The organism is Actinocatenispora comari, from assembly GCF_017312725.1.
Taxonomy (GTDB): Bacteria; Actinomycetota; Actinomycetes; order Mycobacteriales; family Micromonosporaceae; genus Actinocatenispora; species Actinocatenispora comari.
Genome location: NZ_BOPO01000088.1, coordinates 1 through 57,671, shown reverse-complemented (window position 1 = coordinate 57,671; position 57,671 = coordinate 1). Strand labels below are relative to the sequence as shown.

The 57,671-nt window shown below is 72.5% G+C and carries 51 protein-coding genes, 1 tRNA gene and 1 pseudogene (1 of these 53 running past the window's edge); 26 read left to right on the top strand and 27 right to left on the bottom strand.

From position 1 onward, the window contains the following. The 6 genes from NUM_RS22845 to NUM_RS22820 form a co-directional block, all read left to right on the top strand. Positions 1-1,343: the 3' portion of a right-handed parallel beta-helix repeat-containing protein gene (locus NUM_RS22845; protein ID WP_207126959.1), read on the top strand. The gene continues 535 nt to the left of window position 1, outside the view; the window shows 1,343 of its 1,878 coding nt (coding positions 536-1,878); its start codon lies beyond the left edge, outside the window; it ends in the stop codon at positions 1,341-1,343. A gap of 142 nt (positions 1,344-1,485) precedes the next feature. Next, positions 1,486-3,888 carry a polysaccharide lyase 8 family protein gene (locus NUM_RS22840; RefSeq protein WP_207126958.1) on the top strand — a complete coding sequence of 801 codons (2,403 nt, stop codon included), beginning with the start codon at positions 1,486-1,488 and terminating at the stop codon, positions 3,886-3,888. A gap of 111 nt (positions 3,889-3,999) precedes the next feature. Next, on the top strand, positions 4,000-5,325 hold the full coding sequence (locus tag NUM_RS22835) for a M60 family metallopeptidase (protein ID WP_207126957.1): 1,326 nt from the start codon (positions 4,000-4,002) through the stop codon (positions 5,323-5,325). A 217-nt stretch (positions 5,326-5,542) separates the two neighbouring features. Next, positions 5,543-7,546 carry a trypsin-like peptidase domain-containing protein gene (locus NUM_RS22830; protein WP_207126956.1) on the top strand — a complete coding sequence of 668 codons (2,004 nt, stop codon included), beginning with the start codon at positions 5,543-5,545 and terminating at the stop codon, positions 7,544-7,546. A 114-nt stretch (positions 7,547-7,660) separates the two neighbouring features. Then, entirely contained in the window at positions 7,661-9,328 is a 1,668-nt protein-coding gene (locus tag NUM_RS22825; RefSeq protein WP_225918780.1) for a bifunctional 3'-5' exonuclease/DNA polymerase, read from the top strand. Positions 9,329-9,436: 108 nt separating this feature from the next. Beyond that, entirely contained in the window at positions 9,437-10,159 is a 723-nt protein-coding gene (locus tag NUM_RS22820; protein WP_207126954.1) for an MgtC/SapB family protein, read from the top strand. A gap of 171 nt (positions 10,160-10,330) precedes the next feature. Here NUM_RS22820 and NUM_RS22815 read toward each other — a convergent pair whose 3' ends face one another. Further along, positions 10,331-10,831, bottom strand: coding sequence for an Lrp/AsnC family transcriptional regulator (locus NUM_RS22815; protein ID WP_207126953.1), 501 nt, complete (start codon positions 10,829-10,831; stop codon positions 10,331-10,333). A 94-nt stretch (positions 10,832-10,925) separates the two neighbouring features. On the opposite strand from NUM_RS22815, the gene NUM_RS22810 reads away from it, so the two are divergent. Then, on the top strand, positions 10,926-12,176 hold the full coding sequence (locus tag NUM_RS22810) for an MFS transporter (protein ID WP_207126952.1): 1,251 nt from the start codon (positions 10,926-10,928) through the stop codon (positions 12,174-12,176). Between the two features lie 88 nt (positions 12,177-12,264). Here the strand turns inward: NUM_RS22810 and glyA are convergent, their stop codons facing one another. Continuing rightward, positions 12,265-13,539 (bottom strand): serine hydroxymethyltransferase, encoded by a 1,275-nt coding sequence (gene glyA / locus NUM_RS22805; RefSeq protein WP_207126951.1) that lies wholly within the window; start codon positions 13,537-13,539, stop codon positions 12,265-12,267. A gap of 57 nt (positions 13,540-13,596) precedes the next feature. Further along, on the bottom strand, positions 13,597-13,890 hold the full coding sequence (locus NUM_RS22800; RefSeq protein ID WP_207126950.1) for a DUF4235 domain-containing protein: 294 nt from the start codon (positions 13,888-13,890) through the stop codon (positions 13,597-13,599). 307 nt (positions 13,891-14,197) lie between these two features. Between NUM_RS22800 and NUM_RS22795 the strand changes: the two genes are divergently transcribed. From NUM_RS22795 to NUM_RS22760, 8 genes are all read left to right on the top strand, one after another. Beyond that, positions 14,198-14,899: a Crp/Fnr family transcriptional regulator gene (locus NUM_RS22795; protein WP_225918779.1), complete on the top strand. Its 702-nt coding sequence runs from the start codon at positions 14,198-14,200 to the stop codon at positions 14,897-14,899. A 182-nt stretch (positions 14,900-15,081) separates the two neighbouring features. Continuing rightward, a complete protein-coding gene (locus NUM_RS22790; RefSeq protein WP_207126948.1) occupies positions 15,082-15,447 on the top strand; it encodes a group I truncated hemoglobin in 366 nt (121 codons plus the stop codon). 5 nt (positions 15,448-15,452) lie between these two features. Next, entirely contained in the window at positions 15,453-16,640 is a 1,188-nt protein-coding gene (locus NUM_RS22785; protein WP_207126947.1) for a globin domain-containing protein, read from the top strand. Continuing rightward, the gene (locus tag NUM_RS22780) at positions 16,637-17,236 is read left to right on the top strand and encodes a DivIVA domain-containing protein (protein ID WP_207126946.1); all 600 of its coding nucleotides are present in this window, start codon (positions 16,637-16,639) and stop codon (positions 17,234-17,236) included. The genes NUM_RS22785 and NUM_RS22780 overlap by 4 nt, the downstream gene beginning before the upstream one ends. A 145-nt stretch (positions 17,237-17,381) precedes the next feature. Then, on the top strand, positions 17,382-18,293 hold the full coding sequence (locus tag NUM_RS22775) for an ABC transporter ATP-binding protein (protein ID WP_207126945.1): 912 nt from the start codon (positions 17,382-17,384) through the stop codon (positions 18,291-18,293). Beyond that, entirely contained in the window at positions 18,293-19,036 is a 744-nt protein-coding gene (locus tag NUM_RS22770; protein WP_207126944.1) for an ABC transporter permease, read from the top strand. Before NUM_RS22775 ends, NUM_RS22770 begins: the two co-directional genes overlap by 1 nt. Then, positions 19,024-20,472 carry a sensor histidine kinase gene (locus NUM_RS22765; protein ID WP_207126943.1) on the top strand — a complete coding sequence of 483 codons (1,449 nt, stop codon included), beginning with the start codon at positions 19,024-19,026 and terminating at the stop codon, positions 20,470-20,472. The genes NUM_RS22770 and NUM_RS22765 overlap by 13 nt, the downstream gene beginning before the upstream one ends. Then, positions 20,469-21,092, top strand: a complete 624-nt coding sequence (locus NUM_RS22760; RefSeq protein ID WP_207126942.1) for a response regulator — start codon at positions 20,469-20,471, stop codon at positions 21,090-21,092. The genes NUM_RS22765 and NUM_RS22760 overlap by 4 nt, the downstream gene beginning before the upstream one ends. 30 nt (positions 21,093-21,122) lie before the next feature. Here the strand turns inward: NUM_RS22760 and NUM_RS22755 are convergent, their stop codons facing one another. From NUM_RS22755 to NUM_RS22720, 8 genes are all read right to left on the bottom strand, one after another. After that, complete coding sequence (locus tag NUM_RS22755) at positions 21,123-21,629, bottom strand: DinB family protein (RefSeq protein ID WP_207126941.1); 507 nt, start codon at positions 21,627-21,629, stop codon at positions 21,123-21,125. Positions 21,630-21,777: 148 nt separating this feature from the next. After that, positions 21,778-23,316 carry a histidine ammonia-lyase gene (hutH, locus tag NUM_RS22750; RefSeq protein WP_207126940.1) on the bottom strand — a complete coding sequence of 513 codons (1,539 nt, stop codon included), beginning with the start codon at positions 23,314-23,316 and terminating at the stop codon, positions 21,778-21,780. Beyond that, positions 23,316-24,497 (bottom strand): imidazolonepropionase, encoded by a 1,182-nt coding sequence (gene hutI / locus NUM_RS22745; RefSeq protein WP_207126939.1) that lies wholly within the window; start codon positions 24,495-24,497, stop codon positions 23,316-23,318. Before hutI ends, hutH begins: the two co-directional genes overlap by 1 nt. A gap of 111 nt (positions 24,498-24,608) precedes the next feature. Continuing rightward, entirely contained in the window at positions 24,609-25,949 is a 1,341-nt protein-coding gene (locus NUM_RS22740; RefSeq protein WP_207126938.1) for a formimidoylglutamate deiminase, read from the bottom strand. Beyond that, complete coding sequence (locus NUM_RS22735; RefSeq protein ID WP_225918778.1) at positions 25,946-27,193, bottom strand: allantoate amidohydrolase; 1,248 nt, start codon at positions 27,191-27,193, stop codon at positions 25,946-25,948. Before NUM_RS22735 ends, NUM_RS22740 begins: the two co-directional genes overlap by 4 nt. After that, positions 27,190-28,857, bottom strand: coding sequence for a urocanate hydratase (gene hutU / locus NUM_RS22730; RefSeq protein ID WP_207126937.1), 1,668 nt, complete (start codon positions 28,855-28,857; stop codon positions 27,190-27,192). Before hutU ends, NUM_RS22735 begins: the two co-directional genes overlap by 4 nt. After that, complete coding sequence (locus NUM_RS22725) at positions 28,854-30,257, bottom strand: purine-cytosine permease family protein (RefSeq protein WP_225918777.1); 1,404 nt, start codon at positions 30,255-30,257, stop codon at positions 28,854-28,856. Before NUM_RS22725 ends, hutU begins: the two co-directional genes overlap by 4 nt. Before the next feature lie 24 nt (positions 30,258-30,281). Continuing rightward, a complete protein-coding gene (locus NUM_RS22720; protein WP_225918776.1) occupies positions 30,282-31,148 on the bottom strand; it encodes a MurR/RpiR family transcriptional regulator in 867 nt (288 codons plus the stop codon). 178 nt (positions 31,149-31,326) lie between these two features. On the opposite strand from NUM_RS22720, the gene NUM_RS22715 reads away from it, so the two are divergent. Beyond that, complete coding sequence (locus tag NUM_RS22715) at positions 31,327-31,755, top strand: ATP-binding protein (protein WP_207126936.1); 429 nt, start codon at positions 31,327-31,329, stop codon at positions 31,753-31,755. 114 nt (positions 31,756-31,869) lie between these two features. Here NUM_RS22715 and NUM_RS22710 read toward each other — a convergent pair whose 3' ends face one another. The 3 genes from NUM_RS22710 to NUM_RS22700 form a co-directional block, all read right to left on the bottom strand. Beyond that, on the bottom strand, positions 31,870-32,487 hold the full coding sequence (locus NUM_RS22710; RefSeq protein WP_207126935.1) for a GNAT family N-acetyltransferase: 618 nt from the start codon (positions 32,485-32,487) through the stop codon (positions 31,870-31,872). Between the two features lie 99 nt (positions 32,488-32,586). Beyond that, positions 32,587-33,252, bottom strand: coding sequence for a response regulator (locus NUM_RS22705; RefSeq protein ID WP_207126934.1), 666 nt, complete (start codon positions 33,250-33,252; stop codon positions 32,587-32,589). 241 nt (positions 33,253-33,493) lie between these two features. Next, positions 33,494-34,780 (bottom strand): sensor histidine kinase, encoded by a 1,287-nt coding sequence (locus NUM_RS22700; protein WP_225918775.1) that lies wholly within the window; start codon positions 34,778-34,780, stop codon positions 33,494-33,496. Between the two features lie 131 nt (positions 34,781-34,911). Here NUM_RS22700 and NUM_RS22695 point away from each other — a divergent pair. Beyond that, positions 34,912-34,983: transfer RNA gene (locus NUM_RS22695), tRNA-Arg, on the top strand. Positions 34,984-35,126: 143 nt separating this feature from the next. Here the strand turns inward: NUM_RS22695 and NUM_RS37710 are convergent. The 5 genes from NUM_RS37710 to NUM_RS22675 all read right to left on the bottom strand — a co-directional run bounded on the left by NUM_RS37710 (position 35,127) and on the right by NUM_RS22675 (position 38,120). Further along, entirely contained in the window at positions 35,127-35,258 is a 132-nt protein-coding gene (locus tag NUM_RS37710; RefSeq protein WP_263975137.1) for a hypothetical protein, read from the bottom strand. Between the two features lie 119 nt (positions 35,259-35,377). Next, positions 35,378-35,851, bottom strand: coding sequence for a hypothetical protein (locus NUM_RS22690; protein WP_207126933.1), 474 nt, complete (start codon positions 35,849-35,851; stop codon positions 35,378-35,380). A gap of 229 nt (positions 35,852-36,080) precedes the next feature. Next, entirely contained in the window at positions 36,081-36,491 is a 411-nt protein-coding gene (locus tag NUM_RS22685) for a DUF2809 domain-containing protein (protein ID WP_207126932.1), read from the bottom strand. A gap of 232 nt (positions 36,492-36,723) precedes the next feature. Continuing rightward, positions 36,724-37,164 carry a hypothetical protein gene (locus NUM_RS22680; RefSeq protein ID WP_207126931.1) on the bottom strand — a complete coding sequence of 147 codons (441 nt, stop codon included), beginning with the start codon at positions 37,162-37,164 and terminating at the stop codon, positions 36,724-36,726. Positions 37,165-37,184: 20 nt separating this feature from the next. Further along, positions 37,185-38,120: an MBL fold metallo-hydrolase gene (locus NUM_RS22675; RefSeq protein WP_207126930.1), complete on the bottom strand. Its 936-nt coding sequence runs from the start codon at positions 38,118-38,120 to the stop codon at positions 37,185-37,187. Between the two features lie 188 nt (positions 38,121-38,308). Between NUM_RS22675 and NUM_RS22670 the strand changes: the two genes are divergently transcribed. Next, positions 38,309-38,743, top strand: a complete 435-nt coding sequence (locus tag NUM_RS22670; protein WP_207126929.1) for a MerR family transcriptional regulator — start codon at positions 38,309-38,311, stop codon at positions 38,741-38,743. A 15-nt stretch (positions 38,744-38,758) separates the two neighbouring features. Here NUM_RS22670 and NUM_RS22665 read toward each other — a convergent pair whose 3' ends face one another. The 4 genes from NUM_RS22665 to NUM_RS22650 all read right to left on the bottom strand — a co-directional run bounded on the left by NUM_RS22665 (position 38,759) and on the right by NUM_RS22650 (position 40,716). Beyond that, a complete protein-coding gene (locus NUM_RS22665) occupies positions 38,759-39,193 on the bottom strand; it encodes a VOC family protein (protein ID WP_207126928.1) in 435 nt (144 codons plus the stop codon). Positions 39,194-39,389: 196 nt separating this feature from the next. Further along, a complete protein-coding gene (locus NUM_RS22660) occupies positions 39,390-39,575 on the bottom strand; it encodes a DUF397 domain-containing protein (protein ID WP_207126927.1) in 186 nt (61 codons plus the stop codon). Positions 39,576-39,670: 95 nt separating this feature from the next. Next, positions 39,671-39,859 carry a DUF397 domain-containing protein gene (locus tag NUM_RS22655; protein ID WP_370467039.1) on the bottom strand — a complete coding sequence of 63 codons (189 nt, stop codon included), beginning with the start codon at positions 39,857-39,859 and terminating at the stop codon, positions 39,671-39,673. Between the two features lie 11 nt (positions 39,860-39,870). Continuing rightward, positions 39,871-40,716, bottom strand: a complete 846-nt coding sequence (locus NUM_RS22650; RefSeq protein WP_207126925.1) for a helix-turn-helix domain-containing protein — start codon at positions 40,714-40,716, stop codon at positions 39,871-39,873. A 186-nt stretch (positions 40,717-40,902) separates the two neighbouring features. On the opposite strand from NUM_RS22650, the gene NUM_RS22645 reads away from it, so the two are divergent. The 5 genes from NUM_RS22645 to mycP all read left to right on the top strand — a co-directional run bounded on the left by NUM_RS22645 (position 40,903) and on the right by mycP (position 47,413). Then, positions 40,903-41,280, top strand: a complete 378-nt coding sequence (locus tag NUM_RS22645; protein WP_207126924.1) for a hypothetical protein — start codon at positions 40,903-40,905, stop codon at positions 41,278-41,280. Positions 41,281-41,413: 133 nt separating this feature from the next. After that, positions 41,414-43,276, top strand: coding sequence for a SulP family inorganic anion transporter (locus NUM_RS22640; protein WP_225918774.1), 1,863 nt, complete (start codon positions 41,414-41,416; stop codon positions 43,274-43,276). A 369-nt stretch (positions 43,277-43,645) separates the two neighbouring features. After that, a complete protein-coding gene (locus tag NUM_RS22635; protein WP_207126923.1) occupies positions 43,646-44,884 on the top strand; it encodes a type VII secretion protein EccE in 1,239 nt (412 codons plus the stop codon). Between the two features lie 31 nt (positions 44,885-44,915). After that, complete coding sequence (locus NUM_RS22630; RefSeq protein ID WP_207126922.1) at positions 44,916-46,064, top strand: hypothetical protein; 1,149 nt, start codon at positions 44,916-44,918, stop codon at positions 46,062-46,064. A 53-nt stretch (positions 46,065-46,117) separates the two neighbouring features. After that, complete coding sequence (gene mycP, locus NUM_RS22625; protein ID WP_207126921.1) at positions 46,118-47,413, top strand: type VII secretion-associated serine protease mycosin; 1,296 nt, start codon at positions 46,118-46,120, stop codon at positions 47,411-47,413. Positions 47,414-47,471: 58 nt separating this feature from the next. On the opposite strand, the gene NUM_RS22620 is transcribed toward mycP, so the two are convergent. From NUM_RS22620 to eccD, 4 genes are all read right to left on the bottom strand, one after another. Further along, entirely contained in the window at positions 47,472-47,780 is a 309-nt protein-coding gene (locus NUM_RS22620) for a WXG100 family type VII secretion target (RefSeq protein ID WP_207126920.1), read from the bottom strand. A 23-nt stretch (positions 47,781-47,803) separates the two neighbouring features. Continuing rightward, positions 47,804-48,127, bottom strand: a complete 324-nt coding sequence (locus NUM_RS22615) for a WXG100 family type VII secretion target (protein ID WP_207126919.1) — start codon at positions 48,125-48,127, stop codon at positions 47,804-47,806. 174 nt (positions 48,128-48,301) lie between these two features. Next, a complete protein-coding gene (gene eccB / locus NUM_RS22610; RefSeq protein WP_207126918.1) occupies positions 48,302-49,711 on the bottom strand; it encodes a type VII secretion protein EccB in 1,410 nt (469 codons plus the stop codon). A gap of 26 nt (positions 49,712-49,737) precedes the next feature. After that, a complete protein-coding gene (gene eccD / locus NUM_RS22605) occupies positions 49,738-51,150 on the bottom strand; it encodes a type VII secretion integral membrane protein EccD (protein WP_207126917.1) in 1,413 nt (470 codons plus the stop codon). A gap of 242 nt (positions 51,151-51,392) precedes the next feature. On the opposite strand from eccD, the gene eccCa reads away from it, so the two are divergent. The 3 genes and pseudogenes from eccCa to NUM_RS22590 all read left to right on the top strand — a co-directional run. Then, positions 51,393-55,355 (top strand): type VII secretion protein EccCa, encoded by a 3,963-nt coding sequence (gene eccCa, locus NUM_RS22600; protein WP_207126916.1) that lies wholly within the window; start codon positions 51,393-51,395, stop codon positions 55,353-55,355. A gap of 165 nt (positions 55,356-55,520) precedes the next feature. After that, complete coding sequence (locus NUM_RS22595) at positions 55,521-56,480, top strand: hypothetical protein (protein WP_207126915.1); 960 nt, start codon at positions 55,521-55,523, stop codon at positions 56,478-56,480. Positions 56,481-56,523: 43 nt separating this feature from the next. After that, positions 56,524-57,671 (top strand): annotated as a pseudogene (locus tag NUM_RS22590) (hypothetical protein); the annotation flags it as partial.

Genomic DNA, 57,671 nt, shown 5'->3' with positions numbered 1-57,671 from the left:
TCACCGGTTGGAGCGACCCCGCCGACGTCACGATGGTCGCGCAGTCGCGGTGGCGCTCGTTCCACTGCGACGTGGCCGGGGTGGCCGGCGGCGACCTGGTGATGGCGCAACCCTGCTGGCGCAACGGGCGGCCGGGCACCGGGCGGATCGGCCCCGGCTGGGACGCCTCCGCGCTCGGCGGCAGCTCGTACCACGGGGTGCAGTACTTCGAGAACGCGCCCGAGCTGCTGGACCGGCCCGGTGAGTTCGTGTCCTCGTCGAACGGCACGCTCACCTACCTGGCCCGGCCGGGCGAGGATCCGCGCACCGCCGACATCGAGGTACCGGTGACCGAGCAGCTGCTGCTCGTCGACGGCACCCCGGCGGCGCCGGTGCACGACGTCACGGTGCGGGGGATCTCGTTCGCCTACGCCGCCTGGGATCAGCCGGGCACCGGCACCGGGTACGACGGGATGCAGGCCGGCCTGTCGCTGACCGGCACCGGCCCCACCGACCACTCCGGCCGCTACTACACCAAGCCGCAGGCCGCCGTGACGGTACGGGCCGGGCACCGCGTCACGCTGGCCGGCGACACGTTCACCCACCTGGCCGGCGCGGGCGTGGTCCTGGAACACGGTTGCCAGTACTGCACGGTGACTCGCGGCGTGTTCGACGACCTGTCCAGCGGCGGGGTGTACGTCGGGGACACCGACCCGCATCCGAGCGCGGCGGCGACCTCGGCGCACAACACCGTGTCCGGCAGTACCTTCCACGGCATCGGCACCGAGTTCACCGACGCGGTGGGCATCTGGTCGCCGTACGACGCCTACCTCACCATCGACCACAACACGCTGGAACACCTGCCGTACAGCGCGATCAGCGTCGGCTGGGGCTGGAACCAGCCGCAGGCGCAGGACACTCCGTTGCGGGGCAACAGGATCACGAACAACCGGCTGATCGACGTGATGCGACCGGAGGACGGTCAGCACGACGGCGGCGCCATCTACACCCAGGGCGCCCAACCCGGCACCGTGATCAGCGGCAACTACGTCGACCGGTCCGACTATCCGAAGACCGACGGCGAGGGTGCGAACGGAATCTACCTGGACGAGCAGAGCTCGTACATCCTGGTGGAACGCAACGTGCTGACCCGGATCAGCTACAAGTGGGTGTCGAACTGGGCCGGTTACGGCATCGAGAACACCGTCACCCACAACTGGTCCTCGACCACCGCGCCACCGCTGTCCGGCACCGGCAGCACGCTGGTCGACAACCAGGAGGGCCTGACCGCCCTGCCGCCCGAGGCGGTCGCGGTCGCCCGTGCCGCCGGCGCGAACCCGCCCGGCCAGGTCGAACCGCTCTAGGGCCTGTCTCGAAGCCCGCGCTGCGGCGGTTCGGTTTCGGGGGTCGCGAGGGCCACCGTCCGGCTAGCCGCGGGCCGGCCTCGCGGCAGGCACGGGCAGCTCGGACACCACAGCCGTCCTACGACCAGTGAAGGAGACCGGTATGGAGCTCAGCCGGAGACGGGCGTTGGCCCTCGGTGCCGCGGCCGTCGGTGCGGTCGGCGGTGCGTCGCTCCTCGTGCCCCGCCCGGCCAGCGCCGGGGACGCCGACGAGTTCGAGACGCTGCGGGCCCGGTGGGCCGCGCTGCTCACCGGCGGTACCGTCGATCCGAGCGACCCGGACGTGGCCCGCGCACTGTCCGCTGTGGACGACGCTGCCGACCAGGTCTGGCAGACCATGGACACCGCGGCTGGCGCGGCGACGCCGTGGCCCGACCTGCCGCTGACCGCCACCGACGGTGTCAACGCGAACGCCTGCCTCAACCGGCTGCTGACGCTCGCCGTCGCGTGGGCGACCGAGGGCGCCGCCCGGTACGGCGACGACGACGTGCTCGCCGCGGTGGTCGGTGCGCTGGATCTGGTGTATCGCAAGCGGTTCAACGAGAACGCGCGCGAGGTCGGCAACTGGTGGAACTGGGAGATCGGCTGCCCGAAGACGCTGGTGCAGATCCTGGTGCTGCTGTCGGGGCAGGTGCCCGCCGACCAGCTCGCCGGCCACCTGCGGGTCATCGGCCACTTCGTGCCGAACGCTTACCGGCGGACCAACTATCCGAGCCTCGCCGAGACCGGTGCGAACCGGATGGACAAGGCGGTGATCGTCGCGCTGTCCGGGATCGTCGCCCGGGACGGCGACCGGATCGCGCTCGCCCGCGACGGCGTGTCGGACGTCCGCGACGACGGCCGGTACAGCATCTTCCAGTACGTCACCAGCGGCGACGGGTTCTACCGGGACGGGTCGTTCATCCAGCACGACGCCATCCCGTACGTCGGCTCGTACGGTGCGGTGCTGCTCGACGACATCTCCCGGCTGCTGTTGCTGCTGGCGGGATCGAGCTGGGCGATCACCGACCCGAACCAGAACGTGGTGCTGGACGCGGTGTCCGCGAGCTACGCGCCGTTCGTGACCAACGGCGCGATGATGGACTGCGTGCGCGGCCGGGCGGTGTCCCGGCAGGCATCCTCCGACCACGACGCGGGGCACGGCATCGTCAACAGCGTGCTGCTGCTCGCCCAGGGCGCACCGGCGTCCTACCCGGCCCGCTTCCGCGCGCTGGCGAAGGGCTGGCTGCGCCGCGACACCGCCCGCCCGTTCCTCGCCACCGCCACACTGCCGGAACTGGCGGCGGCCAAGGCGGTGCTCGCCGACCGCGGCGTCACGCCGGCGCCGGAACCGGAGTACCACCGGCAGTTCCCGCACCAGGACCGGATCGTGCACCGGCGCCGGGACTGGTCGTTCACGCTCGGGCTCAGCTCCGACCGGATCTTCCGGTACGAGTGCGGCAACGGTGAGAACCTGCACGGCTGGTACACCGGCGACGGGATGAGCTACCTCTACCTCGCCGACGACCTGGCGCAGTTCTCCGACGGGTTCTGGCCGACCGTCGACCCGTACCGGCTGCCCGGCGTCACGGTCGGCACCGAGCCGCGGTCCGACGCGGTCAGCAACGGTACGTCCGGCCCGCTGGCCTTCGATGCCTGGGTCGGCGGTACCAGCCTGGACCGGTACGGCGTCGTCGGGATGGCGTTCACGTCCTACGACAGGACCATCACCGCGCGCAAGTCGTGGTTCCTGCTCGACGACGCGGTGGTCGCGCTCGGCGCCGGGATCGGCCGCGCCGGCGACGATCATCCGGTGCTGTCCATCGTGGAGAACCGGAACCTGCATGCCGCCGGTACCAACCGGTTGCTGGTCGACGGGCACCGGCAGCCCGGCGATCTCGGCTGGCAGTCACGGTTCGCCCGCGCCCGGTGGGCACACCTGGATGGCGTCGGCGGGTACGTGTTCGGCGGCGACGCGGTGCTGCACGCCGAGCGGGCCGAACGCACCGGCGCCTGGCACGACGTCAACACCGGCTCGGACACCGCGGGCGATGGCGACGAACTGACCCGCCGGTACCTGAGCCTGTGGTTCGACCACGGCACGACGCCGACGGATGCGAGCTACCGCTACGTACTGCTGCCCACCGCCTCGGCCGCGGCCACCGCGCGCTGGGCGGCCGACCCGCCGGTCCGGGTGCTCGCCAACACCGCCGCGGTGCAGGCGATCCAGGTGGCCCGGCCGCAGCTGACCATGGCCGCGTTCCAGGCCGCCGGCCGGGCCGGACGGCTGGCCACCGACGGACCCGCCGCCGTCCTGGTCGCCGTGGCGGGCGACCGGATCACCGTCGCGGTCAGCGATCCGAGCCGCACCGCCGACACGGTCCGGGTGACGCTGCCGTTCCCGGCGCGCCGGCTGGTCGACGCGGGCCCCACGGTACGGCTGGAGTCGTCCCGGCCGCAGGCGGTGCTGGCCGTCACGGTCGGCGGCTCCGGCGGCGCCACCCACACCGCGACGCTCGAACGCTGACCCGACCCGGCCGTCGGCCGACGCTTCGCCGTCCATCACCCGCGCGTCGCGACGCGCGACAGTCCCGTGCGCCGTCGTCGCGGCGCGCTGTTGTCCACTGTGGAGGTTCCCATGTCTCTGTCCAGACGGGCACTGCTCGGTTCGGTCGCGGCGGTCGCCGCCGTCGCGGCGACCGGCATCCGGTCCGGTACGGCCGCCTCTGCACCCGGCCCGACCGCTGACCGCACCGTCACGTTCACCGCCAAGCCGTCCGCCGAGGCGGAACGGCTGCGGCTGGCGCAGGCGTTGCGCGCCACCGATTTCGAGTCCACCGGCTACTACCTGCCACCGAACACGCCGTTGGCGGTGACCGTCCACCGTGGACCGGTGGTACCGGCGCTGCACATCGGCGCGCCGGACGCGGACGACGCCGCGAAGGCGCCCCGCAGCTACCCCCTGGCCGTCGGTGCGAACACCGTGTCCGACCCGCACGGCGGCATGGTGTACCTGTCCGCGGTCGGGCACGGTGAGCCGGTGGCGGTGACGCTGGGCGGCGCGGCGCAGCCGGTGCCGTACTTCCGGCTCGGGCACACCAGCAACGCGGAGTTCCGCCGGCAGCTCGACCAGCGGATCACGCCGTGGGCCGAGCTGACCGCCGACCACGTGATCCTCACCGTGCAACTCGACTCGGCCCGGCAGTACGCCGACCAGGACCAGTCGGGGTTGCTGGCGCTGTTCGCGCGCATCGTGGCGGTCGAGGACGCCACCAGCGGGCTCGACGGCCGGCACCCGATCGACCGGCGCAACGCCCACCCGTACCACTTCGTCAACATCACCGCGACCGGGCCGGGCGTGGCCGCCTACACCTCGCACGGCTACATGGCCTTCCCGAACTCGTACCTGGACCGGCTGTTGGTGCTGGATGCGTTGCGTACCAACGGGTGGGGCATGTGGCACGAGCTCGGTCACGAGCACCAGCAGTTCGCCTACAAGCCGGCGGTGCTCACCGAGGTCAGCGTCAACCTGTACGCGCTCGCGGTCGGCAGGGCACTGGGCGACCAGCCGCGGTTGACGGTGCCGGACAGCAAGACCGGGCTCACCCCGTACCAGAGTGCGCTGCCGAAGCTCGGCACCGCCGGGGTGGACTACGCGAGCACGTTCGGCGCGTACGAGAAGCTGGTGATGCTCAACCAGCTGACGCTCGGCTTCGGTGCCGACTTCTGGCCGCGGCTGCACCGGTTGATCCGGCGGGAGAACCCGCCGACGGAGTGGGACGCGCCGGACGCGACCGAGGTGCGGTTCGGTTACCTCGCGGTGTACACCAGCCGGGTCGCCGGGGCCGACCTGACCGCGTTCTACGATCGGTGGGGCGTACCGCTCACCGACGACGCGCGCGCCGCCGTCGCCGCGCTGGGCCTGCCGGCGCCGACGGTGGACCCGAGCACCCTGCACGAGTGACCGCTGCGTGCCGGAACGCATCGACACGAGCGACTGCGGGATCACTGTCCGAACGATTCGGACAGTGATCCCCAGACGGGATTCACGCTCCCAGGGGATTCTCAGGGAGACCCCAGGCCGACCGCAGGGTATCGAGCAAATCTGACCCCATGAGCGAGCGACAGCGAGCGACCCAGCGGCACGGCGCTGGCCGGATGCGGCGAAGCGGAGGCCGGCCATGAGTTCTCAGGACCGGGAGCCCGGCCACGCCGACGAGCGGCCCGCCGTCGGGTCAGACCAGCCGACCACGCCGGCCGAGGCCGGCCCGTCCGCCGCCGACCGGCCCGGTGCCGATCAGGCAGCACCCGGCTCGACCGTGCCGCCGCCCGCTGCCGGTGCCGACGACGCCCCCGCCGCGCAGCCCGAGCCCGCCGCGTCGGCGGAGCCGGTGGACACGCCGCCGGGCGAGGACGTGACGCAGGTGGTCCCGGCGGCCGGCGCGACCGCACCGAGCACCTCCGACGCGGCGCCCGCCAACGCGCCGGGCGCCGAGCAGCAGTGGGCCGCGGGCGCGCCTGGTCGACCAGAGGCTGTCACCCCGCAGCAGCCTGCCGCGGGTTCTCCCGTGCCGCCCGGCGACGCCGCGCCAGCCGGATGGGCCGCCGCCGACCGACCGGCGGCCGCGGGTACGCCGACCGACCAGACCGGCCAGCTCGCGGCGCCGTCCGGCTACGCCACCGACACGTACGGCCAGCCGGCCGCGCCGCAACAGCCTGCCGCGCCGCAACAGCCTGCCGCGCCGCCACAGCCTGCCGCGCCGCCACAGCCTGGCGCGCCGCAGCAGCCCGCCGCGGCGCCGTACGGTCAGCAGCCCGACCCGTACCAGCCGGTCGCCGGCCAGCCCATGCCCGGCCAGCCCGCCCCGGGCCAGCCGGTGCCGGGTCAACCGGCGCCGGGCCAGCCGATCCCGGGGCAGCCGGTCGGTGGGCCGGCCGACGCGACCGGTCAGTTCGGTGCCACCCAACAGATCCCGGCGTACGGCCAGGCCGGGTACGGCATGCCCGGCTGGCAGCAGCCCGGGCCGTACGGGCCGAAGCCGCCGAGCAAGGCGCGCCGGTGGCTCGCCGGCGGTGCCGCCGCGGTCATCCTGGTGCTCGCCGGCGGGGTGGTCGGTGGGGTCACCGTGCACGCGCTGGACGGGAACACGCCGATGGAGTCGACGGTCGTGTCGAGCCCGGTCTCGACCAAGGGCGGCTCGCTCGCCGACATGGTCAAGCAGGTCCGGCCGAGCGTGGTGTCGCTGAAGGTGCAGGCCGGCCAGTCGGGTGACGAGGGTTCCGGCGTCATCATCTCGACCAACGGCATGATCGTGACCAACAACCACGTGGTCGAGGCGGCCGCGGGCGGGAACGGGTCGATCCAGGTCACCTTCGACGACGGGACCACGGCGCCGGCGAAGATCGTCGGGCGGGACCCGTCCGGTGACCTCGCGGTGGTGCAGGCGCAGGGCAAGTCGGATCTGAAGCCGGCGACCATCGGCAACAGCGACAAGCTGGCGCCGGGCGACGGCGTGGTGGCCATCGGCAGCCCGCTCGGCCTGGAGGGCACGGTCACGCAGGGCATCGTGTCGGCGCTCAACCGCAGCTACACGGTGTCCACCGAGCAGCAGCAGCCGCAGCAGCAGAACCCGTTCCTGGACCCGCGGAAGCAGCAGCAGCAACAGCAGCAGGGCAGCAGCACGATCACCATCCCGAACGCGATCCAGACCGATGCGGCGATCAACCCCGGCAACTCCGGCGGCCCGCTGCTGAACATGTCCGGTCAGGTCATCGGGATCAACAGCGCGATCCGCTCGTCGGACAGCTCGGGCAGCGGCCAGGGCGGCAGCATCGGGATCGGCTTCGCGATCCCGATCAACGTCGCGAAGGCCACCGCGGACAAGCTGATCAAGGGTGAGAAGGTGCAGCACCCGCTGTTCGGGGTGTCGGTGGCGACGGCCAGCGACTCGAACGGCAACGGGAGCGGTGCACTGGTCGCGGCGGTCACCAAGGGCGGTCCGGCGGACAAGGCGGGGCTGAAGAAGGGTGACGTGATCACCAAGGTCGACGACACCAAGGTGCCGGACTCCGACACGCTGGTCTCGGTGGTGGCCCAGCACCAGCCCGGCGACAAGGTGAAGGTCACCTACACCCGGGACGGTAAGACGCACACCGCCACCGCGACCCTCGCGGCAGCAAAGTAACACCGCGACCCTCGCGGCAGCGAAGTACCGAGGGACGATCCGACGGGGCCCGCCGATCCGGCGGGCCCCGTCGCGTACCCGGATCCTGTCGGTGGGTGGGTGCAGGATCGGGGGGTGCGATGGGCGGTGTACGACGACGAGTCCGGCGGCGGTGCGCTCGCCGGCCTCGACCCGTCCGGTGCGCTCGGCGCCCCGACGGCGGCGCCGGTGCTGGCCGCGGCGGTCGCCGCGGGTGAGGCCGCCGACGTCCGGTGGGTCTGGCCGGACACCGCCCGCTGCTATCCGAGCCTGCTGGAGGCCGGTGCTCGGGTGGCTCGGTGCCACGATCTCGCCCTGACCGAGGGCCTGCTGCTGGGCCATGCCGGGCGCTGGGGTGAGCCGCGCGCGCTGCCCGCCGCCTGGGCCCGGCTGCACGACCTGCCGGTGCCGGACGACGAGCCGCTGACCGGCGCTCCGCAGCCGGGCCGGCCGAGCCAGCCGGCGCTGTTCGCGCCGGCCCGGGAACCGCTGCCCGGGGCGCCGTCCCCGCTGGCCGCGGTGGCCGAGGTGCACGCCGACCAGCTGGCCCGGATCGCCGCGCTGCCCGACCCGGGCCGGTTCCGGTTGCTGGTCGCGGTGGAGTCGGCGGGCGCGCTGGCCGCGGCGGAGCTGGGCGCGGTGGGCCTGCCGTGGCGGGCCGACGTGCACGACCGGCTGCTGACCGAGGCGCTCGGCGCCCGGCCGGTCGGTGGCGGCCGGCCGCCGGTGCTGGCCGGGCTGGCGGCGCAGATCGACGCGGCGTTCGGGTTCCGGCTCAACCCCGACTCGCCGGCGGACGTGGTGGCCGCGTTCCGCAAGGTGGGGATCACGGTGACCTCGACCCGGGCGTACGTGCTGCGCGAGGTGGAGCATCCGGCGGTGGCGCCGCTGCTGCGGTACAAGGAGCTGTCCCGGCTGCACGTGGCGAACGGCTGGCAGTTCCTCGCCGACTGGGTGGTCGGTGGCCGGTTCCGCCCGGAGTACGTGGCCGGTGCGGTGGTGTCGGGGCGGTGGGGCACCCGCGGCGGCGGCGCGCTGCAGATCCCGAAGGCGGTGCGTCGCGCGGTGGTGGCCGATCCGGGCTGGACGCTGGTGGTGGCCGACGCCGGTCAGCTGGAGCCGCGGGTGCTGGCGGCGCTGTCCGGCGACCGCGGCATGGCGGCCGCGGCCGGCCCCGGCGACCTGTACGGCGCGCTCGCCGCCTCGGCGTTCGACGGCGACCGGGGCAAGGCGAAGATCGCCCTGCTCGCCGCGATGTACGGGGGGACCAGCGGGGCCGGTGGCGCGCTGCTCGGCACGTTGCGGCGCCGGTTCCCGGACGCGGTGGGGTACGTGGAGGCGGCGGCCCGGGTCGGTGAGCAGGGCGGGCTGGTGCGGTCGTTGCTGGGTCGCACCTGCCCGCCGGCATCGACGCCGGTCGCCGGGCCGGGCGAGCCGGCCGAGGCGGCGGAGCCGGTGTCGGCGTCGTCGGCGCGGGCCCGGGGCCGGTTCACCCGCAACTTCGTCATCCAGGCGACGGCGGCGGAGTGGGCGTTGTTGCTGCTGGCCGAGTTGCGTCGGCGGTTGACCTCGATGGCCGGCACCGAGCTGGTGTTCTTCCAGCACGACGAGGTGATGGTGCACTGCCGGCGCGAGGTGGCGGGTGAGGTGGCGGCGGCCGTGACGGCGTCGGCGCAGGCGGCGACGGAGCTGCTGTTCGGCCCGACGCCGGTGCACTTCCCGCTCGACGTGGCGACCGTCGAGTGTTATGCAGATGCGAAATAGTCGCCGATCGCTGTGATCTTACGATTCATTTAACGCGATCTTCGGGGATCTTCCGCTACTGTTACCCGTCTCGCGATACCGCGAGAGGAAGGAGGATCCTCAACCGGTATGACCAATATAGTGGCGTTCGGTGAGCCCATCGGGCAGGGCTGGACGCAGATCGGCGAGCTCGCCCTGGCGTTGGTGCTCTGTACGGTCATCGGGCTGGAGCGCGAGCTGGCGCAGAAGGCGGCCGGGCTGCGCACGCACACCCTGGTCGGGGTCGGCGCGGCGCTGATCATGCTGATCTCCAAGTACGGGTTCAGCGACGTGGTCGGCCCGCACGTCGGGCTCGACCCGTCCCGGATCGCGGCGCAGATCGTGTCCGGCATCGGCTTCATCGGCGGCGGGCTGATCTTCGTCCGCCGCGACGCGGTCCGCGGCCTGACCACCGCCGCGGTGATCTGGATGTCGGCCGCGGTCGGCATGGCCTGCGGCGCCGGGCTGTGGCTGCTCGCGATCGTGGTGACCGCCGGCCACTTCCTCGTCCTGTACGGCTACCCGGCGATCGGCCGGCTGCTGCCCCGCTCGAAGTGGGCGCCGTCGAACCTGACGATGACCTACCGGGGTGGCCAGGGCGTGCTGCGCAACGCGCTCGCCGCCTGCACCGACCGCGGCGTCACCGTCGCCGAGATCTCCACCGAGCAGGTCGAGGAGGGTACCGGCGGGCGGGTGCAGGTCGCGCTGACGCTGCGCGGCGTGCGCGACCCCGGCGATCTTGCCGCCAGCCTGTCCGAGATCGACGGCGTGGTCACCGTGCGCGCCGGCGACGAGGAACGCAGTACCGACTGAGCGGGCGGTGCGGCGGGCTCACCGTGCCCGCCGCACCCTGCCGCCCTGCCGTGCCGCCGCGCCGCACGGCCGCGTCCCACCGCCGGCGCCGTGCCGCCGCGCCGCCGTGCCGCGGTGCCGCGCCGTGTCGCAGTTCCGCCGCGTACCGTGCCGCCGTGCTGCAACGCCGTGTCACCAGCCGTCCGCGGCGGTGATCTCGCCCGGCGCGCTGGGCGGCGGCTCGACCTCGTGCCGTTCGTACTGGGTGGACAGCACGATGTGCGACCGTGCCTCGCCGTGCCGCTCGCCGAGCTGTTCCAGGAATCCCTCCAGGTGCGCCATCGACGCGACCCGCACCTTGAGCAGGGTGCACGACTCGCTGGCGAGCTTGTGCACCTCGACGATCTCCGGGTAGTCGGCGGCGCGCGCGGTGCGCAGCAGGCACCGACCGGGCGCGCACCGCAGCATCAGGAACGCGGTGAGCGGCAGCCCGGCCCGGGCCGGGTCGACCCGGGCCTGGTAGCCGGTGACGACACCGGTGTCCTGCAACCGGCGGACCCGGTCGGCGACCGCCGGCGCCGACAGGTTCACCTTCCGGGCGAGCGACTTGTACGACTGGCGGCCGTCGGTCTGCAACTCGTGCAGGATGCGCCAGTCGAGGTCGTCGAGCGTGACGTTCGAACGAAAGGTCATCGCCGGCAATCTCCTTCCGTACGTCAGGTCAACGGCCCCGAACTCCGCGCCTCGGCCATTCAGTTGCCGGCGCGACTTTCCTAGCCTGCTTCGCATGGCAACCTACCCGGTACCCCCGCCGGCGCGCCGGCGCACGATGGGCTCCCTGTTCCTCGGCGCGGCCTGCGTCAACGCCGCGATGACCGTGGCCGGTACGGCCGCGACGCTGCTCGTCGCCGACCGGCTCGGCACCGGCTGGGCCGGCCTCGGCAGTACCGCCGGGGTCGCCGGCACCGCCGCCGGCGTGCTGCTGCTGAGCCGGGTGATGGCCCGCCACGGCCGGCGGACCGGCCTGCGCGCCGGTGCCCTCACCGGTACCGGGGGCGCTGCGGTGGCGACCGCCGGTGCCGCCGCCGGTTCGGTGGCGGTGCTGCTGGCCGGCATGCTGCTGCTCGGCGTGGGCAATGCCGCGGCGCAGCTCGCCCGGTACGCGGCGGCCGACGAGTTCACCGCGGGCCGGCGGGCGACGGCGCTCGGTGCGGTGGTGTGGGCCGGTACCGTCGGCGCGGTCGGTGGCCCGCTGCTGCTCGGGCCGGCGACCGGCTGGGCGGGCCGGTCCGGGTGGCCGCCGCTGACCGGTGCCTTCGCCCTGGCGCTGGCCTGCCTGGCGGCCGCCGTGGTGGCGTTCGCGCTGGTGGCGCGGCGCCCACCGGCCGACCGGGACGAGGCCGGGCTCGCGGCGGCGTGGCCGCTGCGGGCGCTGCTGGCCCGGCCCGACATCCGGCTCGCGCTGACCGCGATGCTGACCGCGCAGGTGGTGATGACCGCGGTGATGACCGCGGCGCCGCTGTCGATGCACCAGCACGGGCAGCCGATGGGGATGGTCGGGCTGGTGGTGTCGACGCACACGCTGGGGATGTTCGCGCTCGCGCCGGTGTCCGGCCGGCTGGCCGACCGGTTCGGTGGCCGTACGGTCGTCGCGGCCGGCCTGGCCACGCTGGCGCTCGCCGGCGTGCTCGTCACCGGTACCGCCGGGTCGACCGGCCCTGGGCTACCGGTGGCGCTGTTCGTGCTCGGCTACGGCTGGAACCTGGCCTTCGTCGGCGCGAGTTCCCTGCTGGTACGGGGGCTGCCCGGCGCGGTGGAGGCCCGGGTGCAGGGGCTGGTGGAGAGCTGGTCGTGGGCCGGCGGTGGTGCCGCGACGCTCGGCTCGACCGCGGTGCTCGGGGCCGCCGGCTACCCGCCGCTCGCGCTCGGCGCCGGCGCGCTGGTCGTGGTACCGGCGGCGCTGCTGGTCGCGCACCGCCGACGGCCGCCCGCCCGCCAGCCGCAACCGGAACCGGAGCGGGAGCGGGCGACCCGCTGAGCGGCCACCGGCCGCAACCGGAACCGGAGCGGGAGCGGGCGGCCCGCTGAGCGCGTGCCGGCCGGGTGGACCGGCCGGCACGCCGGGGTCACAGCGACGGGTACAGCGGGTACTTGTCGGCGAGGGCGGTGACCCGGTCGCGCAGCGCGGCGGCGCGGGCGTCGTCGAAGTCGGCCGACAGCGCGCCGGCGATGATGTCGGCGACCTCGGTGAACGCGTCGGTGTCGAAGCCGCGGGTGGCGAGCGCCGGGGTACCGATGCGCAGGCCGGAGGTGACCATCGGCGGGCGCGGGTCGAACGGCACCGCGTTGCGGTTGACGGTGATGCCGAGGTCGTGCAGCCGGTCCTCGGCCTGCTTGCCGTCCAGTTCGGAGTCGCGCAGGTCGACCAGCACCAGGTGCACCTCGGTGCCGCCGGTGAGCACCCGTACGCCGGCGGCGGCGAGCTCGGGGGCGCTCAGCCGCTCGGCGAGGATCTTGGCGCCGGCCAGGGTGCGCCGCTGCCGGTCGGCGAACTCGTCGGACGCGGCGACCTTGAACGAGACCGCCTTGGCCGCGATCACGTGCTCCAGCGGCCCGCCCTGCTGGCCGGGGAACACCGCGGAGTTGATCTTCTTGGCCAGCTCGGGGCTGTTGGTCAGGATGACGCCGCCGCGCGGCCCACCCAGCGTCTTGTGGGTCGTGGTCGTGACGATGTCGGCGTACTCGACCGGGTTCGGGTGCAGGCCGGCCGCGACCAGCCCGGCGAAGTGCGCCATGTCGACCAGCAGCAGCGCGCCGACCTCGTCGGCGATCTGGCGGAAGGCGGCGAAGTCGAGCTGCCGCGGGTACGCCGACCAGCCGGCGACGATCATCTTCGGCTTGTGCTCGACGGCGAGCCGACGCACCTCGGCCATGTCGACCCGGTGGTCGGTCTCGGCGACGTGGTAGGCGACCACGTGGTACAGCTTGCCGGAGAAGTTGATCTTCATCCCGTGGGTCAGGTGGCCGCCGTGCGCGAGGTCCAGGCCGAGGATGGTGTCGCCGGGGGTCAGCGTGGCGAACATGGCGGCGGCGTTGGCCTGCGCGCCGGAGTGCGGCTGGACGTTCGCGTACCCGGCGCCGAACAGGCCCTTGACCCGCTCGATCGCCAGCCGCTCGATCACGTCGACGTGTTCGCAGCCGCCGTAGTAGCGGCGGCCGGGGTAGCCCTCGGCGTACTTGTTGGTCAGCACGGAGCCCTGCGCGGACAGCACCGAGACCGGGGCGAAGTTCTCCGAGGCGATCATCTCCAGCGTCGACTGCTGCCGGTGCAGCTCGGCGCCGATGGCCGCCGCGACCTCGGGGTCGGTGTCGGCGAGGGAACGGTTCAGCAGGTCGGTCATGCCCCCATCCTCCCCGCAGCGGGCAGGCCGCCGAAAGCCGGGTGACCGGTTGCCCGCTCAGGCCTCGATCTCGGCCGGTTCGCGCTCGTGACCTGGGGGTTCGTTGCCGGTGACCTGGCGCCACACGCGCGCCGCACCGCGCGCCGCGAGCAGCTCGGCGGCGGCCATCGCGACCCCGGACAGCGCCGCCCAGGTGAGCGTCTCGCCCCAGCTGGCCTCGAAGTCGTTGGACGGCCGCGGCGGATCTTCGTGTCGTATCGCGCGCCAGCCGACGGCGACCGCCTTGCGCGCGACGAACCCGAGCGGCAGCGCGAACGCCAACCCGGTCAGCTTCCAGCCCACCTTGCCCATGGCCGCCACGTCCGGCCCACCCCCTCGCCCGAATCCGTACGTGCATCGTGCCACGTCCCGAAACACAACACACCGGGACGCCCGGACCGGTCCCGAGCCGCGTCTCCGGCCACGGCACGCCAGCGAACCCGGACCTGCACCCCGTACCTGGCGGTCAGGTCTCGAACCGTCAACGCGACGAGCGGTACTGGACGAAGCCGCCGAATGGCGGGTTCGTCCTGGGTTCATTCCGTTGAACTCTGGGTTGCGGGGGGTACACGCTAGCCTTTTGGAGGAAGGTGACCCTTTCGGGGGGAGGTCGGGACGGTTGGATCGCTGGCGCGCTGTTCCGAACGACCCGTTGCGCGGGGTCGCCTTGTTCGCCGGGCTCGACCTGCGCAGCCGGCGCCGCCTTGCCGCGAGCGCCGAGTCCCGGGTGTACCGGGAGGGGCAGGTGCTGTTCCGCGAGGGCGACCCGGGCGACGTGCTGTTCGTGCTCCGGCACGGCGCCGTCGCGGTGTACCGGTCGGGGCCGGGCGGCGACCGTGCCGTGCTGACGCTGGTGCGCGCCCCGAACGTGCTGGGGGAGATCTCGCTGCTCGACGGGGCGCCGCGGTCGGCCTCGGTGGAGGCGATCGCGCCGACCGAGGCGCTGGTGCTGCCGCGCACCGCGTTCCTGGACCTGGTGCACACCGATCGGCGGTTGATGGACGAGGTGTTCCGGGCGATGGGCGCGATGGCCCGGCGGCTGACCGAGCAGAAGGCCGACCACATCTTCCTGGACCTGCCCGGCCGGGTGGCGAAGACGCTGGTGCGGCTGCTCGCCTCGGTCGAGGACGAACACGATCCGCTCGGATTGAGTCAGAGCCGGGTGGCCGAGCTGGTGGGCGGTTCGCGGCAGAGCGTCAACCAGGTGATCCGGACGTTCGCCCACCGCGGGTGGCTGCGCACCGAGGGGCGCTCGATCGTGCTGACCGACCTCGCCGCGTTGCGGCGCCGGGCCGGCCTGCCGGAACACCCCGACTCCTGAACGTCCACTTTGGACCAGCCGGTCCGTGCTCGGCACGTTCTGGCAGGTGATCCGGGGACGTTACCGATTCTTGAGTTATCTCACCCGATCCGCATGTGGGGTGGTTTCGGGGTATCGCCGGCCCTGCCCGCTCACTACACTCCATCGACCATCGTCGATAAACAACGACATGGAGGATGATGGTGGGCGAGCACACGAGCGACTACGAACGAATCGGCGGCGGCGACGCGGTCCGGCAGGTGGTGGGCCGGTTCTACGAACTGGTGCTGGCCGACCCGGAGCTGGCCGACTACTTCGTCGGATCCGACCTGGTCCGGCTCAAACGACACCAGGCGCTGCTGATCTCCCAGGTACTCGGCGGCCCCGCAGAGTACGACGGGCGCGCGCTCGGCGCCGCGCACCGCGGCATGGGCATCAGCTCCGACGACTTCGGTCGGGTGGTGGTGCACCTGGTCAGCGCGTTGCGCGAGGCGCGCGTCGCGGAGGACATCATCGGCCGGGTCGGTGACGTGCTCGGCGGTACCAAGGCGGAGATCGTCGAGGCCTGAGCCGGATGGATCCGCAGGCACTCAAGGACAGTTGGGCCAACACGGCGCGGCACGGCGACGAGGTGCCGCTGTTCTTCTACTCGCACCTGTTCCTGACCCATCCGGAGACGCGCAGCATGTTTCCGATGTCGATGGCCGGGCAGCGCGACAAGCTGGTGGCGGCGCTGGGCCGGATCGTCAGTGACGTGGACCGGCTGGACGAGGTGTTGCCGTTCGTCCAGCAGCTGGGCCGCGACCACCGGCGCTTCGCGGTACTGGCCGAGCACTACCCGGCGGTCGGCGAGTCGCTGCTCGCCACCCTGGCGCACTTCTCCGGTCCACAGTGGACAGAATCGCTCGCGGGGCAGTGGGCCGAGGCGTACGGGCTGGTCGCGCAGGTGATGATCGAGGCCGCGGCGGAGTCGGCGAAGCACACGCCGCCGTGGTGGAACGCCGAGATCGTCGGCATCGAACGGCGCGGCCTGGACGTCGCGGTGCTGCAGGCCCGCACCGACCACCCCTACCCGTACCAGCCGGGGCAGTCGGCGGCGGTCGAGTTCTCCCGCCGGCCGCGGCTCTGGCGGTACCTGACGCCGGCGAACGCGCCGCGCGCGGACGACACGCTCGAACTGCACGTCAAGATCGTGGACGGCGGGCAGGTGAGCACCGCGCTGGTGCAGTCGGCCGCGCTGGGCGACACGCTGCGCATCGGCGCCCCGGTCGGGGCGGCGCTGCTGCTGCCCGAGGACGGTACCGACCTGCTGATGGTCGCCGGAGCCACCGGCCTGGCGCCGCTGCGGGCGCTGCTGGAGCAGATCGACCGGCAGTGGCAGGCGGACCGGACGCAGCGGCGGGTCGACCTGTTCCACGGCGCGCGCACCGAGGCCGACCTGTACGAGCACCAGCTGCTCGGCGAGCTGGCCGCGGCCCGACCGTGGTTCCGGTACGTACCGGTGGTCTCGCACGACGCGAGTTTCTCCGGCCAGCGTGGCCTGGTCGGTGACGTCGCCGCGGGTACCGGCGGTTGGTCCGACCGGCGTTGCCTGGTGTGCGGGTCGCCGAACATGGTGCGGCACACCGTGTCCGCGCTGACCTCGGCCGGGGTGCCGGCCGAGCAGGTGCGCTACGACGAGTTCACGGCGGGCGCGGAACCGACGCCGGAACCGGCGGTGGCCGCGCCGGCCGGTATCGCTGGGGGAAGGTGGGGACAGTGACCGTGACCGACCAGGGCGCCCCGAGGCGGGTGCCGCTCAGCGCGGAACGGGTGCGGACCACCACGTTCTCCCGGCCGCCGTTCGGCCGCCGCGGCTTCCACGAGGACGAGGTACGGATGTTCCTCAACCGGGTCGCCGACGACCTCGCGGCGGCCGACGCGGAGAAGGCGGCGCTGCGCGCCGAGATCGGCCGGCTGACCAACTACTACCGGGAGCACGGTCAGGATCCGGACGCCGAGGCGCAGCGGTCCCGGGTCAGCGTCGAGGCGGTCAACCTGATGAGCCAGGCGCAGCAGGCCGCCGACTCGCACGTCGCGCAGGCGGAGGAGTACGCCCGCAAGCTGGTGGCGCAGGCCCGGCAGCGCTACGAGGACCTGCTGCAGCACGCCCAGGACCAGGCGAAGCAGGCGGCATCGGAGGCGCAGCGGGCGGCGGATGCGTTGCCCGCGCACGCCACCGAGGCCGACCGCGCCGCGCTGGAGCAGAAGGTCACCTACCTGCGTACCTTCGCCGAGGTCACCGAGGTACAGCTGCGCTCGGTGCTGGAGGCGCTGACCCGCGAGGTGGACAAGCTGGGCGACGTACCCAAGCCGTGAACCGGGGCCGGTCATCCACCGATCGGTGGATGGCCGGCCTCCACCGGCCTGCCGGTACCGGTGCCGTCTCGTGGTCGATCCGGTCGCGCCGCGGCGCTGGAACCCTCGTACCCGACACCGAACGCTGTCGGGAGGGAGGCCGGCCGTGCCGGTCATCGAGGTGCGCGGGCTACGCAAGACGTACGGGGAGAAGGTCGCCGTCGACGACGTGTCGTTCGACGTGGCGCAGGGCGAGATCTTCGGCATCCTCGGGCCCAACGGGGCCGGCAAGACCACCACCGTCGAGTGCGTCAGCGGGCTGCGCTCCCGCGACGCCGGCACCATTCGGGTACTGGGGGCAGACCCGCGCGCCGAGCGCGACCAGGTCCGCCGGGTGCTCGGCGCGCAGCTGCAGGAGTCGGCGCTGCCGGACAAGATCACCGTGGTCGAGGCGCTGAAGCTGTACGCGTCCTGCTACCGGGAACCGGCCGACTGGCGCGCGCTGGTCGAGCGGCTCGGGCTCACCGACCGGCTGCGCACCCGGTACCAGAAGCTGTCGGGCGGGCAGAAGCAGCGGCTGGCGATCGCGCTGGCGCTGATCGGCCGGCCCCGGATCGCGGTACTCGACGAGCTGACCACCGGGCTGGACCCGCAGGCCCGCCGGGACACCTGGAACCTGATCGAGGAGATCCGCGCCGACGGGGTGACCATCCTGCTCGTCACCCACTTCATGGAGGAGGCGGCGCGGCTGTGCGACCGGGTCGCGGTGATCAACGCCGGCCGGCTCGCCGCGCTCGACACCCCGGACGGTCTGGTGTCCACAGTGGACGACAGCCAGCAGATCAGGTTCCGGCCGTCGAAGCCGGTCGACACCGCGCTGCTGGCCGCGCTGCCCGGCGTCACGTCCATCCGCCGCGACGGCGCCGAACTGCTCGTCAGCGGTACCGGCAACGTGCTGGCCGAGGTGGTCGGCACCCTCGCCGCGGCCGGCATCCTCGCCGAGCACCTGCGGATGGACAGCGCCAGCCTGGACGACGCCTACCTGGCGTTGACGTCGAACACCGAGGGAGAGCAGTGATGTCGTCGTTCGCCGTACTCGTCCGGACCGAGGCGAAGCTGTTCCTGCGCGAGCCGATGGCGGTGTTGTGGGCGATCGCGTTCCCGCCGCTGCTGCTGGTCATCCTGGGCTGCGTACCGGCGTTCCGGGTGCATCAGCACGAGCTGGGCGGCCTGCGGGTGATCGACCTGTACGTGCCGATCATGATCCTGTTCGTGGTGGCGATGACGGCGGTCAACACGCTGCCCGGCGCGATCAGCCTGTACCGGGAGCGCGGCGTGCTGCGCCGGCTGGCGACCACGCCGATGCCGGCGTCCCGGCTGCTGCTCGCCCAGGTCGTCGTCAACGTCGCAGTCGAGGTGCTGGTGCTGCTGCTGGTGGTGGCCATCGGCCGGATCGGGTTCGGGGTGGCGCTGCCGCGAGCGCCGCTCGGCTACCTGGTGGCGTTCCTGCTGGTGCTGTGCGCGATGCTGGCGCTGGGCATGATGGTCGCCGCGGTCGCGCCGAACACGAAGGTGAGCAACGCGCTGGGGATGATCCTGTTCTTCCCGCTGATGTTCTTCGCCGGGCTGTGGCTGCCGGTCGCCGCGATGCCGGCCACGCTGCGCCACATCGCCGAGTTCACCCCGTCCGGTGCGGCCACCCAGGCGCTCGGCGACGCGGCCGCCGGCTCCTGGCCGGGCTGGGTCCACCTGGTCGTACTGGCCGGGTACGCGGTGGTGTTCGGTACCGTGGCGGTGCGTTCGTTCCGGTGGGACAGCTGAGCGGGATGGGGGTCGTGGTGGCGTTCGAGCAGCCCCGGTCGATCACCGAACCGGACGGTGTGCCGCACCGGCGCGACCGGTCCCGGCCGGTGTCCTGGGAGGACCGGTTCGCGACCGTCTACCGGTTCCTGCCGTACGGGCTGGCGGCCGCCGCGGTGGTGCTCGCCGCGTTCAGCGGGTTCGACCCGGCCCGGATGTGGTGGATCGGAGCCGGCGCGCTGGTCACCGTGGCCTGGGTCGGCTGGTTCGAGACCCTGCATCCCGAGTGGGAGCACGAGCGGCCCGCGCTGACCACGTTCTACCTGCTCGTCCGGTTGGCGCTGACCGCCGTGCTGGTCGTGCTCGACCCGTGGTGGGGGCTGTTCGCCTGGCTCGGCTACATCGACTTCTTCCGGGCGAACCTGCTCGGTGGCCGGATCACCACCGGCATCGGGGTCGCGGCCACCGCCGCGCTGCTCGCCGGTACCCAGATCGGCGGGTTCCAGAACCTCTCCGGCGCGTTCGTCGGTGCCTACCTGGTCATGCTGCTGCTGAACCTGGTGCTGGCCGGAACGCTGGGCGCTTCCTTCTCGTACGTCGCGGTGCGCAACGAGCAGCGTCGGGTGGCGCTGGTGGAGCTGGCCGAGGCGAACCGGAAGCTGTCCGAGACGCTGCGGGAGAACGCCGGGCTGCACGCCCAGCTGCTCACCCAGGCCCGGGAGGCCGGGGTACGTGACGAGCGGGCCCGGCTGGCCCGGGAGATCCACGACACCATCGCGCAGGGGCTGGCCGGGATCATCACCCAGTTGCAGGCGGCGCAACGGGTACCGGACTCGACCGGGTACGTGCAGACGGCGCTCGGACTGGCCCGGGACAGCCTGGGCGAGGCGCGCCGTTCGGTCCAGGCGCTGCGCCCGCTGCAACTGGAGGACGCGACGCTGCCGGTCGCGCTGCAACGGACCATCGAGGCGTGGGCCCGGCGGGAGGCGCCGAGCGCCACCCTGGTCACCACCGGTACCGCCCGGCCGCTGCACCCGGAGATCGAGGCGACGCTGCTGCGGGTCGCGCAGGAGGCGCTGGCCAACGTCGCCCGGCACGCGCGGGCGGCACGGGTGGGCGTCACACTGTCGTACATGGAGGACGTGATCAGCCTGGACGTGCGGGACGACGGTGTCGGGTTCGACCCCGCCGCGCTGCCCGCCGACGGCGGCCACCCGGACGCGGCCTTCGCCGGCCCCGGCGATCAGGACCCGGCCAGTGGCGCGACGGCCGGCGCCCGCTCCGCCGGCGGCGGTCCGGCGGACGGCGCCGACCGGGCGGATGGTGGGTTCGGGTTGATCGGGATGCGGCAGCGGGTCTCCCGGCTGGCCGGCGAGCTGACCGTCGAGTCCGAGCCGGGCAACGGCACCGCGGTGTCGGCGACGGTACCGGCGGTGCCGGCGGGTGCCGCGGCATGATCCGGGTGCTGCTGGTCGACGACCACCCGGTGGTACGGGACGGGCTGCGCGGCATGCTCGCCGACGCCGACGACATCGAGGTGGTCGGCGAGGCCGGTGACGGCGCCGAGGCGGTGGACGTGGCCGCGGTGCGCTCGCCCGACGTGGTGCTGATGGACCTGCGGATGCCCCGGGTCGACGGGGTCGCTGCGATCCGCCGGCTCGCCGCGCGCGGCCTGCCGGCCAGGGTGCTGGTGCTCACCACCTACGACACCGATCAGGACGTGGTACCAGCGATCGAGGCCGGCGCCACCGGATACCTGCTCAAGGACACCCCGCGAGACCAGCTGTGCCAGGCGATCCGGGCCGCGGCCCGCGGGGAGGCGGTGCTGTCCCCGTCGGTCGCGGGGCGGTTGATGGGCCGGATGCGGGAGCCGGCCACCGAACCGCTCAGCAACCGCGAGCTGGAGGTACTCGGGCTGATCGCGCAGGGCTGCACCAACCGCGACGCCGCCGGCCGGCTGTTCATCAGCGAGGCGACGGTCAAGACGCACCTGCTGCACATCTACGCGAAGCTCGGCGTCAACGACCGCGCCGCCGCCGTGGCCACCGCCTTCTCCCGCGGTCTGCTCCGCACCTGACCCCGGCTCGGGACCGGCGGCGGGCGGGGATCAGTCGCCGGTGCGGCCGTCGAGGCGTTCCCGGAGCAGGTCGGCGTGGCCGTTGTGCCGGGCGTACTCCTCGATCAGGTGGGTGAGGATGTAGCGCAGCGAGTAGACCTGGTCCTGGTAGCTGCCGGTGTCGTCGAGCGAGCCGGCCGCGGCGATGATCTCGTCGGCGAGCGCGCACTCCTCGTTCCAGGCGGCGAACGCCTCGTCCGGATCGGCGTCCTCGACCGCGAACTCGACCTCGGGCCGGGCCTGCGGATCCCACCGGGGCGGGATGTCCTCGCCGTCGAAGACGAACCGGAACCAGCTTCGCTCCACATCGGACAGATGCCGGGCCAGGCCGAGCAGTGACAGGTCCGACGGCGGCACCGCCCTGGTACGCAGCTGTTCGGTGCTCAGCCCGGCGCACTTGATCGCGAACGTCTGCCGCTGGTAGGTCAGGAACGCCGTCAGCATGCCGAGCTCGTCGGCCTGGTGCGGCGGATCCCGCCGATCCGGTACCTCGATCATCCCCCGCATCCTGCCAGCCACGCCGCCGGGTGGCCACCCGATTCGGGCGATGCACCCGAGCCCGGCCGTCCGGATGCCGGCCGGCGGCCGAGCCCACCCGCCCGGAACTCTCGTGATTCCCGGAGTTCCGGGCGGGCCGAGACAGACCCTAGGCGAGGGTGCCGATGGCGGCCTCGATCTCGGTACGCAGCTCGGTACCGACCAGCAGCGCGCGGCTGTGCTCCAGGATCGGCGCGAGGAACTCGTCCGGCCCGGGCTCCCCAGCCACCTCGGCGATCCGGCGTACCGCGATGGCACCGGCCGGGCTCGGCGTCAGCGGCGCCCGCAGTTGCAGGCCGCGGCAGGCGGCGAGCAGCTCGACCGACAGCAGGTGCGACAGGTTCGCCAGTACGGTGCGCAGCTTGTGCGCCGCCGACCAGCCCATCGAGACGTGGTCCTCCTGCATGCCCGAGGTCGGGATCGAGTCGGTCGACGCCGGTACGGACAGCCGCCGGTTCTCCGCCACCACGCCGGCCGCGGTGTACTGCGCGATCATCAGGCCGGAGTTGACCCCCGGGTCGGGAGACAGGAACGCGGGCAGCTCGCGCGAGCGGGCCACGTCGAGCAGCCGGTCGACCCGGCGCTCGGAGATCGAGCCGACCTCGCTCGCCGCGATCGCCAGGTAGTCGGCGGCGAAGCCGAGCGGTGCGCCGTGGAAGTTTCCGGTCGACTCGACCCGGCCGTCCGGCAGCACCACCGGGTTGTCCACCACCGACACCAGCTCGCGCGCGGCCACCTGGACCGCGAACTCCAGGGTGTCCCGCGCCGCGCCGGCGACCTGCGGCGCGCACCGCATCGAGTACGCGTCCTGTACCGCGTGCGTCAGGTCGTCGCGGTGCGAGTCCATGATGGACGATCCGGCCAGCAGCCGGTGGATGTTCGCCGCGGACGCGGCCTGGCCGGGATGCGGCCGGATCTCGTGCAGCTCCGGCAGGAACGGCCGGTCCGAGCCGAGCATCGCCTCGACCGCGAGCGCGGCGGTCACGTCGGCCATGGTGAACAGGTGCCGGGCGTCGGCGATCGCGAGCAGCAGCATGCCGAGCATGCCGTCGGTACCGTTGATCAGCGCCAGGCCCTCCTTGCTGGCCAGCGCGATCGGGCTCAGGCCGGCGGCGGCCAGCGCCTCGGCGCCGGGGATGCGGCGACCGTCCGCGGTGCGTACCCAGCCCTCACCGAGCAGCACCAGCGCGCAGTGCGCGAGCGGGGCGAGGTCGCCTGACGCGCCGAGCGAACCGTGCCGCGGCACCCACGGCGTGACGTCCGCGTTGAGCAGCTCGACCAGCGACTGCGCCACCAGCGGCCGGACGCCGGAGCGGCCCATCGCGAGCGACCGGATGCGCAGCAGCATCATCGCCCGGACCACCTCGGTGGGCATCGCGTCGCCCATCCCGGCCGAGTGCGACCGGATCAGCGCGTGCTGCAGTTCGGCCCGCCGCGCCGGCTCGATGAACGTGTTGGCGAGCGCGCCGAACCCGGTGGACACGCCGTACACGGCGCGCTCGTCCCGCTCGATCGAGTCCACGATGGACCGGCTGGCCCGCATCGCGGCCAGCGCCGCCTCGGACAGCTCGACCCGGGCACCGTGCCGGGCCACCGCGATCACCTGCTCCGGCGTCACCGAGTCGGGGCCGACGGTCACCTTCTTCATCACGAGTTCCCTTGCTGGTAAGCGATTTCCCCGTTCGCCACGACGGTGTGGACGAGCGGGACTCCCGGCCGGTAGGCCAGGTGGACATGGCTGGGCGCATCGAGCACGACCAGGTCGGCCGACGCGCCGGTGGTGATCGTGCCGACGTCGGTACGGCGCAGCGCCGCGGCACCGCCCGCGGTCGCGCACCACAGCGCCTCCGCGGGCGTCAGGTGCATCTCCCGTACCGCCAGCGCGAGGCAGAACGGCATCGACGAGGTGAACGACGACCCCGGGTTGCAGTCGGTGGCGAGCGCCACGGTGACGCCGGCGTCCAGCAACCGGCGGGCCGGCGGGTACGGCGAGCGGGTGGAGAACTCGACGCCGGGCAGCAGCGTGGCCACCGTGCCGCCGCCCGCCAGCGCGTCGACGTCCGCGTCGGACAGGTGGGTGCAGTGGTCCACCGCGGCGGCGCCGAGCTCGACCCCGAGCCGTACGCCGGGGCCCTCGCCGAGCTGGTTCGCGTGCAGCCGCGGGGAAAGCCCCTTCGCGATGCCCGCGGTCAGCACCGCGCGGGACTGGTCGGCGTCGAACGCGCCGCGCTCGCAGAACGCGTCCACCCAGCGGGCGTGCGGCGCGCAGGCGTCGAGCATCGGACCGCACACCAGCGCCACGTAGTCGTCCGGGCGGTCCGCGTACTCTTCCGGTACCACGTGCGCGCCGAGGAACGTGGTCTCCGGCGTGACGCGGCGCGCGATGCGCAGCAGCCGCGCCTCGGCGTCCACGCCCAGCCCGTACCCGGACTTCGTCTCGAACGTCGTCGTACCCTGCCGGGTCAGCTCCCGTTGCAGGTAGGCGAGGTTCGCCGACAGCTCGGTGTCCGCCGCCGCGTTGGTCGCGGCCACGGTGCGCCGGATCCCGCCGCCGGTGTAGCGCTCACCGGCCATCCGGGCGGCGAACTCACCGGACCGGTCACCGGCGAACACCAGGTGGGTGTGGCTGTCCACGAAACCGGGGATCACGGCGCGGTTCGACGCGTCGACCCGCACGTCGCACGCCGGTGCGCCGCCGGTCGGGCCGATCCAGGCGATCTGCCCGTCCACCGCGACCACCGCGGCATCGCGCCGGATCGCCAGCCGATCCCGGCCACCGGGCTCGTTCGTGACCAGCTCGCCGATCCGGTCCACCAGCAGCGAACTCATGAACCGTCCCCCCGCGTCGGAACGCCCAGCAGGCGCCACGTCACGCGACACCCGTGACTCGCTCGCGCACGCTCGCTCATGAACCTTCCTTCCGTGGCCGTGCGATCCCGGTCATGCCAGTACCTCCCGGATGGTGGCGGACAGCTCGCCGGCGACGTCGTCGACGAGCAGGTGCCGGCCGTCCTCGACGACCGGGCGACCGTCCACGATGACCGAACGGACATCCGTTGCGGTGGCGGCGAACACGGCCGCGGCGAGCGGCTCGTCCGCCCCGGCGGTACGCACCGAGTCGAGGGCCACGGTGACCAGGTCGGCCGGTGCACCGGCGGCGAGCCGGCCGGCATCCGGGCGGCCGAGCGCGGCATGGCCGGCACCGGTGGCGGCGGCGAGCAGCTCGCCGGCGGTGAAGTGGCCGCGCCGTTCGGTGGCGAGCCGTTCGTGCATCTCGACCGCGCGTGCCTCGGCGAGCGGGTCGATCACCGCGTGGCTGTCGCTGCCGAGGCTGAGCCGGCAGCCGGCGTCGACCAGCGCGCGCGCCGGGCCGATCCCGTCGGCCAGTTCCCGTTCGGTGGTCGGGCACAGGCAGACCCCGACGCCGGCCGCGCCCAGCGCGGTGACGTCGTCGGCGGCCGGATGGGTGGCGTGTACCGCGGTGAGGTTCGGCCCGAGCAGCCCGTGCTCGGCGAGCAGCTGCGTCGGCGTACGCCCGTGGAACGCCTGGCACGCCTCGTTCTCGGCCCGTTGCTCGGACAGGTGCACGTGCAGCGGTGCGTCGCCGACCCGCTCGGCGAAGCCCCGCAGCGCGGTCTCCGGCACCGCCCGGACCGAGTGGATCGCGGCGCCGCGGGTGGCGTGCGGACCGAGCTCGATCTTCTCGTACCGGCGCTGCCAGGCGTCCGCGTCGGCGTCGGCGAACCGTTGCTGTACCGGCGAGAGCGGCTGGTAGCCGCGGTCGGTGAGGCCGCCGGTCCGGTAGAGCGTGTCGAGCAGGCAGATCCGGATGCCGGCCTGCCGAGCCGCCTCGACCAGTGCCTCGCCCATCGCGTTCGGGTTCGCGTAGCCGGCGCCGTTCGGGCCGTGGTGCAGGTAGTGGAACTCGCCGACCGCGGTGATGCCGGCCAGCGCCATCTCGGCGTAGACCGCCCGGGCCAGCCGCAGGTACGAGTCGGGGTCGAGCCGCGACGCCACCTGGTACATCCGGTCCCGCCAGGTCCAGAACGTGCCGCCGCCGTCGTGGGTACGGCCGCGCAGCGCCCGGTGGAACGCGTGCGAGTGCGCGTCGGCGAACCCGGGCACGGTGAGCCCGCCGAGCCGCCTCGACCCGGCGGGCGGTTCGTCCACCGTGGACGTCACGGCGGTGACCACACCGCCGGACTCCTCGATCAGCACGCCGGGCTCGGCCGGCCGGGCCGGATCGCCGAGCCAGGCGTACTCGCACCAGTATTCGCTCACGCGAGCTCCCGCAGCGCCGCGGTCAGCGCCCGTACCCCGGCCAGGCAGTCGACGTCGTCGGTGGTCTCGGCGGGGGAGTGCGAGACGCCCGTCGGGTTGCGGACGAACAGCATCGCGGTCGGTACGCCGGCGTCGGACAGGATGCCCGCGTCGTGCCCGGCGCCGGTACCGAGCAGCGGCAGCGGATCGGTGCTGCCCACCGTGATGCCCGCGTTGCCGAGGCTGGTCGCGAGCCGCCGGGCCAGCGCGTCGTCGAACCGGATCGGCGGGGTGACCGACTCGGCGGTCACCGTCAGGGTCGTGCCGTCCCGGCCGACCCGGTCCCGGGCCTGCCGTTCCAGCTCGATCAGCATCGACTCCAGGGTGGTGGCGTCCGCAGCGCGGGCGTCCAGCCAGCCGGTCACCGCGGACGGGATCGCGTTGGTCCCGTTGGGTCGCACCGCGACGCGGCCGAAGGTGGCCCGCGCGTCGTGCAGCCGGGCCTGCTTGTTCGCCGCGAGCGCGGTCATCGCGTAGCTGAGCATCGGGTCGTGCCGGTCGGCCATCGCGGTGGTACCGGCGTGGTCGGCGGTGCCGGTGAAGTCGAACCGCCACCGGCCGTGCGGCCAGATGCCGGTACCGACTCCGACCGGCGCGCCGGTGTCCACCAGCCCCTTGCCCTGCTCGATGTGCAGCTCGACGTAGTGGCCGATCCGGCTCAGCCGGGCCGGATCCGGCCCGAGCCGGGAGACGTCGGCACCGGCCGCGGCCATCGCGTCGACCAGGGTGGTACCGGCCGGGTCGGTCAGCGCCGCACCGCGCTCGACCGGCAGCGCGCCGGTCAGCAGCCGGGAGCCCAGGCAGGCGACCCCGAACCGGGACCCCTCCTCCTCGCAGAACGCGACCACGCCGATCGGCCGGGACGGGGTCACGCCCTGCGCCCGCAGGGCGTCCACGGCGAGGAACGCGGACACCACGCCGAGCGGACCGTCGTACGCGCCGCCGTGCGGCACCGAGTCGAGGTGGCTGCCGGTCACCAGCGCGTCGCCCGCGGCCGGGTCACCCCACCAGGCCCACAGGTTGCCGTTGCCGTCGGTCTCGACCGCCATCCCGCGCGACTTCGCCTGGTCGGTGAACCAGCCCCGGCAGGCCAGCTCCGCGTCGGTGTACCCGTGCCGCAGGTACCCACCGTCGGACGCGGCGCCGATCGGCAGCAGCTGCTCCCACAGCGTGCGGAAGGCGTCCCGTTCGTCCACAGTGGTCACTGCGCATCGCCCTCGCGCATCGGGATCCGCAGCCCGTCTCGCTCGGCGACGTGCTCGGCCAGCTCGTACCCGGCGTCCACGTGCCGGATCACGCCCATCGCCGGGTCGTTGGTCAGCACCCGGTCGAGCTTCGCGGCGGCGAGCGCGGTCCCGTCGGCGACGGTGACCTGGCCGGCATGGATCGAGCGGCCCATGCCGACCCCACCGCCGTGGTGGATCGACACCCATGTCGCCCCGGACGAGGTGTTCACCAGCGCGTTGAGCAGCGGCCAGTCGGCGATCGCGTCGGAGCCGTCGGCCATCCCCTCGGTCTCCCGGTACGGCGAGGCGACCGAACCGGAGTCCAGGTGGTCGCGGCCGATCACCACCGGCGCGGACAGCCGGCCGTCGGCGACCATCTCGTTGAACCGGGCGCCCGCCTGCGCCCGCTCGCCGTAGCCGAGCCAGCAGATCCGCGCCGGCAGCCCCTGGAACGCGACCCGCTCGCCGGCCATCCGGATCCACCGGGCGAGCTGTTCGTTGTCCGGGAACAGGTCCAGGATCGCCTCGTCGGTGGCGTGGATGTCGGCCGGGTCGCCGGACAGCGCCGCCCACCGGAACGGGCCCTTGCCCTCACAGAACAGCGGCCGGATGTAGGCGGGTACGAAACCGGGGAACGCGAACGCGCGCTCGTACCCGCCGAGCTGTGCCTCGCCGCGGATCGAGTTGCCGTAGTCGAACACCTCCGCGCCGGCGTCCAGGAAGCCCACCATCGCCTCGACGTGCTTGGTCATCGCCGCGCGGGCCCGGTCGGTGAACTCCTCCGGCTTCTTCGCCGCGTAGTCGGGCGCGTCGCCGGGATCGATGCCCTCCGGCAGGTACGACAGCGGGTCGTGCGCGGAGGTCTGGTCGGTGACGATGTCCACCGGTACGCCGCGGCGCAGGATCTCCGGCACCAGCGTGGCGGCGTTGCCGACCACCCCGACCGACAGCGCGCGCCGCTCCTTCTTCGCCTGTACCGCAAGGGAGATGCCCTCGTCCAGGTCGGACGCGATGGTGTCCAGGTAGCGGGTGTCGACGCGGCGCTGCAGCCGGGTGCGGTCCACGTCGATGATCAGGCAGACGCCGTCGTTCATCGTCACCGCAAGCGGTTGCGCGCCGCCCATGCCGCCGCAGCCGGCGGTGAGGGTCAGCGTGCCGGCGAGGGTGCCGTGGAACCGCTTGGCCGCGACCGCGGCGAACGTCTCGTAGGTGCCCTGCAGGATGCCCTGGGTGCCGATGTAGATCCAGGAACCGGCGGTCATCTGGCCGTACATCATCAGGCCGAGGTGCTCCAGCTTGCGGAACTCCGGCCAGCTGGCCCAGTCGCCGACCAGGTTGGAGTTCGCGATCAGCACCCGCGGCGCCCACTCGTGCGTCTGCAACACCCCGACCGGCTTGCCGGACTGCACCAGCAGCGTCTCCTCCGGCCCGAGCGTACGCAGGGTGCGCACGATGGCGTGATACGCCGGCCAGGAGCGTGCCGCGCGGCCGGATCCGCCGTACACCACCAGATCCTCGGGGCGCTCGGCCACCTCCGGATCGAGGTTGTTCATCAGCATCCGCAGCGGCGCCTCGGTCTGCCAGCTCCGCGCCGACAGGGTGGTGCCGCGCGGGGCGCGGATCGGTTCGGTCGGTGCGGTCACGTGAGCGCCTCGCTTTCTTCTCGGAACAGCCCGGCCGCCTGCTCGGCGCGTACCACCGGGCGCATCAGTACGTAGTAGAGGACCGCGGACACGATCAGGCCAAGTATCCAGGAGATGTCCGCGTCGCCGAGGTGTTTCACCATCGGGCCGGTGTAGAAGCTGGAGGAGATGAACGGGATCTCGACCGCGACGCCGATCAGGTACGCGGCCATCGCCCGCCAGTTGACGTTGCCGTACCTGCCGTTCGGGTCGAAGATCGCGGCCAGGTCGTAGCGTTCCTTGCGCAGCAGGTAGAAGTCGGCCAGGTTGATCGCCGTCCACGGGATCAGGAAGTAGGCGAGGAACAGGATGAAGTTCTCGTAGTTGGCGAGGAAGTCGCCGCGGCCGGCGAGCGCCACCGCGGTGCCGACCACCGCGGCGCCGACCACGAACGACACCCGCAGCCGGGACGTCACGCCGAACGGCCGGATCGCGGTGAGCGTGGTCGTGGCGGACATGAACATGCCGTACAGGTTCAGGACGTTGATGGCGATCACGCCGAGGATCAGCACCACCGAGACGACGTCGCCGGTGTGCGCCGGGGCCAGGCCGACCACCGACGCGACGTCGGCGCCCTTCGGCACGATGACCGCGGTGATCGCCGCACCCAGCCACATCATCCAGATCGCACCGATCGCGCTGCCGGCGTACGTCCACCAGAACGCCGCCGTCCTCGACGTGCGGCGCGGCAGGTAGCGGGAGTAGTCCGCCACGTACGGGGCGAACGTGATCTGCCAGGTCGCCGCGACCGCGACTACGGCGAGGAAGCTGCCGAAGCTGGTGTGTCCGAAGTGGATGGACGAGCCGACCGGGTGGTGCACCAGCAACAGCACCGTCAGCACCACGAAGGTGATCCCGCTGACCAGGCTGATCCACCGCTCGTAGCTGTGGATCAGCCGGTAACCGTACGCGGCGAGTACCGTGCAGACGATCGACACCAGCACGATGCACAGCACGTCGGGCCAGCCGGTGACCGCGTGCAGCGCGTCGCCGCCGAGCACCGCGGACGAGGCGAAGAACCCGACGTACATCAGCAGGACCAGGATCAGCGGCAGGATCGCGCCGCGGAAGCCGAACTGGGCCCGGCTCTGGATCATCTGCGGGATGCCGAGTTTCGGCCCCTGCGCCGAGTGCAGCGCCATGAACACCGCGCCGAACAGGTTGCCGATCGCGAGCGCCACCAGCGCCCAGCCGAGCGACAGCCCCAGCGCGATGCCGAGCGCACCGGTGACCACCGTGGTGATCTGCATGTTGCCGGCGAACCAGACGGTGAACAGGCTGCGCACCGACCCGTGCCGCTCGGCCTGGGGGACGATGTCGATCGACCGCCGCTCCACGGCGGTGCGCTCACCGTCCATCATGGACCGTCCACACAGGATGCCTCCTCATGGCACGAACAGTCCGCGGCGGGCCGCGGACGCCTCGAACTGCTCCAGCCGGTCCTGGGTGCGCGCCGGCTCGGCGTCGCAGATCGCCTGCAGCAGCACCATCGCGAGCACCATCGGTGCGCCGTGCACGTCGAACACCAGCTGCGAGCCGACCGGCGCCGGCAGCACCAGGTCGGACTCGGCCGCGGCCGGGCTCATCGGGCTGTCGGTCACCGTCACCACGGTCAGTCCGGCGTCCCGGGCGGCCCGGATCGCGGCCAGCGCCTCGGCCGGGTAGCGCGGCAGCACGAACGTCAGCAGCGCCGCCGCCCCGGCGTCGCGTGCCTGCTCGATCTGGTCCACCAGCTGACTGCCACCGCCGCCGAGCACCCGCACGTCCGGCTGCACCTTCGCGGCGAAGTAACCGAAGTACTCGGCGATCGGCCGCGCCGCGCGCAGCCCGAGCACCGGCAGCGGCCGGGAGGCGGACAGCGCCGCGGCGGCGGCCAGTACCGGCTTCGGGTCGGCGAGGAAGTCCGACAGGCTGGCGAGGTTGTCGCGCTCGGCGGCGACCGCGCGCTGCCACTCGTTGCGGCGCGCCTCGTCGGTGGTCTCGGCGGCACCGGTGGCGTCGAGCCCGATCAGTTCCCGGATCCGCTGCCGCAGCGCGGGGTAGCCGTCGTGGCCGAGCGCGGTGGCGAACCGGGTGACCGACGGCTGGCTGACCCCGGCCAGTTCGGCGACCTCGCTGGCGGACAGGTAGCCGGCGCGGGGCGCGTGCTCGACGAGCGACTGCGCGATGCGCCGCTGCGTCGGCGTCAGCCGCTGCCCGGCGAACAGGGCGAGCAGCCGCGACGACGGGCTTTCCGGTACCGACTCCACCACGCCCGCAGCCTATGCATGGATGCTTTCATCGGTCAAGGCGCTGAATCAAGCTATGCAGTGAGAGTTTCGTGCGAAATGTCTGGTCGAACGCGTAGTCCCTCCCCAGTTCCCCGCAACAGAGCGGGAATCCCGCGCTCGACGGCATGAAAACACCGGCCCCTGGGTACCAGATCGAACGATGGACGTGGATCGGGAGCTACGGATCGAGCCGTACCGGGGCGCCGCGCGGGCGGCCCGGCGGTTCGTCGAGGACGCCGTCCGCGACTGGCGGCTCGGCGCCCGCGCCCGCGAGATCACCCTGGTCAGCCACGAACTGATCGCGAACGCGTTCCTGCACGCCCGCTCCGCCGCGCTGCTCCGGCTGCGCCGGCGTTCCGAGTCGCTGGTGGTCGAGGTCGCCGACACCGACCCCCGGCTGCCCTGCCCGACGCTGGTACCCAGCCTGGTGCGCACCTCCGGCCGCGGCCTGATGATCGTCGAGCTGCTGTCGGTACGCTGGGGCGCCCGGCCGGTCGACGGCGGCAAGGTCGTCTGGGCCGAACTGCCGCTCACCGGCGTCCGGCACAGCCTCGACGCGCCATCCGCCCGCCCCCGCGACCGGGTGTAGCGGTCCCGCCGCCCGGTTGATCATGGCGCCGATCCGGTCGCGACGCGGTTACCGGCTACGCCACACGATGATCGACAACGTGCCGTCGCCGGCGGCGGTCACCGAGGAGCCGGGTCATCGAGGGCCGGCGGAGACCGCGGCGGCCAGGCGGTCGCGGTGTGCCGGCCATTCGTCGGCGAGCAGCGCGAAGTCCAGTTCGGTCGCCCACTCGCCCTTGAAGAACTCGCTCTGCACCAGCCGCGCCTCCGGCCGCATGCCGAGCCGGCGAGCCATCCGCGCCGACGCGTCGTTGCGCTCGTCCAGCCGGGCGACGACCCGGTGCAACCCGAGCCCGTCGAACGCCAGGTCGAGCAGGGCCGCAGCCGCCTCGGTCGCGTACCCCCGGCCGGCGAAGTCGGGATTGATCACGTACCCGAGTTCGCCGCCCCGGTGCTCCCGGCTGTGGAAGAACAGCACCAGGTCGCCGATCAGTTCGCCGGTCGCGACCAGCTCGACACCGAGCAGCAGCGCCTGGCCGGCATCGGTGAGCGCGGTCGTGGTCCACCGGCTGGCGATCGACTCCACCACCTCGGCCCGGTCCATCGGCTCGAACGGCAGATAACGACAGACATCCGCCCGCCCCCGGTACGCCAGGACCGCGTCCACGTCGTCGGCCGTCACCGGCCGCAGCAACAGCCGCGGCGTGCGAACCGGATAGGTCGGATGCAACTCGAGCCGTCGATCTTCTGCCATGGCCGCCATCATGCCAACCGCCCCGCCGAGCCGACCGGCAATTTCTCCCGCCGCAGACCGCCCGCCGCTCGCCGCCGCTGGCTTCGCGTCGGCCGCGGCTCAGGTCAGCCAGCCGGGCCGCACCAGACCCGACTCGTACGCGATGACGACCAGCTGGGCGCGGTCCCGGGCGGCGAGCTTCACCATCGCGCGGGACACGTGCGTCTTCGCCGTCGCCGGGCTGACCACCAGCTTCGCGGCGATCTCCTCGTTGGACAGCCCCTGCCCGGCGAGCGTCAGCACCTCCCGCTCCCGGTCGGTCAGCGCCGCGAGCTGCGGGTACTGCCGGGGCTGCTGGGCGCGCAGCGCGAACTCGGCGATCAACCGCCGCGTCACGCTCGGCGACAGCAGCGCGTCGCCGCGCGCCACCGCCCGTACCGCGGCGACCAGTTCGGCCGGCTCGGTGTCCTTGACCAGGAACCCGGACGCGCCCGAGCGGATCGCCTCGAACACGTACTCGTCCAGCTCGAACGTGGTCAGGATGACCACCCGGACCGCGGCCAGTCGCTCGTCCGCGACGATCCGGCGGGTGGCGTCGAGCCCGTCCGCGCCGGGCATCCGGATGTCCATCAGCACGACGTCGGGCACCAGCCGGCGGATCTCGGTGACCGCCTCGTCGCCGTCGGCGGCCTCGCCGACCACCTCGACGTCGTCCTCGGCGTCCAGCAACGCGCGGAACCCGGCCCGTACCAGCGCCTGGTCGTCGGCCAGCAGTACCCGGATCACGATGCCTCCCCGTCCCGCCGTACCCGGCTCACGTCCCCTGCCCGGCTCCGGATCGCGGTCCCGGTTCGGGCCGCCCGGACCGCGGTCCCAGCTCGGGCGGTCCGGACCGCGGTCCCAGCTCGGGCGGTCCGGATCGTGGTGCCCGCTGAGGTGGTCGGGATCGCGGTGCCGGTTCGGGCGGTCCGGACCGCGGTGCCCGCTCGGATGGACCGGCTCGCCGTGCCCGGTCGGATGGTCCGGGTCACGGGGCCTCCCGGTCCAGCGGGAACGTCGCCACGACCCGGAAACCGCCGCCCGGCAGCGGGCCGGCGGTCAGGCTACCGCCCAGCGCGGTCGCCCGTTCCCGCATGCCCGGGATGCCGTTCCCGCCGCCGGCGCCGATCGGGTCGTCGCCGTCCGCCGCCGGGTCCGCAGCGTCGGGATCGGGCCAGGCCTCGCCGGACCGCGTCGGGCCCGGCCCGCCCGTACCGTCGTCGGTCACCAGCACGGTGAGCAGCTGCGGCCGGTACGCCAGCGACACCACCGCCTCGGTGGCGTGCGCGTGCCGGTACACGTTGGTCAGCGCCTCCTGCACGATCCGGTACGCGGCGAGATCGACCTCGACCGGCAGCGGGCGCTGCGCCCCGGTCACCGTGGTGCGCACCGGCAGTCCCGCCGACACCAGCCGGCCGGTCAGCTCGTCCAGCCCGTCCAGGCCCGGCGTGGGGGAGTGCGCCGCGTACGTCTCGGCGCGCAGCACCGCGAGCGCCGAGCGCATCTCGCCCAGCGCCTCCTTGCTCGCCTGCTTGATCACCGTCAACGCGGTACGCGCCTGCTCCGGCCGCTGGTCCATCAGGTGCAGCGCCACCCCGGCCTGCACGTTGATCAGCGAGATGTTGTGCGCCAGCACGTCGTGCAGCTCCTGGGCGATGCGCAGCCGCTCCTCGTTCGCCTGCCGCCGCTCCCGCTCCGCCCGGATCCGGCGCTGCACCGCCACCCGCTGCCGGTGCACCCGGTACAGCTCGGACAGGGCGAGGATCGCGGCCACCGCGGCGACGTGCCCGAGCACCCAGGTCCAGCCCATCGTGCCGTGCTCGATCGCCCAGTAGAGCAGGAAGTACACCACCAGCGCGCCGATGCCGCACAGCCAGGCCAGCACCCGGTACCCGGCCACCACCGCCATCACCAGCACCACCGCGAACGCGGTGAACTGCGGCCCGTACGGGAAGCCGAGGCCGTAGTAGCCGACCGTGGCGGCCGTCGTCACCACCAACGCCGGCGCCGGCCACCGCCGGCTGAACAGCAACGCCACCGGCCCGACGAACAGCAACAGCAGCGTCGGCGCGTCCAACGGCTGGTGCACCTGCTTCGCCGCGTAGTGGGTGCCCACCACCGACACCGCCGCCACCAGCAACGCGACCATCGGTACCGTCCAGCCGCGCGCCGGCCAGCCACTCAGCCGCTGCGCCGGCGGGCACGACACGTCGCTGCGGTCGACCGGATCGTCGGCCGTACCGCGGCGTACCCGCCCCACCACACCCCACCGCACGTGCCCACGGTAGGCCGCGACCCCGCCCGGCACATCGTCCCCGGATCGACCCGCCGCCTACTCCCACCGTGGTACGCCCACCCGCCGCGGGCCGCCGCCGGACCCACCTGCTACTCTTCACACCGTCCCGAGCCCCCGTAGCTCAGGGGATAGAGCATCGGCCTCCGGAGCCGTGTGCGCAGGTTCGAATCCTGCCGGGGGCACCCAGAACATCACCAGCGTAAACAGCCGCTGACCTGCACAAACATCAAGCCCGGGCAGATACTCCGTGTCCCATGGAGTCCCGCTTGGTCTCGTTGTGTGCCGCTGTTCGCGATAGAGCAGCGAGAGAGATTCGGGGCTCGGCTCAGATCACGCCGGCTCCGCCGAGCTGATCCTCGATCCGCTTGTTGATCGCGTCGTTGTCCGGCGATGCTTCGACCCGTGCGGGTCGTTCCGGTCGCTGGTACCCGCTGACCCGCACAAACGCCGGTGACACCGCAAACAGCGGTGCCACTGTGCTACCGATCGCCGCTTGACCTGCGGAAACACTGTGGTCAAGCTCGGCGGGAACGTGGAGGCGCGCGGGTCGGCACTCAGGGCACCGGCTGTTGCTTGTCAGCGCTGGGGTGGTGGCCGCGAGTTGCGGGGCGGTGGCTGCCAGCCCTGGGGCGGTGGTTGCGAGCGTCGCGGCCCCGGCGCCCACCGGCGCGCCTGGTACGCGGTGGACAGCTGCCAGGCGGCGTATCGGCGCCGTCGATCGTTGGCCCGCAGAATCCGCCAGCAGATCGCCAGCGGGCCGCCGATCAGTACGGGCAGTACCACGATTCCGGCGATCACCCCGGGCAGCGGGTGCCAGCCCAGATCGGTGGTGCCGTGGTCCCTCTCGCTGCCCCGACCGATGATGCGTACCTGGACATCCTTGCCCTCTTCTGCGCTGCCTCCGCCATCGATGAAGACCGGCCGCTTGTTCCCCTGCGCATCGCTGTACGTTCCGTTGCATCCGCCAGAGGAGTTGCGGCCAGCTCCCTTCCAGCACACCTCGGCGTGCGCCGTCACGATCGGCCCGGACGGTGGCGTCAGTGCGTTCACAAAGATGATCGTGGCGATCCCTGCCCCGAACAAGGAGCACAGCACCACGCAGACGTACCACGTCTTCCGTTGCGACGGCCCGGCTCTCACGTCGCCACGATAGGTACCGCGCACAAGCGTCAACCGCCGACAGACCGCCGCCGCAGTCTTCGCATCTGGGGCGGTATGCAAGGAAGAGTTGCCGGCGTCGACGGGCCGGTCGCCTCGGAGCTCGGTTGGCGGTACCGGTTCAGCGGACGCTGGCCTCCGCTCGGGAACGGGAACGGGTGCGGAGGTACCAGTGGGCGGCGACGAACAGGAGGATGCCGATCGGGTACCAGGTGACGTCGACGAGATCGAACTGGGCGCCGACCAGCTGGCCTGCGAACCAGCTGTGTTGGAAGATCGTCGCGGGGATGGGGGTGAGCTGCGCGAACTCGATGAACCAGCAGTACGCGACCGCGATGACGCCGGCGATCCACGGAGTGATCGACGGCCTGATGAACAGCACGATCGCGTACACGATGGCCCCCGACAGCGCGGCACCGGAGTACTGCTCGATCGGCCCGTCCATGACCGCGCGAATCCCGTAGGCGGCAGTCGCGAAGACGACTGCCAGCACCACCAACGTCAGCCGAATCCACCGCACCGAGAACGACATCGCGCCATCCTAAGCGGCAGCTCAACGGAGCCCCCGGCTGGTCAGTCGGACAGACAGCGGACGCGGGTGCCGGGCCGGCGTTGGCATCGTGGACGTCCAGCAGCCACGGCGGGATCCGCCGCCCATCCGAGAGCGGGCGCCCGCCCCGGCCTCCTCCGCCCGCCGACAGGACCCACGTCCACGGGATCCCGCGACGGAGCCTGGCGGTTCGACCGGCTCGGGTCAGGGTTGTTCAGGTGGGCGGTGGGGTGCGGGTGAGGCCGCGGCGTAGGCGGCGGGAGGCGCCGGGGAGGTGGCGGAGGCGGTCGACCTCGTCGGGGGTCAGTTCGGGGCGGGCGGCGAGGGCGATCGCGGCGCCGTACGGGCGTGAACCGGACCGCAGCAGGTCCTCGGTGCGAGCGAGTACGCGGAGCAGGACGGCGCGGTCGGCGTTGGGATGTTCGGCGAGGAGGCGGTACAGGCGGTTGGCGTCCCACGGGTCCAGGGGTTCGGTGAGCAGTTCGGCCAGCACCGCCGCGTCGGCTCGCGGTTGGCGGGCGACCGCCAGCCGGACGAAGGAGTACGGGCTGCCGGCCAGCTCGCGCAGCCCGGCCGGGTCGAGACGCGGGTCGGTGGCGGCGTCCAGGTAGTCGCGCGGGGTGCGGGAACGAGGTAACAGCGCGTCGAGATCCACCGGTACGAGTATCCGCCGGTTCAGCGGGCGGTGGGGAGCAGCGGGTCGGTGGCGGTGGGGTCGTGGGTGGGGACGATGGTGAGGTGGTGGCGGGCGAGGTGGAGGCGGTGCAGGGTGCGGAAGGTGGCGTCGCGGTCGGCGTCCGCGAAGTTGCCGGGGTAGCTGGCCTTCTGCCGGACGGTGTCGATCTGCAACTGGTGCCAGGCGGCGTCGCCGGCGAGCAGCAGCCAGCCGCGCTCGGTGTGCGCGAGCACGCCGACGCTGCCCGGGGTGTGGCCGGCGAGGTCGACCAGCACGACGGTGCCGTCGCCGAACAGGTCGTGGCTGCGGGTGAACGTGGACACCGACGGCCCGTCCAGTTCGTAGTCGACGAGGGTACGGTCGCGCAGCCCGTCCCGCACCCCGCCGACCGGTGCGACCGGCCCGGTGAGTACCCACTCGCGTTCGGTGCGGTGCAGGTGCACCGGCATCCCGGGCAGGTCCAGCAGGCCGCACACGTGGTCCCAGTGCGCGTGGGTGGGCAGCGCGAAGTCCGGCTTCGGTAGCTGTGGCAGGGAATCCAGCGCGTCGACGGTGGCCGTGGTGCCGGCCGGCGCCCGTACCGCGACCCGCAGCACGGCGGGCAGTTGCGCGATCGCCCGGTGCTCGGCGTCCCGGCACACGCTCGGGTCGACCAGGAACGTCGCGTCCGGATGCTCGACGACGAACGAGGTCAACGCGTTGGGCACCCGTCGAGGGGCGAACGTGCCCTCCACGATCACCGCGGTCGGCACCTGCCGCACCACCTGCGGCAGCGCGGTGACCCGCACGGTACGGCGAGGGCTCGGCAGGCCGGCGTCGGTGATCGAGGCGAGCAGCCGCTCGTCGCGGCGGCGCGGCCGTACCATCCCGGCGGCCAGGCCCGCGGCGGCGGCGCAGCAGTCGAGCAGGTTCGGTGTGGCGACCGGATCAGGCATGACATCACTCCAGACTCCTGTGCGGCAGGTGCTGCCACCGGCTTCGGCGGCGGGCCTGCCACCGGCTCCGGCGGCGCGACACGCCACGGTTCCGCGGCGACCGCCGCACGGCTTGCGCGGCGGGACCGCCGCGGCGATGGCGGCGCTACCGTAGAACTTCAGGTCGACCTGAAGTAAAGGGGTACGGAGTGAAGATCGGCGATGCTGCGGCGGCGCTGGGCATCGCCGCGCACGTACTGCGGCACTGGGAGTCGCTGGGGTTGCTCACGCCGGCGCGCGGCTCGTCCGGCCACCGCAGCTACGACGAGCAGACGCTGAACCAGGCCCGGATGATCAGGACCCTGCAGCGCGCCGGGCTGTCGCTGGGCCAGATCCGCCGGCTGGCGGGTGCCGACCACGACGACCGGAAGGCGTTGATCGACGGCAAGCGGACCGAGCTCCATGACCGGGTCACGCTGCTGCAGGCCGCGGACGGCTTCCTGGCCCACATCCTGAGCTGCCGCCACACCATCCTCGCCGACTGCCCCGACTGCAACACCTTCCTCACCCACCAGTACCGCCCGGACCTCGGTGCCGCGGTCGGAAACGACATGGGGCGAACCGAGCAACCCAAGGTGGGTTGAGAGCGCACGCACCCCTCAGTCCAGGCAGAACTCGTTGCCTTCGGGGTCCTGCATGGTCAGGCACGACTCGTTCTCGTCATCGGCATACTGCAGCAGCACCCGCTTGGCGCCGAGCGGGATCAGTCGCTGCTCCTCCGCCAGCAGCGCGGCCAGCCGCTCCTCGCCGACCAACCCGGCGCCGGCGCGGACATCCAGGTGTACCCGGTTCTTCACGACCTTGGTCTCCGGCACTCGCTGGAAGAACAGCCGCGGCCGGTTGCCGGTGGGATCCTGCGCGGCGGCCCAGGAGTCGCGGTCCGCCTCCGGCAGCGTGCGATCGAACTCCTCCCACGAGGAGAACCCGTCCGGCGGCGCCGCCAGCTCGTAGCCCATCACCTCGCACCAGAACCGCGCCACCCGTCGTGGCGACTCGCAGTCGAAGGTGACCTGTACGTCCCGAATCACAGCCATGCCGCACGGTACCTGTGCCGCCGCCAGCGAGCACCGGAATTCGAGCCGGCGCCCGGGCACCGATCGTGGCCGGCATCCTGGCGGCGTTCGCGGCGGCGGACGTGGCTCGGCGGCAACGGACCTGGAGATGATCTGGCGCGCACCGCGGCCGCGGTGACCTGCCGGATCCCTGCTGCGACCGCCCGTCCGGCGACGGTCAGCGCTCGATGGTCGCGAGGAAGGCCGTCCAGGCGGCCGGGGTGACGACGAGCGCCGGGCCGGACGGGTTCTTGCTGTCGCGGGTGGCCACGGCGTCGCTGAGGAAGGCGACTTCGACGCAGTTGCCGTTGTTGCCGCTGCGGGTGGACTTGAACCAGCGGGCGTTGAGGTCTGATGCGCGCATGGCGAGCCTCCGTTCGGATGTACTCGCCAGCCTGCCAGCGCAGGTGGTCGCGCGCTGTCGGGTTGCTACGCCGTGACCGCCGCTGCGGTGACCCGTCAGCCGCGAACCGACGCCAGGAAGGCGGTCCAGGCGGAGGGGGTAACGACGAGGGCCGGGCCGGCCGGGTCCTTGCTGTCGCGGGTCGCCACGGCGTCGCCGAAGAAGGCGACCTCGACGCAGTTGCCATTGTTGGTGCTGCGGGTGGACTTGCGCCACCGGGCGTTGGTGAGATCGGGCGTGGCCACGACGGCCTCCATCACGTACTTGCGTTGATCATGGAACGGAGCAACGCCATGGACTTTTCAGGAGACAGCGCCACGGTGCGTGCACTGTCAGCCGCCATCCTATACGTGGCGACCTGATCCTGGTCCTGCACGTAACTGGCGCCATCGAGTAGTTCCGAGTACGCGATCGGTCGGGCCTTGTCGAACTCCAGGATCACGAACTGGCCGGTACCGGCGCCGTGCGGGCCGTCCTCCGGGCGGATCACCTGGATCGTGATGTTGGGTTGCTTCGCGAGCTCTACGAGATGCTGATACTGCGCTCTGCGCAGCTCGACGTCACCAACGGTGAGCCTCAGCGCGGCATCGCCGATGACGGCATGTAGCGCCAGTGGCGTATCAGCGGTCAGGCGGCGAGCACGCGCCAACCGGAACGAGACGAACCGTTCGCTGTGATCGGGGCGTACGAAGCCGGTAGCTCGGGTCAGTTCCTCCGCGTACTCCATCGTTTGGAGCAGTCCGGGAATGATCAACGGGTCGTAGGCGAACTCGGCGGTGGCGAGTCCTTCGAGGCCGACGAAGGTGCGGAACCAGTCGGGGACGACGTGGCTCCAGGGGGCGAGCCAGGAACGGGACTCGGCGCGGCCGGTGAGTGACGTGATGCGGTCGATGTCGCGCTGCGCCACGCCGTACGCATTGAGCAGCGCCGTCACGTCGTCGGGATGTTGCTGGTAGCGGCCACTCTCCATGCTCGACAACTTCGCCTTGCCGATGCCGGTACGCCGGGTCGCCTCGGCCTGGGTGAGCGTCGACTCCTTGCGGTAGTTGATCAACTCCACGCCGATCAGCCAGCGCAGTGCCGACGGGTCGTTGCGCTCCATGGTGTGGCTCCCCTCCGGTCCTATAGATGACCCCCGCATGCGCGCCAACGATCGACAGTCGTCCCGGCTATGGGTACTTGCGGTCGGATTGAAGACAGTACAGCCATGCCGAAAGGTATGTCGCTCGCTAAACGTTTAGCTATATCCTCACGTTCTTAATCGAGCCGATCCGGAGAGGTGAGGGGCATGGGGGACGACGAGATGTCGGACGAGGAGATCAGCGCGGGGTTGCGGGCGTTGAGCGAGGCCGAGTTCGAGGAGTTGGTGGCGCGGCTGGCGGTGGTGGAGGCGCCGCGGATGTTCGCCGTGTACGAGGTGGCGCCCGGCCGGTCCGACGTGGTGGCGTTCGGCTGGGGGCTGGCGTTCGCCACCCGGACGTTCTTCGTCGGCTGCCGGGACGCGCGCCCGACGTACGCCTCACTCAGCTCGCCGGCCGCGTTGCTGCGCCTGTTCGGTCGCCGCCGCGACCTGCGGCTGCACTGGCCGGCCCCCGATCCGGACCGCGCCGGGCTCGCCGGCTGGCCGGCCGACGAGGAACTGGCCGCCGCCGTACCGGGCAGGTGAGCGCCCGGCGAGAAGACCGGATCGCCGGACTTCGTACCGCTGCGGCCCTAGCATCGGGTCAGGCGCGGTGCGGCGTCCGGGGGGACGGATGGGCGTGTTGGCGGGGCGTGCGACGAGGCCGGAGCGGTGAGCGGTGACCGCGGGCAGCCGGGGTGACGGGCGGCGGTGGGGGTTCCTGTTTCCGTCGTTCGCCGGGTACCGGCCGGCGTGGTTGCGCGCCGACCTGATCGCCGGCGTCACGGTCTGGGCGGTGCTGGTACCGGAATCGCTGGCGTACGCGGGGATCGCCGGCGTCTCGCCGGTCGTCGGCCTGTACGCGGCGGTGCCGGCGCTGGTGCTGTACCTGGTGTTCGGCTCGTCCCGGCACCTGATCGTCGGGCCGATGTCGGCGACGGCGGCGCTGTCCGCGGGGATCGTCGGCGGGATGGCGAAGGGCGGTACCGCGAGCTACGTCGGGCTGACCGCGGCGCTGGCGCTGATGGTCGGCGTGGTCGGTGTCGTCGCCGGGCTGCTGCGGTTCGGGTTCGTCGCGTCGTTCATCTCCGAGCCGGTGTTGAAGGGGTTCATCATCGGCCTGGCGCTGACCATCATGGTCGGCCAGCTGCCGGCGCTGTTCGGCGTCGGCAAGGGGCAGGGGGACTTCTTCCGCAAGCTGGGCCACGTGCTCGGCCAGCTCGGGCACGCGAAGCCGGCGACGGTGGCGATCGGGTTGGGATCGCTCGCCGTACTCCTGGTGTTGAAGCGGTGGCTGCCGCTGGTACCGGGTGCGCTGGTGGTCGTGGTCGCCGGGATCGTGCTGGTGGCGGCGCTGGGGTTGGACCGGCACGGCGTCGAGATCGTCGGCAAGGTCGACTCCGGGCTGCCGCATCTCGGGATGCCGCAACACCTTCCGGGCCCGCACAGCTACGTCGACCTGGCCGGGCCGGCCATCGGCGTACTGCTGGTCGGGTTCGCCGAGGGCCTCGGCGCGGCGAAGACGTACGCGGCGCAGCACGGGTACGAGGTGGATCCGAACGCCGAGCTGATCGGGCTCGGCGCGGCCAACCTCGGCAGCGGCCTGGCGTCCGGGATGGTGGTCAACGGCAGCCTCTCGAAGACCGCGGTGAACGGCGGCGCCGGCGCGCGCTCGCAGCTGTCCGGCGCCACCGTCGCCTGCCTGACCCTGATCACGCTGCTGTTCCTGACCGGGCTGTTCGAGAAGCTGCCGGAGGCGACGCTGGCCGCGGTGGTGATCGCCGCGGTCGTCGAGCTGGTCGACTTCGGTGCGCTGCGCGAGCTGTGGCGGGTGTCGACCCGCGGGCTCGGCCGCATCTACGGCAAGGCGGCACGGGCCGACTTCGTCGCCGCGCTGGCGGCACTCGCCGGCGTCGTCGTGTTCGACACGCTGCCCGGCCTGTTCATCGGGATCGCGGTGGCGCTGTTGCTGTTGCTGTACCGCTCCTCGCGGCCCCACATCGCGGTGCTCGGCCGGCGCCCGGACCGGCTCGACGTGTGGGTGGACGTCGAGCGCGACCCGCATGCGGTACCGCCGGACGACGCGCTGGTGTGCCGGGTCGAGTCCGGCCTGTACTTCGCCAACGCCGACTTCGTGCGCACCAGGATCCGGACGCTCGCGGCGCACCGGCCGGTGCGGGTGGTCGTCGTCGACGCGGAGACCGTACCGTTCCTCGACGTCACCGCGGCCCAGATGTTCAGCCAGCTGCACGCCGAGCTGGCCCGCTCCGGTGTGGACCTGCGGTTCGCCCGCAACGTCGGGCAGGCGCGCGACGTGCTCCGCCGTACCAGGACGGTCGAGGTGCACGTCTACCGCGACATCGGCACCGCCCTCGCCGCCCCGCCCCCGACCGGGGCCGAGCAGTCGCCGGACCGACCGGCCCCGCCGGATCGGGCCACCGCACCACCGGACGGGCCCGCCCCGCCACCGGATCGACCCGCTGCACCGGACGGGCCTGCCCCGCCACCGGATCGACCCGGCCCGCCGCAGGGCCAAGCCTGACCCGCCTGACCTGACCCGCCGGGCCTGACCCGCCTGACCTGACCCGCCTGGCCTGGATCGTCGGGCCGGATCGGACCGACTCGCCGCGGGACCGGACCGACGCGCCGGGCCGGACCGACCCGAGACGCGACGTGGGCCCCGCTCGCGTCGCGTCTCGTGCTGTGCCGGTGGGGCGCTGCGCCGGGACGCCAGGGCGCGGCCACCGCGGTACCGCACCAGGCCGGGCGCCGGCATTGCCGTACGTGGTCGGACGACTACTTGATCTTGTTGCGGTCCGGGCGGCCACACATGGCATGGACCGTGCGGCGATCCTTAGGATGGCGGGGGATCGGTCTGGTCGCACGAGCACGTGGCGGAAAGGGTCTGCGGATGACGATGAACGAGCCTCCGTCGCGGGTGCGCGCGGTGGCGCGGATCAGCGCCGAGCCCGCCGCCGCCGCGAGCAGGCCGGTGACGTTCCTGCGCCGCCGGCGACACGGCTACCTCGGCCCGGTCAACGTGCTGCAGCTCGTCCTGATCGAAGTGCTGATCATCGGCATCCTGCTGCTGCTCGGCCAGTCGATGTACGCGCTCATCGGCGGCGTCGTGCTGAGCGTCGCGATCGTGGTGATCACGTTCGCCCGGTCGGGTGGCCGCTGGTGGGTGGAGCGCATGCTGCTGCGCCGCCAGTACCTGCGCCGCAAGACCGGGCGGCAGCTGGCCGCCGACGACAAGCGGCTGGTCGCGCTCCGGCGGCTCGTCCCCGACCTGACGGTCCGTTCCGTCGAGGGCCCGAACGGCATCGATGTCGGGATCGGCCGGGACGGTGCCGGCTCGTTCGCGGTGGTCGCCGTCGTCCCGCCCCAGGGTGTGAACGGCGACGCGCTCGGGCAGATGCCGCTGACCAAGCTCGCCAGCCTGGCCCAGGACGCCGAACAGCCGGGCGCGGTGGTCCAGGTGGTCCGGCACACCCTGCCGGTCCGGGCCAGCGGCGCGGCCGGCGAGTCGTACCGGGAGCTCGTCGCGAAGTTCGGCCTGACCAGCGCGGCCGACCAGGCCACCTGGGTGGCGATCCGGTTCGACGCCCGGGCGGTGGCGGAGGCGTCGGTCGGTGGCGCGGACGAGTCCGAGCAGGTCCCGGTCATGCTGGGCGCCCTGGTCCGCCGGGTCGGCAAGGCGCTGCGCCGGGCCGGCCTCGACTTCCAGGTGCTCAACAGCGACGGCCTGCTGGATGCGTTGACCCGCTCCTGCGAGCTGAGCCAGTCCGCCGCCGGCGGGCCGACGCCCGCGGTCAAGGAGCGCTGGACGGCGTGGCAGTCGACCAGCCTGGCGCACGCGTGTTTCTGGGTCAGCTCGTGGCCCGGGCTGCGCGACAGCGGCCCGTTCCTGGACGCGATGAGCCGGGTGCCGGCCGCGCTGACCAGCCTGTCCGTCGTCCTCGCCCCGTACGAGGAGTTGATCGAGGTGCGCTGCCTGCTGCGGGTGGCGGCCGAGCCGGAACTGCTCGCCCAGACCTGCACGGCGGTGAAGCAGGCGGTCTCCCGGGCCGGCGGCAACGTGTTCCGGCTCGACGGCGAGCAGGCGCCCGCGGTGTACGCGACCGCACCCACTGGCGGTGGTGCGCGATGATGGCCACCCGACGACGCGGGAAGGAGTCGGCGTGAGCGGTCAGGACACGCCGCGCGATCAGGCCCAGGACGGGCCCGCCGTCGCGCGGTCGATGCCACCGGCCGCCCCCGTGCCGGCCAGACCGATGTGGCCTGCCCAGCAGTCCGCCGGCCCGGTGCTCGGTGCGCTGCCGCCACCGGCGTCGGCGCCCGAGCCGGCCCCGCAGCCGCAGGTTCAGCCGGCCGAACGCACGGCCGTCGAGCCGGCGCCCGGCGGGGCGCCGGACACCGCGGCGACCAGCAAGATCGTCGGCGAGACGGGCGGCACGCTGCTGCTCGCGCCGACCGGAAACGCCGGCGGTGTCACGCAGTCGACGACCGCGACGCAGGGCAGCTCGGCCGGGTCGCGCACGCCCAGCGCGACCGGCACGCTGGTCCCGCCGGACCCCAGCCACGGCACCGTGTACGGCGGCGGCTACGGCCCGGGCGAGGACCAGTCCCGGCTGATCGGGCGGGTCCGGCCGCTGCCGCCGCTGCGGATCGGTTCGCACCTGGCGTCCGATGCCGCGCTGGACGAGATCCGGTTCGGCACGCCGGCGGTCGGCATGCTGCTGGGGCACGACCGGGACCGCAAGCCGGTGCAGATCCGCACCTTCCGGCCCGAGCCGACCCGGCTCACCTTCGTCGGTGGTCTGTGGGGCGCCCGGCTGCTCGCGTTCCGGGCGCTCGCGCTCGGCGCCCGGGTGGTCGTGTTCTCCCGCCGGCCCGAGCACTGGAACGGCTTCGGCCAGTGGGCGACCGGCCGGTCCGACCGGATGGCCGTGATGCCCGAGGAGCGGCCGGTCACCGTCGCCTCCAACTCGTTGCGCCCGGCGCTGCTGATCTACGACATGGGGTTGCTGGGCGCCGCCCGGCGGCCCGACCTCGGTCCGTGGCAGACCCAGCTGACGGTGCTGCACCAGCTCACCGCGTACGGCTTCCCGGCGGTGCAGGAGTCCAACCTGGTGATGCTGCAGCGCCTCGGCAAGGAGGAGTCGTACTCGCTGGGTTCGGTGCTGCGGCTCGACGGCAGCGCGATCCAGCTGCTCACCGCGCTGCGCGACGACATGTTCGCGCTGGTCGGCGGGGGAGCCGACCGGTACGTGTGGGTGACCCCGACATCGGTGGAGCAGCAACGTTTCGGCGCGCCGAGCCGCCGGTGAACCCGACCGATGCCGCGATCGCGACCGGGTCGCGCCACCGTAGGCTGGCAGCCATGGTGGCTCGTCCGCGGTGGGTGCGACGCGCCGGTGCGGGTCGGCCGGTGGCGCTGCTGGTCGCCGCCTGCGTCGCGGCGTTGAGCGGGACGTTCGTGCCGGGCACGCCGGCGCTGGCCGAGGACCAGTGCGCGCCGCCGGGCAAGTCCGCCAAGGGCGTCTCCTGGGCGCAGCTCGCGCTGGACCCGCAGTCGGTGTGGCCGTTCACGACCGGGGCCGGCGTGCTGGTGGGCGTCGTCGACACCGGGGTGGACGCCTCGAACGGGCAGCTCGGCGGGCACGTCGACAAGGGCACCAGCTTCCTCAAGGGCGGCGGCGCCGGCGACACCGACTGTGTCGGCCACGGCACCGGGATGGCCGGCGTCATCGTGGCGCAGCAGAGCGACAGCGTCGGTTTCTACGGCATCGCGCCGGGTGCCACGGTGCTCCCGGTGGCCGTCACCAAGCAGATCGATGACACGACGCAGAGCGACGACGGAACGCCCGACCCGGCCACCATCGCGAAGGGCATCCGGTACGCGGTGGACCACGGTGCCTCGGTCGTCAACGTGTCGATCGTCGTGCACACCGACGACAGCGCGCTGAAGTCGGCCGTCGCGTACGCGGTGGACAAGGGGCGGGTCGTGGTCGCCGCGGTCGGCACCGAGGCCAGCGATCCGAAGAAGAAGACCCCGTACCCGGCCGCCTACCCGGGGGTGGTCGGAGTCGGCGCGGTCGGCCCGGACGAGACGCTGGAGGAGGGCTCGGCGACCGGACCGTACGTGGACCTGGTCGCGCCGGGTGCCGGCGTGACGACGACCGCCCGGAAGAAGGGGCTGACCACGGCGGGCGGCAGCGACGTCGCCGCAGCGCAGGTCAGCGCCACCGTGGCGCTCATCCGGGCGCGGTGGCCGCAGCTCGGGCCGGAGCAGATCGAGCGCCGGCTCAAGGCCACCGCGTCGCCGACCCCGGGCGGTCCGAACAGCCACGAGTACGGCGCCGGCATGGTGAACCCGCACCGGGCGGTCACCGAGACCATGTCCGAGCACAGCCCGGCCGCGCTGCCCGGGTACCAGCAGGCGCACCGCAGCGCCGCCGACGTCGAGCGCGGCCGGATCTGGTCCGGCAGCAGCCGGCTGGCGCTGCTCATCGCGGCGCTCAGCGTGCTCGCCGGGCTCGTCGTGCTCGGTGCCGCGGTGGCGATCCCGCGGGGCCGGCGCCGCCGCTGGTCGGTCCGGCTGGCCACGCCGCCCCGGGACCGCCCGGAGGACGACCTGCCGGCGCCGCCGGTCGAGCTGTTCGACAAGATGCCCTGAACGGGTACGACAACGGGCCCCGGACGAGGTCCGAGGCCCGTTGGTCAGGCGGAACGAGTCAGCCCTGGTAGATGCGCGAGGCGGCGCGTGCGTCGGCGTCCTTGAACTTGAACGCCGCGTCGCCCACCTTCTGGGACAGGCTCTGCAGGGTGGCTTCCAGGTCGTTCGCCGCGCTGTGGATCTTGGCGCTGACGCTGTTGAACGCATCGGCACCCATGCCGTTCCAGTCACCGGCGAGCAGCGCCTTGAACTGGGAGTCCACCTCGTCGAGGTTGCTCTGCATCTCCGAGCAGAACCGGTTGATCGCATCGGCGACGTCGGTGATGCCGGAGAAGTGGTAGACGAGATCGTCGTCGCTGTACCCCATGTGTGGCTACCTTTCGACCGGGCTCAGGCGCGAAGGCCGTCGGCGACCGAGCCGCCGCCGTAGGCGGCGCCGACCTGGTTGATTTCCTGTTCGATGTCGGCGTCGGTGCTGCCGTAGTCGGTGACCGACGAGTCGGCCGCGTTGGCCAGCTTGTTGAGGTTCTGCAGAATGGTCTTCAGGTCGTTGTGGATCTCCAGCGACTTCTGCTGGAAGGCTCGGCCACCGCCGCCCTTGAAGCCGGCCTCCGCCGCCTCGATCTGCTGCATGAGGACGTTGAGGTTCCCGGCAATGCCCTCACCGACGTCGTCCGCCTTCTTGGCGGCAGCGGTGATCTGGGCCTGCCCCACATGAGCGCGATCTCCCAAGGTGTGTCACCTCATTCTCTGAGCGTGCCCCCCAGCCGCGGGGCGAGTAGTGTGGTGCCGACCTGATGGCCGGCCAGCCCAGACGATAACCCGCACGGTCAACCCCGAGCCACCTCGCTGCGCCGGTCCGAGCTCGCTGATGCCGACCGATACCGCTCAGTTACCGGATTTCTGCATGTCGACCGCCACCGCCGCGGCCTTCGGATCGAGGGTCGGCCCGGCCGGGATCCGGCTGACCAGACCGGCCGGCATGCTCACCGCCTGCTGCTCCTGGTACCCCAGCATGTGCAGGGCGGCGACGGTGGGCACGCCGTACCGCACGCCGTTGTCGGTGACCAGGTCGTAGGTGCCGGTGACCGAGCTGCTCGAACTCATCGCCCGGACCACCGCGATGTGCGCGGACGGCACCCACACCGCGTCGGCGAGCGCGTTGCCGTCCCCGGTCTGCTGCTGCGTCCGGGTACTGACGGCGCTTTCGAGCGCGCCGACCACGATCTGCGGCGGCTGCGCCGCGCCGCGGTACAGCGCGCAGGTGCTGGTGGCGCCGGCGTCGGTCAGCTTGGGCGCGGAGCTGGGCGGGCGGACCCCGGTGTTGCTCGGCGGAGTGAGCTGGTGGCTCTTGGTCATCCCATTGATCTCGGCGGCCGGCACCTCCTGCGGATGCATCGTGTACTGCCCGGCGAGCACCGACCGTTGCAGGTCGGTGATCGCGGCGACGCCGTCCGAGAGAACCAGGTAGTACTGCTTGCCGCCGGTGCCGGTGCGGTCGAACAGGACGTCGCCGACGGTGTGCCCGGACACCGCCGAGGACGCCTTGCCCCGGTCCGGCACGTCGATCGGGCCGATGTCCATCCCGGCCGGCAGCCCGTTGAGCCAGGCCAGGCCCACCATCGTGGGGTTGACCTGTGCGCCGAACAGCGACGCCACGACCGTGTCCGGGCTCTGGATCCGGTAGCGCGTGCTGTGCCAGACCAGGTAGGTGTCGCCGCTCTGCGAGTCCTTCACCAGCAGACCCTTGTCGCCCAGGTCGGCACCACCGTTGGCGCCCCGGCCCACGGCCAGGCTGGTACGGGTGACGGCATGGCCGTTGCTGTCCTGGCTCGGCACCGAACACAGGGTCCAGGGCATCCCGGTGACCCGCTTCGCGTCCGGCAGCGCGGTCGGCGCATCCGGGATGCCGCGCATGATCCCGCGGCCGACCGAGGCCAGCGAGTCACGCGGCACCGTCACCGTCGTCGGGGTCTCCTTGCCCGCGAGCAGCAGGGCCGACGCGTAGTTCAGGGTCGGGGTCAGCAACTCGTTGTTGTAGACGTAGGTCGCGCCGGTCTCCTTCTCCACCACGACCGTGCCGTCCTGCTTCCAGGACGTGCTGCCGACCTTGGTGAAGATGCCGATCACGCCGAACGCGGCCGCGACGATCACCGCGATCATCACCCCGGCGAACGCCGCACCGGTGCCGCGCCGCAGCGGTGCCTGCGCCGGATCGGTCTCGCGCATCACCACGGCCGAGATCACCCGCCGCAGCAGGAACTGGTACGAGTGAAGCTGGTCCTTCCTGGACGCCATCCGCGGTCCTTCCGAGCCTCAGCGGTCTAGCCGAACGAGGCGAACACGCCTCGGATGTAGGAGTACAGGCCGACCAGGCTGCAGGTGATCGGCACCAGCGCGATGATCGCGATCACGTCGAAGATGTCGGCGAACCGCCCGAGGTATGGCGACGGCGGCCGCTTGCTGAACAGCACACCGGCGACCAGCACCAGCGCGCCGGCGGCCAGCACGCCGAGCAGGAGCAGGAACCGCATCAGGTTCGAGCCGGCGACCAGGCCGCCGGCCACGGCCACCATGGCGATCCCGACGATGCCACCGACCAGCAGCGAGACGCGCTGCCGCGGGGTCGGGAACAACCGGGCCCGCAGCAGCATCGCGATCGAGGCGACCAGCACCAGGATCACCCCGGTCACCGTGCCGTCGAGCAGCAGGGCGGCCATGCTGGCCAGCGCGGTGATGCCGACGCCGAGCAGGGTGCCGGTGAGCACCTCGTCGGACCGGGCCACCGCGGCGTACACGGTGGAGCGCTGCGGCATCGGCGGGTCGGCCAGCATGTCCTCGGCCCGCTGCGGCAGCGACGGCAGCGGCAGCTTGCCGATCCGCAGCGACATCAGCGGGTAGCCCGGCATCAGCGCGATGCCGATCGTCAGCACCACCGCGGCGATCCCGGCCGAGGGCATCGAGGAGAACCCGAGCAGGCCGGCGATGCCGCCGAGCAACCCGACCGTCACCGCGGCGGCGAACAGCCGGGAGAACGCACCGACCCCGACGTACCCGATCACGCCGAAGACCAGCAGCAACACCGAACCGAGCAACAGGTGCGGCAGGCCGAGCGAGGTGAGCCGGACGTTCGGTGCGGCGACCAGCAGACCGCCCAGGAAGGCGAACGGCAGCCCGCTGCCGGCGACGACGGCACCGGCGACCGCGTCGGACATCGCCCGCGCCAGCGTGATGCCGACGACGGTCAGGATCAGCGCGAGGCCGATGGAGACGATGCCCGGCACCTGCCACGGCGGGTCGGAGAACAGCACCATCGCGGTGCCGAGCAGGAAGATCGCCGGACTGACCGCCAGCGCGCAGCGCCGGGTGGCGGCGGCCCCCCAGGACCGCCCGTACCGCCGGGCGCCGCTGGCGATCGTCTCGACCACGTCGTCGTACTCGAGCTCCGGCCATTCGGTGCGCCGGGGGACCAGATGCAGCACCTCGCCGTCGCGGACCCCCTGGGCGGCCAGGTTGCGGGTCGGCACCAGCAGCGCGCCGGTGGCCCGGCGCAGCACCCATCCGCCGTGCAGCTCGCCCTCGTCGGCGGCGTTCTCCCCGGCGTGCCGGAGCAGGTTGGGGATCAACTCGGCGACCGGGATGTCCTCCGGCAGGGCGACGTCGATGCGGCGCTTGGGCGTCGAGACGGTGACGCGGGCGAGACCCATGCCCACCGAGGTGCCCACTGGGGCCGTCACTGAAGGTCACCTCCGAGCGGAAACACGGTGCGGACACCGGCGAGGGCCGGTGGTCACGAGTGCCCAAGGTAGCAGCCGAGCGCACCGCGGCGATTCAGACATCCCTGCGTTGCGACACAGGCTTTCCTCGGCAGGTAGGGTTCCGTCGAGGCCGGTGTGCCCCCGTATCCGCCTCGCTCAGAGTGATCTTCCGGAGACTTTGCGTCGCGCGGGGCGGACATCCCGAAGCAGGAGGTGCACGGGTGGGAACCGAGATCGTCAAGCGGCCGCCGCGTCGCCCCTCGCCGGAGCTGCCCTCCGGCGAGGTGATCCTCGATCCGCCACCCGAGGCGCCGCAGCCCAACGCCAAGGGCTGGCAACGGATGATGATGATCCTGCCGATGGCCGCGGGTGCGGCCGCGATGGGGCTGATGATGGGCACCCAGCGGGGCGGCCCGATGGCCTACGTCGCCGGCGGGATGTACGGCGTCTCCATCCTCGGCATGATCGCCGTGCAGCTCACCCAGCAGTCCGGCGGGCAGAGCAAGAAGGAGATGATCGAGGCACGCCGCCAGTTCATGCGCAAGCTGAGCCAGCTGCGGGCGCAGGTGCGCAACACGATCGAGAAGCAGCGCGAGGCGATGTACTACCGCCATCCCGACCCGGGTGCGCTGTGGTCCACCGCGGCGAGCGGCCGGCTCTGGGAGCGCCGCAGCACCGACGGCGACTTCGCGGTGGTCCGGATCGGGCTCGGCCCGCAGGAGATCGCGACCCCGCTGGTGCCACCGCAGACCCGCTCGGTCGACGAGCTGGAACCGCTGTGCGCGATGGCGTTGCGGCGTTTCGTGACGACCTACTCGATCGTCCCCGACCTGCCGGTCGCGATGGCCCTGCGCGGCTTCTCCCGGGTCTACCTGCGCGGCTCGGACGAGCGGATCCGCAGCCTGGTCCGGGCGATGCTCGGTCAGTACGGCACGTTCCACGCGCCGGACGATGCGCTGCTCGGGCTGTGCGTGTCGGACGACCGCCGGGCCAGCTGGGACTGGGCCAAGTGGCTGCCGCACGCGCTGCACCCGACGAAGGTCGACGCGGTCGGCCAGCTGCGGCTGGTGGCCCCGACGGTCACTGCGCTGGAGGCGATGCTGGACGACGTCCTGGTCAACCGGCCGCGGTTCGACCCGACCGCACCGCCGTCCGGGGCGACCCACCTGGTGGTGGTGATCGACGGTGGGGACACCGCCGGTTCCGACCACCTGATGACCGAGGGCGGCGTCGAGGGCGTCACCATCATCGATCTGACCAGCCCGCCGCCGCGGCTGCTGGACCAGGCCTCACTGGTGCTCGATGTCGCCAACGACGGCACGATGACCAGTACCACGATGGACGGCACCGCCGAGATCGGTACCGCCGACGCGCTGGACCCGGTCGAGTGCGAGGCGCTGGTACGGCAGCTGTCCGCGCTGCGGCTGTCCGCCGCGTCGCTCACCGACCAGCCGATGTCCGGTGAGCTCGGCCTGGCCGAACTGCTCAACATCGGCGACCCGTACGAGTTCGATCTCGGCCGCACCTGGGCGACCCGGCCGAACCGGGACCGGCTGCGGGTACCGCTGGGCATCGGCCCGGACGGCCGCCCGGTCGAGCTCGACCTGAAGGAGTCGGCACAGGACGGCATGGGCCCGCACGGCCTGCTGGTCGGCGCGACCGGTTCCGGCAAGTCCGAGCTGCTGCGCACGCTGGTCCTGGCGCTGTCGGTGACGCACAGCTCCGAGGTGCTCAACTTCGTGCTCATCGACTTCAAGGGCGGCGCGACGTTCACCACGCTGGACCGGTTGCCGCACACCAGCGCGGTGATCACCAACCTGGAGGACGAGCTCTCGCTGGTCGACCGCATGCTGGACGCGATCCAGGGCGAGCTGATCCGCCGGCAGGAGCTGCTCCGCTCGGCCGGCAACTACGCCTCGCAGCGTGACTACGAGCGTGCCCGGGCCGCCGGCGTGCCGCTGGCGCCGTTGCCGAGCCTGCTGATCATCTGTGACGAGTTCTCCGAGCTGCTCACCGCGAAGCCCGACTTCATCGACATGTTCGTGCAGATCGGCCGGGTCGGCCGGTCGCTCGGGGTGCACCTGCTGCTGGCCTCCCAGCGGCTGGAGGAGGGCCGGCTGCGCGGCCTGGACACCCACCTGTCGTACCGGGTCGGCCTGCGGACGTTCTCCTCGATGGAGAGCCGCAGCGTGCTGGGCGTGCCGGACGCGTACGAGCTGCCCCGCTCGCCCGGCCACGGCTACCTCAAGGCCGGCACCGAGGGGCTCATCCGGTTCCGCGCCGCGTACGTGTCGGGTCGCTACCGGCGCGGGGTCGGCAACCAGCGCCGGGAGGACCGGCAGACCGACCCGGTGCAGGCGTACTCCACCTGGTACGCGACGCCGCCGGTGGTCACCGAGGAGAAGCAGGTCGCCGCGCCGGAGCAGGACGACGACGTGCTGGGCGAGACGCTGCTGGACGTGGTGGTCGCCCGGCTGGAGGGGCAGGGCGTGCCGGCCCACCAGGTCTGGCTGCCGCCGCTGGCCGAGCCGCCGACGCTGGACCAGATCCTGCCGCCGCTGTCCGCCGACCCGCGCCGCGGCCTGACCGTCACCGACCCGGAGCTGCTGGGCACCCTGCGCGGCGTCGCCGGCATCATCGACAAGCCGTTCGAGCAGCGCCGCGACCTGCTCTGGACCGACCTGTCCGGCGCCACCGGCAACGTGGTCGTGGTGGGCGGTCCGCAGACCGGCAAGAGCACCATCATCCGCACCCTGATGGGCAGCCTCGCACTCACCCACACCCCGCGCGAGGTGCAGTTCTACTGCCTCGACTTCGGCGGCGGCGGGCTGAGCACGCTGCGCGACCTGCCGCACGTCGGCGGTACCGCGAGCCGGATGGACACCAACCAGGTCCGCCGCACCATCGCCGAGCTGCGCACCCTGCTCGCCGAGCGGGAGGCGAGGTTCACCGCCAACGGCATCGACAGCATGTCGACGTACCGGCGGATGAAGCGGGACGGCAAGTTCACCGAGGACCGGTTCGGCGACGTGTTCCTGGTCATCGACGGCCTGGTGACGCTGCGCAACGAGTTCGAGGACCTGGAACCGGGCGTCACCGAGCTGGCGAACCGCGGCCTGGGCTACGGCATCCACCTGATCGTCACCTGTACCCGGTGGATGGAGATGCGGCCGGCGGTCCGGGACATGTTCGGTACCCGGCTGGAGTTGCGGCTCGGTGACCCCGCCGACTCCGAGATCAACCGGCGCGCCGCGCTGAACGTGCCGACCGGTACGCCGGGCCGCGGCCTCACCCACGACGCGCTGCACTTCCTCGCCGGCCTGCCGCGGATCGACGGGCAGCAGGACGCGGGCAACCTCACCGACGGCATCGCCAAGTTCGTCCAGACGGTCCGCAACGAGTGGCGCGGCGAGCCGGCCCCGCGGGTGCGCCTGCTGCCCGATCGCCTGCCGTACGAGGCGCTGCCCGCGGCCGGGCACGACATCCAGCGCGGCATCCCGATCGGCATCGCGGAGAACGACCTGCAGCCGGTCTACCTGGACTTCGCGTCGGAGCCGCACTTCCTGCTGTTCGGCGACATCGAGGCGGGCAAGAGCACGTTCCTGCGCAGCCTCGCGCGCTCGATCAGCGAGCGGTACACGCCGGCCGAGGCCAAGATCATGATGATCGACCTGCGGCGCAGCCTGCTCGGCTCGCTGGAGGGCCCGCACCTGATCGGGTACGGGCACTCCGTCCAGGTCGCGAAGGACATGATCCGGCAGGTGGTCGAGGTGATGAAGGAGCGGCTGCCCGGCCCGGACGTCACCCCCGAGCAGCTGCGCGACCGCAGCTGGTGGAAGGGCCCCGAGCTGTTCGTGCTGGTCGACGACTACGACCTGGTCGCCACCGGTCCGTCGCACGTGCTGTCGCCGCTGACCGAGTTCCTCGCCCAGGGCCGCGACATCGGCCTGCACGTGATCCTCGCCCGCCGGGTCGGCGGCGCCAGCCGCGCGCTGTACGAGCCGATGATGTCCCGGATCCGGGAGCTCGCGTCGCCCGGCATCACGATGTCCGGGCCGCGGGAGGAGGGTGCGCTGCTGGGCAACGTCAAGCCGCAGTTGTTGCCGCCCGGCCGTGGCTGGCTGACCACCCGCCGGCACGGCAACCGGCTGGTCCAGCTCGCCTGGCTTCCCCCGGTCGTCTGACCGTCGGCCGGTCCGTATCGACGTTCGCGGTCCGGCGCCGGTGTGCCGGACTGGACATCGCGATTAAGCTCGGCCGCAAGAGGACACCGGCGCTGGAAGCCGTCGTCATCGGGCGGCCCGCGCGGTGGTGCCTGCGCCGGTGCACGAACGCGAGGAGGCGAGCCGATGGCCGACCGGGTGGTGGCGAAGGTCCCGGACATCATCGACTATGCGAAGAGCATCTCCGGCTTCGCCAGCGGAACCGACCACGGGAAGGACAGCATCATGTCCTCCTCGACGACCGGTGGCCAGGCGCTGGCACACATGAGCGAGCTGGCCACCACCGGCATGTTGAGCGGGCCGGAGGTCTTCGCCGAGGCGTACCAGGTGGGCGGCTACCTGGCCGTGAACGCCAAGTCGTTCCAGCAGTTCATCCAGGCGTGCGGCAAGGGCATCCAGTGCACCGCGATGGCCGCGCAGGCGATCGCGACGATCCTGCACTACACCGACGCGGACAGCGCGGGGAAGTTCGACGCCACCGAGGTCGCCGAGGCGATGGCCTACGCCATGGGCGACCCGGGCGCCGACCGGCCGGACGGCATCCCGAAGCAGGCGCTGGGCACCAAGACCCAGCTCGACCAGGACGTCGAGAACGCGTCCCAGGGCGGCAACCAGTTCGACGCGATCGCGTTCCCGAACGATCCGAACGCGACGACGACGCACTACCCCGGCGAGTACACGACCACCACGACCTACTCCGACGGCTCGTACCGGGTGGTCGAGTCGTACATGGTGCCCGGGCCGAACGGGTCCTCCACCGTGCACCAGACGACGCGGTTCTACGGCTCGGACGGCAAGGAGATCGCGAACTCCGCGCAGACCGAGGACACCGAGTACGGCAACGGTTACCGCACCACCACCCGCAGCGAGGGCGGCACCACGGCCAAGACCACGATCCACGACGACGGCGCGGTCGACCTCACCACGACCACGAAGGACAGCCAGGGCCACGAGGTCACCACCAGCCAGCACGAGGACGCGCCGAAGGAGCAGGACCAGCCGGAGAAGGGCCCGATCGAGGGCTGGTACGACGAGACCCACGTCGACGGCAGCGGAAGCCTCGGTGGCGCCTACGGCGGCTACTGACCGACCAGCACCTGCCAACCGGTTCGCGAAGGAAGGCACCGTCATGGGGCACCAGGCGCCGCAGGGCCACCATCGGTACGGCTACGACACCAACCTCAACACCGAGCTGATCCAGAGCCGGCACATGCAGTACAAGACCGATCCGGGCTCGGATCCGACGCACTACTACGTCGACGGCGCCGGCAGCGACCTGTTCGGCAAGTACAAGCCGACGATGGACCGGTCGCAGATGCCCGGCGGCAACGACGGCGACATCGACCTGTCCAACCCGCACCCGGACCCGAACGGCAGGGACGCGCACGCGGCGGGCGGGATCTACGTCAGCGACGACGACAAGTACAAGAACATCATGGAAGGCAACACGATCGAGCACGTGAAGGCTCGCATCGACAGCCAGAAGCAGGGCCCGATCCTGGCCATCCAGCACGCCTGGGAGCAGGTCAAGCAGTCGCTGGAGACGATGGCCGCCGACGTGCAGCGGCCGACCGACGCGCTGGTCGCCAAGCAGGCCTGGACCGGGGACGCGGCCGAGGCGTTCCTGCAGAAGGGGCCCGGTGCCGCGCTCAAGTCGCTGGACGACTGGATCGACGCCGCGCAGTACAACATCGAGGCGTTCCAGCACATCGCCAGCGTCCTGCCGGGCAAGCAGCAGGCGATCTCCGACCTGTACGACCAGTACAAGTCGGCGGTGACGGCGGAAGCGCAGCGCTGGATGAAGGACAACATGCCCCGCAGCGGCGGGCACCACGAGATCAAGACGTACACCGAGCTGGACGACTTCCTCAAGCACGGGCAGATGGAGGACAAGCAGCGGTTCATGCAGAGCGTCAAGCAGGCCGGTGCGATCTACGACCTGATGGCGCAGGACATCGAGCACTCGATGGCGGTCGAGTACCAGACCGCGATCGGCAGCTTGCAGTCCGGCCGGTCCACCACCTTCGAGGGCATCCGGAACTCGATCATCGACGCCCCGGGGATGCCGATCCTCGATCTGGGTGGTCCGCCGCCAGGCTCGGCGCCGCCGGCCGGCCCGGCAGCGGCGCCGAACGTCGCCCCGCCGCCCCGCTCGTTCCGGCCGGCGAGCACGCCGCCGCCGGTCGCCGATCCGCCGGCGCTGCCGGACACGCCACCGGCCGCCCAGACGCCGCCGCCGGTGGCGCCGGATCTGCCGGTCGCGCCGCCCGCCGCGCC

Excerpts from the sequence above, each read along its gene's own strand:
- NUM_RS22840 (WP_207126958.1), top strand. The coding sequence starts at position 1,486 with ATGGAGCTCAGCCGGAGACGGGCGTTGGCCCTCGGTGCCGCGGCCGTC.
- eccB (WP_207126918.1), bottom strand. The coding sequence starts at position 49,711 with ATGGCGTCCAGGAAGGACCAGCTTCACTCGTACCAGTTCCTGCTGCGG.
- NUM_RS22715 (WP_207126936.1), top strand. The coding sequence starts at position 31,327 with ATGGACGTGGATCGGGAGCTACGGATCGAGCCGTACCGGGGCGCCGCG.
- NUM_RS22650 (WP_207126925.1), bottom strand. The coding sequence starts at position 40,716 with ATGGAGCGCAACGACCCGTCGGCACTGCGCTGGCTGATCGGCGTGGAG.
- NUM_RS22830 (WP_207126956.1), top strand. The coding sequence starts at position 5,543 with ATGAGTTCTCAGGACCGGGAGCCCGGCCACGCCGACGAGCGGCCCGCC.
- NUM_RS22595 (WP_207126915.1), top strand. The coding sequence starts at position 55,521 with ATGGCCGACCGGGTGGTGGCGAAGGTCCCGGACATCATCGACTATGCG.
- NUM_RS22810 (WP_207126952.1), top strand. The coding sequence starts at position 10,926 with ATGGCAACCTACCCGGTACCCCCGCCGGCGCGCCGGCGCACGATGGGC.
- NUM_RS22665 (WP_207126928.1), bottom strand. The coding sequence starts at position 39,193 with ATGGCTGTGATTCGGGACGTACAGGTCACCTTCGACTGCGAGTCGCCA.
- NUM_RS22820 (WP_207126954.1), top strand. The coding sequence starts at position 9,437 with ATGACCAATATAGTGGCGTTCGGTGAGCCCATCGGGCAGGGCTGGACG.
- NUM_RS22620 (WP_207126920.1), bottom strand. The coding sequence starts at position 47,780 with ATGGGGTACAGCGACGACGATCTCGTCTACCACTTCTCCGGCATCACC.
- NUM_RS22685 (WP_207126932.1), bottom strand. The coding sequence starts at position 36,491 with ATGTCGTTCTCGGTGCGGTGGATTCGGCTGACGTTGGTGGTGCTGGCA.
- NUM_RS22800 (WP_207126950.1), bottom strand. The coding sequence starts at position 13,890 with ATGGGCAAGGTGGGCTGGAAGCTGACCGGGTTGGCGTTCGCGCTGCCG.
- NUM_RS22835 (WP_207126957.1), top strand. The coding sequence starts at position 4,000 with ATGTCTCTGTCCAGACGGGCACTGCTCGGTTCGGTCGCGGCGGTCGCC.
- NUM_RS22675 (WP_207126930.1), bottom strand. The coding sequence starts at position 38,120 with ATGCCTGATCCGGTCGCCACACCGAACCTGCTCGACTGCTGCGCCGCC.
- NUM_RS22755 (WP_207126941.1), bottom strand. The coding sequence starts at position 21,629 with ATGATCGAGGTACCGGATCGGCGGGATCCGCCGCACCAGGCCGACGAG.
- NUM_RS22760 (WP_207126942.1), top strand. The coding sequence starts at position 20,469 with ATGATCCGGGTGCTGCTGGTCGACGACCACCCGGTGGTACGGGACGGG.
- NUM_RS22815 (WP_207126953.1), bottom strand. The coding sequence starts at position 10,831 with ATGACCTTTCGTTCGAACGTCACGCTCGACGACCTCGACTGGCGCATC.
- NUM_RS22785 (WP_207126947.1), top strand. The coding sequence starts at position 15,453 with ATGGATCCGCAGGCACTCAAGGACAGTTGGGCCAACACGGCGCGGCAC.
- hutH (WP_207126940.1), bottom strand. The coding sequence starts at position 23,316 with ATGAAGAAGGTGACCGTCGGCCCCGACTCGGTGACGCCGGAGCAGGTG.
- NUM_RS22725 (WP_225918777.1), bottom strand. The coding sequence starts at position 30,257 with ATGATGGACGGTGAGCGCACCGCCGTGGAGCGGCGGTCGATCGACATC.
- NUM_RS22635 (WP_207126923.1), top strand. The coding sequence starts at position 43,646 with ATGACGATGAACGAGCCTCCGTCGCGGGTGCGCGCGGTGGCGCGGATC.
- mycP (WP_207126921.1), top strand. The coding sequence starts at position 46,118 with ATGGTGGCTCGTCCGCGGTGGGTGCGACGCGCCGGTGCGGGTCGGCCG.
- NUM_RS22660 (WP_207126927.1), bottom strand. The coding sequence starts at position 39,575 with ATGCGCGCATCAGACCTCAACGCCCGCTGGTTCAAGTCCACCCGCAGC.
- hutI (WP_207126939.1), bottom strand. The coding sequence starts at position 24,497 with ATGAGTTCGCTGCTGGTGGACCGGATCGGCGAGCTGGTCACGAACGAG.
- NUM_RS22645 (WP_207126924.1), top strand. The coding sequence starts at position 40,903 with ATGGGGGACGACGAGATGTCGGACGAGGAGATCAGCGCGGGGTTGCGG.
- glyA (WP_207126951.1), bottom strand. The coding sequence starts at position 13,539 with ATGACCGACCTGCTGAACCGTTCCCTCGCCGACACCGACCCCGAGGTC.
- NUM_RS22710 (WP_207126935.1), bottom strand. The coding sequence starts at position 32,487 with ATGGCAGAAGATCGACGGCTCGAGTTGCATCCGACCTATCCGGTTCGC.
- NUM_RS22770 (WP_207126944.1), top strand. The coding sequence starts at position 18,293 with ATGTCGTCGTTCGCCGTACTCGTCCGGACCGAGGCGAAGCTGTTCCTG.